Source organism: Paenibacillus sp. 2TAB19, from assembly GCF_052115185.1.
GTDB lineage: Bacteria > Bacillota > Bacilli > Paenibacillales > Paenibacillaceae > Pristimantibacillus.
Window position 1 is genome coordinate 1 of sequence record NZ_JBFRGE010000042.1, and the last position, 53517, is coordinate 53517.

The 53517-nt window shown below is 49.8% G+C and carries 53 protein-coding genes, 1 pseudogene and 1 other annotated feature; of the genes and pseudogenes, 10 read left to right on the top strand and 44 right to left on the bottom strand.

All coding sequences use genetic code 11. The features are described from left to right. From AB4Z33_RS18610 to yyaC, 20 genes are all read right to left on the bottom strand, one after another. Positions 1-807: PDZ domain-containing protein (locus AB4Z33_RS18610; protein WP_442051347.1), on the bottom strand; the 807-nt coding region annotated here is incomplete at its 3' end. A 39-nt stretch (positions 808-846) separates the two neighbouring features. Beyond that, complete coding sequence (gene comX, locus AB4Z33_RS18615; protein ID WP_442051348.1) at positions 847-1020, bottom strand: competence pheromone ComX; 174 nt, start codon at positions 1018-1020, stop codon at positions 847-849. A gap of 127 nt (positions 1021-1147) precedes the next feature. Continuing rightward, entirely contained in the window at positions 1148-2077 is a 930-nt protein-coding gene (locus AB4Z33_RS18620) for a polyprenyl synthetase family protein (protein WP_442051349.1), read from the bottom strand. Positions 2078-2127: 50 nt separating this feature from the next. Next, a complete protein-coding gene (locus AB4Z33_RS18625; protein WP_442051350.1) occupies positions 2128-2364 on the bottom strand; it encodes a hypothetical protein in 237 nt (78 codons plus the stop codon). 23 nt (positions 2365-2387) lie between these two features. After that, a complete protein-coding gene (locus AB4Z33_RS18630; RefSeq protein ID WP_442051351.1) occupies positions 2388-3173 on the bottom strand; it encodes an ABC transporter ATP-binding protein in 786 nt (261 codons plus the stop codon). Between the two features lie 484 nt (positions 3174-3657). Beyond that, entirely contained in the window at positions 3658-4470 is an 813-nt protein-coding gene (locus AB4Z33_RS18635) for a class I SAM-dependent methyltransferase (protein ID WP_442051352.1), read from the bottom strand. A 23-nt stretch (positions 4471-4493) separates the two neighbouring features. After that, positions 4494-6047: a 2-isopropylmalate synthase gene (locus AB4Z33_RS18640; RefSeq protein WP_442051394.1), complete on the bottom strand. Its 1554-nt coding sequence runs from the start codon at positions 6045-6047 to the stop codon at positions 4494-4496. Positions 6048-6114: 67 nt separating this feature from the next. After that, positions 6115-6372 (bottom strand) — a binding site (T-box leader). 465 nt (positions 6373-6837) lie between these two features. After that, a complete protein-coding gene (gene tsaD, locus AB4Z33_RS18645; RefSeq protein WP_442051353.1) occupies positions 6838-7899 on the bottom strand; it encodes a tRNA (adenosine(37)-N6)-threonylcarbamoyltransferase complex transferase subunit TsaD in 1062 nt (353 codons plus the stop codon). A gap of 2 nt (positions 7900-7901) precedes the next feature. Then, entirely contained in the window at positions 7902-8390 is a 489-nt protein-coding gene (rimI, locus tag AB4Z33_RS18650; protein ID WP_442051354.1) for a ribosomal protein S18-alanine N-acetyltransferase, read from the bottom strand. Continuing rightward, positions 8387-9223, bottom strand: a complete 837-nt coding sequence (tsaB, locus tag AB4Z33_RS18655) for a tRNA (adenosine(37)-N6)-threonylcarbamoyltransferase complex dimerization subunit type 1 TsaB (RefSeq protein WP_442051355.1) — start codon at positions 9221-9223, stop codon at positions 8387-8389. The genes rimI and tsaB overlap by 4 nt, the downstream gene beginning before the upstream one ends. Then, on the bottom strand, positions 9220-9708 hold the full coding sequence (tsaE, locus tag AB4Z33_RS18660) for a tRNA (adenosine(37)-N6)-threonylcarbamoyltransferase complex ATPase subunit type 1 TsaE (RefSeq protein ID WP_442051356.1): 489 nt from the start codon (positions 9706-9708) through the stop codon (positions 9220-9222). The genes tsaB and tsaE overlap by 4 nt, the downstream gene beginning before the upstream one ends. Positions 9709-9726: 18 nt before the next feature. Beyond that, positions 9727-10788: a thiamine-phosphate kinase gene (thiL, locus tag AB4Z33_RS18665; protein WP_442051357.1), complete on the bottom strand. Its 1062-nt coding sequence runs from the start codon at positions 10786-10788 to the stop codon at positions 9727-9729. A 33-nt stretch (positions 10789-10821) separates the two neighbouring features. Continuing rightward, the gene (locus AB4Z33_RS18670; RefSeq protein ID WP_442051358.1) at positions 10822-11691 is read right to left on the bottom strand and encodes a YitT family protein; all 870 of its coding nucleotides are present in this window, start codon (positions 11689-11691) and stop codon (positions 10822-10824) included. A 142-nt stretch (positions 11692-11833) separates the two neighbouring features. Beyond that, positions 11834-12184: a hypothetical protein gene (locus AB4Z33_RS18675; RefSeq protein ID WP_442051359.1), complete on the bottom strand. Its 351-nt coding sequence runs from the start codon at positions 12182-12184 to the stop codon at positions 11834-11836. A gap of 109 nt (positions 12185-12293) precedes the next feature. Continuing rightward, positions 12294-13376, bottom strand: coding sequence for an HD-GYP domain-containing protein (locus tag AB4Z33_RS18680; RefSeq protein WP_442051360.1), 1083 nt, complete (start codon positions 13374-13376; stop codon positions 12294-12296). A 129-nt stretch (positions 13377-13505) separates the two neighbouring features. Further along, positions 13506-15182, bottom strand: a complete 1677-nt coding sequence (locus AB4Z33_RS18685) for a diguanylate cyclase (protein WP_442051395.1) — start codon at positions 15180-15182, stop codon at positions 13506-13508. 111 nt (positions 15183-15293) lie between these two features. Then, on the bottom strand, positions 15294-16472 hold the full coding sequence (locus AB4Z33_RS18690; RefSeq protein WP_442051361.1) for a class I SAM-dependent methyltransferase: 1179 nt from the start codon (positions 16470-16472) through the stop codon (positions 15294-15296). 30 nt (positions 16473-16502) lie between these two features. Further along, positions 16503-17159 carry a DUF6483 family protein gene (locus AB4Z33_RS18695; RefSeq protein ID WP_442051362.1) on the bottom strand — a complete coding sequence of 219 codons (657 nt, stop codon included), beginning with the start codon at positions 17157-17159 and terminating at the stop codon, positions 16503-16505. Positions 17160-17172: 13 nt separating this feature from the next. Next, complete coding sequence (locus AB4Z33_RS18700; RefSeq protein ID WP_442051363.1) at positions 17173-18036, bottom strand: alpha/beta fold hydrolase; 864 nt, start codon at positions 18034-18036, stop codon at positions 17173-17175. Positions 18037-18065: 29 nt separating this feature from the next. After that, complete coding sequence (gene yyaC, locus AB4Z33_RS18705; RefSeq protein WP_442051364.1) at positions 18066-18620, bottom strand: spore protease YyaC; 555 nt, start codon at positions 18618-18620, stop codon at positions 18066-18068. 176 nt (positions 18621-18796) lie between these two features. On the opposite strand from yyaC, the gene AB4Z33_RS18710 reads away from it, so the two are divergent. Then, positions 18797-19024 (top strand): DUF1128 domain-containing protein, encoded by a 228-nt coding sequence (locus AB4Z33_RS18710; protein WP_442051396.1) that lies wholly within the window; start codon positions 18797-18799, stop codon positions 19022-19024. A gap of 138 nt (positions 19025-19162) precedes the next feature. On the opposite strand, the gene AB4Z33_RS18715 is transcribed toward AB4Z33_RS18710, so the two are convergent. From AB4Z33_RS18715 to AB4Z33_RS18730, 4 genes are all read right to left on the bottom strand, one after another. Beyond that, entirely contained in the window at positions 19163-19618 is a 456-nt protein-coding gene (locus tag AB4Z33_RS18715; RefSeq protein ID WP_442051365.1) for a hypothetical protein, read from the bottom strand. A 203-nt stretch (positions 19619-19821) separates the two neighbouring features. Further along, positions 19822-21420, bottom strand: coding sequence for a UDP-glucose--hexose-1-phosphate uridylyltransferase (locus AB4Z33_RS18720; RefSeq protein WP_442051366.1), 1599 nt, complete (start codon positions 21418-21420; stop codon positions 19822-19824). A 65-nt stretch (positions 21421-21485) separates the two neighbouring features. After that, positions 21486-22475 carry a UDP-glucose 4-epimerase GalE gene (gene galE, locus AB4Z33_RS18725; protein ID WP_442051367.1) on the bottom strand — a complete coding sequence of 330 codons (990 nt, stop codon included), beginning with the start codon at positions 22473-22475 and terminating at the stop codon, positions 21486-21488. A gap of 57 nt (positions 22476-22532) precedes the next feature. Next, positions 22533-23705, bottom strand: a complete 1173-nt coding sequence (locus AB4Z33_RS18730) for a galactokinase (RefSeq protein WP_442051368.1) — start codon at positions 23703-23705, stop codon at positions 22533-22535. A gap of 250 nt (positions 23706-23955) precedes the next feature. On the opposite strand from AB4Z33_RS18730, the gene AB4Z33_RS18735 reads away from it, so the two are divergent. Both AB4Z33_RS18735 and AB4Z33_RS18740 read left to right on the top strand, forming a co-directional pair. Continuing rightward, positions 23956-24831 carry an AraC family ligand binding domain-containing protein gene (locus AB4Z33_RS18735; RefSeq protein WP_442051369.1) on the top strand — a complete coding sequence of 292 codons (876 nt, stop codon included), beginning with the start codon at positions 23956-23958 and terminating at the stop codon, positions 24829-24831. A 92-nt stretch (positions 24832-24923) separates the two neighbouring features. Beyond that, on the top strand, positions 24924-26153 hold the full coding sequence (locus AB4Z33_RS18740; RefSeq protein WP_442051370.1) for an NAD(P)/FAD-dependent oxidoreductase: 1230 nt from the start codon (positions 24924-24926) through the stop codon (positions 26151-26153). Between the two features lie 78 nt (positions 26154-26231). On the opposite strand, the gene AB4Z33_RS18745 is transcribed toward AB4Z33_RS18740, so the two are convergent. Then, positions 26232-26804: a hypothetical protein gene (locus tag AB4Z33_RS18745; protein ID WP_442051371.1), complete on the bottom strand. Its 573-nt coding sequence runs from the start codon at positions 26802-26804 to the stop codon at positions 26232-26234. A gap of 243 nt (positions 26805-27047) precedes the next feature. Here AB4Z33_RS18745 and AB4Z33_RS18750 point away from each other — a divergent pair, with 243 nt between their 5' ends. Further along, the gene (locus AB4Z33_RS18750; protein ID WP_442051372.1) at positions 27048-28265 is read left to right on the top strand and encodes a CorA family divalent cation transporter; all 1218 of its coding nucleotides are present in this window, start codon (positions 27048-27050) and stop codon (positions 28263-28265) included. A gap of 66 nt (positions 28266-28331) precedes the next feature. Here the strand turns inward: AB4Z33_RS18750 and AB4Z33_RS18755 are convergent, their stop codons facing one another. Continuing rightward, positions 28332-29300 carry a Gfo/Idh/MocA family protein gene (locus AB4Z33_RS18755; protein ID WP_442051373.1) on the bottom strand — a complete coding sequence of 323 codons (969 nt, stop codon included), beginning with the start codon at positions 29298-29300 and terminating at the stop codon, positions 28332-28334. 221 nt (positions 29301-29521) lie between these two features. Here AB4Z33_RS18755 and AB4Z33_RS18760 point away from each other — a divergent pair, with 221 nt between their 5' ends. Then, entirely contained in the window at positions 29522-30328 is an 807-nt protein-coding gene (locus AB4Z33_RS18760) for a lipase family protein (RefSeq protein ID WP_442051374.1), read from the top strand. Between the two features lie 83 nt (positions 30329-30411). Here AB4Z33_RS18760 and trhA read toward each other — a convergent pair whose 3' ends face one another. From trhA to efeO, 9 genes are all read right to left on the bottom strand, one after another. After that, a complete protein-coding gene (gene trhA / locus AB4Z33_RS18765) occupies positions 30412-31056 on the bottom strand; it encodes a PAQR family membrane homeostasis protein TrhA (RefSeq protein WP_442051375.1) in 645 nt (214 codons plus the stop codon). A 47-nt stretch (positions 31057-31103) separates the two neighbouring features. Then, positions 31104-31805, bottom strand: a complete 702-nt coding sequence (locus tag AB4Z33_RS18770; protein WP_442051376.1) for a hypothetical protein — start codon at positions 31803-31805, stop codon at positions 31104-31106. A gap of 60 nt (positions 31806-31865) precedes the next feature. Further along, positions 31866-33254, bottom strand: coding sequence for a glycoside hydrolase family 26 protein (locus AB4Z33_RS18775; RefSeq protein WP_442051377.1), 1389 nt, complete (start codon positions 33252-33254; stop codon positions 31866-31868). 147 nt (positions 33255-33401) lie between these two features. Continuing rightward, positions 33402-33602 carry a hypothetical protein gene (locus AB4Z33_RS18780; protein ID WP_442051378.1) on the bottom strand — a complete coding sequence of 67 codons (201 nt, stop codon included), beginning with the start codon at positions 33600-33602 and terminating at the stop codon, positions 33402-33404. A gap of 32 nt (positions 33603-33634) precedes the next feature. After that, on the bottom strand, positions 33635-34561 hold the full coding sequence (locus tag AB4Z33_RS18785; protein ID WP_442051379.1) for a TRM11 family SAM-dependent methyltransferase: 927 nt from the start codon (positions 34559-34561) through the stop codon (positions 33635-33637). 24 nt (positions 34562-34585) lie between these two features. Next, positions 34586-34957: a LapA family protein gene (locus AB4Z33_RS18790; protein WP_442051380.1), complete on the bottom strand. Its 372-nt coding sequence runs from the start codon at positions 34955-34957 to the stop codon at positions 34586-34588. A gap of 112 nt (positions 34958-35069) precedes the next feature. Beyond that, positions 35070-36881 (bottom strand): FTR1 family iron permease, encoded by a 1812-nt coding sequence (locus tag AB4Z33_RS18795; protein ID WP_442051381.1) that lies wholly within the window; start codon positions 36879-36881, stop codon positions 35070-35072. Positions 36882-36950: 69 nt separating this feature from the next. Further along, on the bottom strand, positions 36951-38216 hold the full coding sequence (gene efeB, locus AB4Z33_RS18800; protein ID WP_442051397.1) for an iron uptake transporter deferrochelatase/peroxidase subunit: 1266 nt from the start codon (positions 38214-38216) through the stop codon (positions 36951-36953). 71 nt (positions 38217-38287) lie between these two features. Then, the gene (gene efeO / locus AB4Z33_RS18805; protein ID WP_442051382.1) at positions 38288-39145 is read right to left on the bottom strand and encodes an iron uptake system protein EfeO; all 858 of its coding nucleotides are present in this window, start codon (positions 39143-39145) and stop codon (positions 38288-38290) included. A 392-nt stretch (positions 39146-39537) separates the two neighbouring features. Between efeO and AB4Z33_RS18810 the strand changes: the two are divergent. Together AB4Z33_RS18810 and AB4Z33_RS18815 are read left to right on the top strand one after the other, a co-directional pair. After that, a pseudogene (locus tag AB4Z33_RS18810) lies at positions 39538-39675 on the top strand (YiaA/YiaB family inner membrane protein); the annotation flags it as partial. Positions 39676-39705: 30 nt separating this feature from the next. Then, positions 39706-39960 (top strand): YiaA/YiaB family inner membrane protein, encoded by a 255-nt coding sequence (locus AB4Z33_RS18815; protein ID WP_442051398.1) that lies wholly within the window; start codon positions 39706-39708, stop codon positions 39958-39960. Positions 39961-40029: 69 nt separating this feature from the next. On the opposite strand, the gene mmsB is transcribed toward AB4Z33_RS18815, so the two are convergent. From mmsB to chvE, 3 genes are all read right to left on the bottom strand, one after another. Further along, positions 40030-41193 carry a multiple monosaccharide ABC transporter permease gene (mmsB, locus tag AB4Z33_RS18820; RefSeq protein ID WP_337101007.1) on the bottom strand — a complete coding sequence of 388 codons (1164 nt, stop codon included), beginning with the start codon at positions 41191-41193 and terminating at the stop codon, positions 40030-40032. A 6-nt stretch (positions 41194-41199) separates the two neighbouring features. Continuing rightward, positions 41200-42732, bottom strand: coding sequence for a multiple monosaccharide ABC transporter ATP-binding protein (gene mmsA, locus AB4Z33_RS18825; protein ID WP_442051383.1), 1533 nt, complete (start codon positions 42730-42732; stop codon positions 41200-41202). Positions 42733-42822: 90 nt separating this feature from the next. Next, entirely contained in the window at positions 42823-43905 is a 1083-nt protein-coding gene (gene chvE, locus AB4Z33_RS18830; RefSeq protein WP_442051384.1) for a multiple monosaccharide ABC transporter substrate-binding protein, read from the bottom strand. Positions 43906-44115: 210 nt separating this feature from the next. Between chvE and AB4Z33_RS18835 the strand changes: the two genes are divergently transcribed. Next, entirely contained in the window at positions 44116-44424 is a 309-nt protein-coding gene (locus AB4Z33_RS18835; protein WP_442051385.1) for a hypothetical protein, read from the top strand. A gap of 76 nt (positions 44425-44500) precedes the next feature. Here AB4Z33_RS18835 and AB4Z33_RS18840 read toward each other — a convergent pair whose 3' ends face one another. From AB4Z33_RS18840 to AB4Z33_RS18860, 5 genes are all read right to left on the bottom strand, one after another. Then, positions 44501-45721: a response regulator transcription factor gene (locus AB4Z33_RS18840; protein WP_442051386.1), complete on the bottom strand. Its 1221-nt coding sequence runs from the start codon at positions 45719-45721 to the stop codon at positions 44501-44503. Positions 45722-45735: 14 nt separating this feature from the next. Then, positions 45736-47574 (bottom strand): cache domain-containing sensor histidine kinase, encoded by a 1839-nt coding sequence (locus tag AB4Z33_RS18845; protein WP_442051387.1) that lies wholly within the window; start codon positions 47572-47574, stop codon positions 45736-45738. 26 nt (positions 47575-47600) lie between these two features. Beyond that, positions 47601-48614, bottom strand: coding sequence for a substrate-binding domain-containing protein (locus AB4Z33_RS18850; RefSeq protein ID WP_442051388.1), 1014 nt, complete (start codon positions 48612-48614; stop codon positions 47601-47603). Positions 48615-48655: 41 nt separating this feature from the next. Then, complete coding sequence (locus tag AB4Z33_RS18855) at positions 48656-49777, bottom strand: Gfo/Idh/MocA family protein (RefSeq protein WP_442051389.1); 1122 nt, start codon at positions 49775-49777, stop codon at positions 48656-48658. A gap of 315 nt (positions 49778-50092) precedes the next feature. Next, complete coding sequence (locus tag AB4Z33_RS18860) at positions 50093-50659, bottom strand: hypothetical protein (RefSeq protein WP_442051390.1); 567 nt, start codon at positions 50657-50659, stop codon at positions 50093-50095. Between the two features lie 380 nt (positions 50660-51039). Here AB4Z33_RS18860 and AB4Z33_RS18865 point away from each other — a divergent pair, with 380 nt between their 5' ends. Both AB4Z33_RS18865 and AB4Z33_RS18870 read left to right on the top strand, forming a co-directional pair. After that, positions 51040-51972 (top strand): hypothetical protein, encoded by a 933-nt coding sequence (locus AB4Z33_RS18865; RefSeq protein ID WP_442051391.1) that lies wholly within the window; start codon positions 51040-51042, stop codon positions 51970-51972. Between the two features lie 125 nt (positions 51973-52097). Beyond that, positions 52098-52343 (top strand): NHLP leader peptide family RiPP precursor, encoded by a 246-nt coding sequence (locus AB4Z33_RS18870; RefSeq protein WP_442051392.1) that lies wholly within the window; start codon positions 52098-52100, stop codon positions 52341-52343. Positions 52344-52397: 54 nt separating this feature from the next. On the opposite strand, the gene AB4Z33_RS18875 is transcribed toward AB4Z33_RS18870, so the two are convergent. Beyond that, the coding region (locus AB4Z33_RS18875; protein ID WP_442051393.1) for an ATP-binding protein at positions 52398-53517 on the bottom strand (1120 nt) is incomplete at its 5' end.

Below are 53517 nucleotides of genomic sequence, written 5' to 3' on the forward strand. Positions count from 1 at the left end.
CTTTCGTACTAATTGCAGTACGATAATAAAGTTGCCCACTAAAATGATGCCAAAGTAAAACATTTTCACATAAAAAAACGCATCTTGAGAAATCAGATCCGTCCATACATATATGAGGCAGGATGCAGCTATGACAGCTGCAATTATCGACAAAATGATCAGATGTTTCTTGGCTATGAACACAACCTTGAACCGGCTGAGATACTTATTCATGAATAACATAAATAGAATAGAGACGTAAGGCAGCAATAGGTAAATAAAAGAGATACCCACCCGATCGCTTCGATAGGATGCAGCTGAGGAGTAATAGCTTAAGCCTATTACAACAAAAAACAAAATAAGCATAAGCGCCGCGCCATCATTTCTACGCTTCATATATAGAAATATCGACAATGCGGAGAAAAGCAAAAAAGAAATAAGCGGTATGTAGAGTTGGATGAGAAGCTCCCAGTTGGAGTGATCCCCTGTCCAGCCGCCAGTAAACGTCATGCGCTGAACATTGCCGTCCAAATGCTTAACGATTACAGTGTCGGCCATTTCGATTGAATTGAACTTAATTACGTTCTTGTATTGACCCGCCGGATCGCCATTAACCTCCATAATGAGATCTCCGGCACGTATTCCCTTGAACACGGCTTGTCCGGCAGGTTCAACTAGCTTAACAACGAATTGTCCGTCATCGTTTTTTACAACTTCTGCGCCTATGAAAGGTTCGCGAACGATAATAATGGTAAGGTAGGATAATATCGTTATTAAAACCAACAGGAATAGAAGAAATATGACTCGATTTGGTATGTAGGACTTCATGCTCTTTCCCCCATTGCCTGCACAAGAATATCTTATTTCTTATACCCAGAACGACAAGCGATAGTTTTCTTTTTTATCGTTTTTGTTTTTCAGTTCTCCGAAAAGAGCTTTTTGTTCAGCTACAGAAACACCCGCTAACTGCATTTGTCCACCCATAACCATAGACATTTTTTCCGTACTGCTTGCCAACTGACGAATCGTTTCTTTCAACATTTTAACTCCTCCGTTCCTCTATTAAAATCGATTTTTTATTACACACTTCTAATATAACAGGAAAAGATTCGACAGAAAACGCAAAAATGATTCGTATTTACCGAAAGAGCATTTGCGTGTTTTGTTTTTATGCAATTTCACCGTTCAATATGTGCAAAAACTCTGCTTTCCAAGGACTTATTTCCTGCATGGAGTTCAGCAGTTCCTCGAAGCGATTATAGTGCATACGACTCATGACCGCCCCATATAACAGCGTTCCCGATCGTTCGCATGCCTCTTCGAACAGCTCTGATCTTCGTTCTACTTCTTGCTTGCTGAGCAAGCCTTCGAAGTAATCAGCAATCCATTGATCGTCGCCGGTTACACTCTCTATTATGTACATCGTTAATAACGTACGCTTGCGCTGCAAGAAATCGCTTTTCTCGTCCCATCTCAGCAAATCTCGCAGATCGTTGCGAATTTGTGCGGCAATGCCGATCTCAATTGCATATTCGGCCACAATCGGCTGCCAGGGCTTGCCTGCAGCAATAACCCCTGTCATACAAGCGAACAGCAGCAGCGAGGCGGACTTCAATTTCACCGTCTCCAAATACGTTTCTTCATCCGTAGCATGATCCATCAGATCGAGCATCTGACCATTAGCTGCTTGCAGAAGCTGTCTGTTCATAAGATCTACGAGCTCTAGTCGCACGGACGGGTCAAGCTTGCAGCTCTGCATTGCCTGCTGCGACAACGTCAACAGGGAAGTAGCGACGTGAATCGCAATCGGCGGCGGCACTTGCATCCAGCTTCTTCCCGGAGCATCCTGATCCTGCAAATCATCGAATATATCAGACGCTAATATGAACAGCTCGACCGCTGCAGCCGCTTGATAGATAACAGGATCTGCGCCTCCGAACATTCGATAGTGGAGAAGCGTCAACTGACCGAACTTAATCGTCTCGCTAAGCTTATCCTCCGTAAATCGAAGTGCATATTGCATCAGCGGTTCCGCCGTAAAATATTGCCCGATTAAGGCCCGCATATGCTGTTCTATTAACGTATTGCCRTTCATCATTCGCTTGCCCCCGAGAGATACAATTTATTACCAAGTATACTATGAATCTCTTAAGTAAACATACGATAAACGACATTTAACCATTTTTCAAGCCCAATCGATTTCGATAGACGTTCCCTAATGCCTGCCTTCTTCTTCCCTTTGCAAACTTCGGCTGTTAATCTAATTTGTTCGTCATTCGCCTCCYCATCTGGTCGATTCATTAAACGCGATATCATCTCCATTCTCTTCTGATATAACTGTGTCTTGCGGGCTGACGGACTACTGGTGTGATCGCCATGATCCATGTGCGCAAAGCCCTCCTTGAGGTTTACATAAGCAAATTGAGCGCCCTAATGCTGTCATCCGTAATATGATGTTGTTGTTCTTTCTTATATTCAACCGCATACTGCATATATACGGCCTCCATTGTCATTCCACCACCCGGCAAGTTGGAGATAAGAGCCGGCGGGCTATCGCATGCGACCAATTCCCCTTTGCGCATGACGGCAATGCGATTGCAATTGCGCTGGAGCTCCTCCATATCATGCGAAGCTACTACGATGGTCTTTCCTTGATGCTTAAGCTCAAGCAGAAGCGACCAATAATCCCTTTTGGCTGCCGGGTCAAGCCCGGTCGTCGGCTCGTCGAGAAATATAATATGAGGATCGTTAACAAGTGCAATTGCGAGCGCGGTACGCTGTCTCCAGCCGCCTGATAAACGCTTGACCATCTTGTCGACATAAGGCTCTAAACCGAATTGATTTATAATAAAATCGAGATCATTTTTTCGTTTGTAAAAGGATTGGAACAGCTCCAGCGCCTCGCGAACATTCATTTTGTCGATCAACGTCGTGCTTTGCAGATGAATCCCAATGTCCTCTTTCAGCAAATCAGCCTCAAACAAAACATCGCGTCCGAGCACATGAATCGTCCCTAAATCAGGCATTCGCAAGCCCATCAACATTTCGAGCAACGTTGTTTTACCGGCTCCGTTCGTGCCAACGATCCCGAACAGCTCACCTTTCTTCACTTGAAACGATACATTGTCAACCGCTGTGTTCGACCCATAATACTTGCTTATTGAGCTTACCTGAATGACTGTCTGTGTATCCATTTATGATTGGCCTCCATTCACGCTTAAGCGCAGTTTGAGATGCTCGTTTTCATAGAAATCATACTCTTAAGATAACGTATACATCTCTATTTTTCACCGAAAACCTATCTCGTAATTTCCGCAAAATTTTTGCGCTCCGCAACAAATGCGCAAATTGGAGGCCAAAATTGGATACACAACGCCATTAGACTTATACACATAGTTATCCACATATCTGCATAAATTGTTAGTTAATTCAGTCGATACCGACTATTTCGACATATTATTAATTCACGAAAAATATCGCCCGACTGTAACTGTTAACAATTCCCTTCTTAATTGTCCACGTTATCCACATTATCCACAAGAAGGCTGTGAAAAAACTATCCCCGTTTACCCCACATTTACAATGGATCGAAATCGTTGTTGTACCAAGGCTTTTACAAGGTTATGCACAATTCGCTTTATCTATGTGGATAACCCTGTCCGCTGGGAAAAGATCCTTTTATATCCGGCGCCCAATGTACATCACATGAGGGGAGAGGCCTAGAACGCTCCGTTCTCCCGCCATTTCGGCCATTAGCTTTATAGACTCATCGTACGCGTAATCCCCTTGATTACGCCAATAATCGAGTTGCTCTTGTTGGAATAGACCGGCCGTGCTTGATGAACCGACTAGCTTGACGCATTGGAAGCCATGTTCCTCCATGAAGGGCTCAATCTCCTCGAGCTTATAGAAGTAAGCACCTGTGAACCGACCTTGATCAAGATGGTTGAACACACCTGTCTCTAGAAAAGTCCTAATTCCTTCAATCGTATCGTTCGGCTTCCAAGACTGCGGATTCAGTAACGATGTCATAACATGTCTCGTTCTCGTCATCATCGCAACGAACACGTAGCCGCCGCTTCGCGTAACGCGATGCAGCTCTGATGCGGCCTGGCAACGATCCTCTTCCCTCTGAAGGTGATATAAGGGACCGAGCATAAGCGAAGCATCAAATTGCTGATCATCTAGTCCGGTTAGATCGGTTGCATTAAAGGAATGGAAACCTCTGAACTTACCTAGCACTTCCAACTCCTTTGCCTTCTGTCGGGCTTGCTCCACGAGTCGAGGCGTAAGATCATTGAGCGTCACTTCGTAACCTTGCTGAGCCAGCTTAAGCGCATATTGTCCCGGTCCGGCGCCGTTATCAAAAACATGACCGGATGCGGGAAGGTAGCGGCTCATATAATGCCAATAAATGCGAAGTTCTAGCGGTTCTCTTTCCAACCGCCCCCATTCATCAAACCTATCGTAATAATCAATGACTTCCTTCATGCCTATACGCCCCCTTCGCCTCGTCAGTTCGCTTTTTGCTCTTTAGTTCTTGCGACCGTTCTGCTGCCTATCGTCATGACCGCCTGATTGCATGCCGAGATATAAGCCTGGGCCGCTGCCAATATGATATCTTTGTGAATCGATGTACCGCGGAATCGCTGCCCTTCATGAACGATGGATACGACAGCTTCACCATACGCATCCTCACCTGTTGATAACGAATGCAGCTCCAAGTCCTCGAACTCGGACGCTACAGGAATAGCCTGTTGAATCGCATGGATAACAGCCTCGACCGGCCCTGAACCAATCGCAATATAGGCGCTCTCCTGGCTTCCTTCATTCTCACGAATCGTTACCGTTGCTGTGCGCGACCGCTGCGTGCCCGATTGCACCTGCAAATCAATTAGCACGTAAGGGTCTGGCTGTGTCTGCGTCAGATCGCCGGCAATACGAATCAGCTCGGCATCCGTAACGATCTTCTGTTCATCGGCTTTCTCTTTGAAACGGTCATACACATCCTGCAGCTGGACATCCGTCATTACGATGTTGTATTCCGATAACCGATGCTTAATCGCATGACGCCCGGAATGCTTGCCCAGGATGATCATATTACGAGAGATCCCCATTGCTTCGGGCTCCATGATTTCATAGGTGCTGCGGTTTTTCAGCAAACCGTCCTGATGGATGCCCGATTCATGCTGAAAGGCATTGCGGCCGACAATCGGCTTGTTATAGGCAATCGGAAAGTTCATTGCGCGGCTGACCAACCGTGAGGATTCGTAAATTTCTTTTACCTGGATGTTAGTCTCAGCCTGCAATGCATCCTTACGCGTCTCAATGGCCATCACCAATTCCTCTAACGAGCAGTTGCCTGCGCGCTCTCCAATCCCGTTGACGGTTACCTCGATTTGCGTTGCTCCGCCTTTGATAGCGGCTATACTGTTGGCAACCGCCAGTCCCAGGTCATTATGGTTATGCGCGCTGTATCTAACAGTCTCACCGCCTCTGGCTTGCCTCCGTACCGCCTGGAACAGCTCTGTTACTTCATCCGGCATCGCATAACCAAGCGTATCAGGCAAGTTGATAATGGTGGCTCCTTCGGCAATTACCGCCTCTACCAGTTGGATAACGAAATCCCGGCCCGAACGAGTTGAGTCCATAGCCGAAAACTCGATCTCGTCTACGAACTGCTTGCCGTAAGCGACCATTTCACGGGCAATCTGCACAACCTCGTCGCGCGATTTGCGCAGCTGATGGTTCAGGTGGATATCCGAGGAGGAGATGAACAGATGCAGCCTTCTGCGCGCTGCATCTTGCGTCGCTTTCACCGCAGCGTCAATGTCTCCCTTAACGGCGCGGGCAAATCCTGCAATTTCGACGTTCTGCAGCTCCCTCGATATTTGCTGCACGGCAGCGAACTCGCCTGGGCTTGCGACAGGAAAACCCGGCTCAATGACGTCGATGCCCAGCTTCGCCAATTGTCTTGCGATAATGATTTTGCGTTCTGGTGCTATAGATGCACCTGGGGATTGCTCGCCGTCTCTTAAAGTCGTATCGAAAATTTGAATTTTTTTCATTTCGTTTGTCATGAGAATGACCTCCTAAAGTTGATTTTTGGGTACAAAAAAAGCCCGCCGTCTCTATACAAGAGACGACAGACTTCATAGCTGCCGTGGTACCACTCTAATTGGCTGGATGTTCGCATCCAAACCCGCTCGTTGCCCGATATCGGCGGCCAGCCGTAACGTCCTATTCGGATAAGCCGCATGCCGCTTCATCCTATTCAGACGTTCCGCTCCCAGGCGAGCTTCGAACCTTAAGCCTCGACTGCGTTGCACCTCCCCGCAGCTCTCTTGCGCTTTGCCGGCTTTACGTTCTACTATTCCTGTTCCTTGCGTTGAATTTTATTTTGTTGAAAACAAAAAAGCCTGTCGTCTCTATATTCAAGAGACGACAGGTTATTATAACCCGCGCGGTACCACCCTTGTTGACATCCAATCCTCGACAACACGATCTGCTAGTCGAGCGTGGATATCCACCTTAAGCATAGGTCAACTCCGGATGTTGACGCCATGCACCCCATTACGGAGGTTAACCGTAACTATGTACACGCGAGTACATCGATGCAGCAAAGCATCGTTCCTGCGCTTCCATTGTTCCGCTCCCAGGTGAGTTTCAAGTTTCCATCGTCTGCGTCGCACCGCCCCGCAGCTCTCTGTTGTCGCCGCCCTTAGAGGCTGACGAGCGATCCCGGAAGAACTTTACTAATCCTGATCTTTGCGTTTATTAATATGTTGTTGAAGGTTTGTTGCTTATTATATGCTTCGGTAAGTTATCTGTCAATTCCGGTATGGAGAAAAAAATGGGCTAGCTAGCTCCCACCGACCATGCTTCCAGTGACAAGCCCGGATCGGCTTTCAGATCAAGGTCGCTGTATTCGCCGCGCTTCAGCTTAAGGCTCGCAGCCGCACCGATCATTGCTGCATTATCCGTGCAAAGCGGCAACGGCGGAATAAGAAGCGGGACATTGTCTGCCTCGCACTTCGCTTGCAAGGAAGCACGCAAGCCGCGGTTGGCCGCTACACCGCCGCATAGCAGCAGTTGCTTAGCACCATATTGCTTAACCGCACGCAGCGCCTTCGTAACCAACACCTCGATGACGGACTCTTGGAAGCCGCGGGCAAGCGCGGCTTCGTTCAGTTCAAGCCCCTTCATCTTCATCTGGTTAATGACAGCAAGCACGGCGGACTTGAGACCGCTGAAGCTAAAGTCATAGCTGTCTGCTTCAAGCCATGCGCGCGGAAGCGGGACAGCCTCCTCCGCTTCGCTTGCCAAACGGTCAATATAAGGTCCTCCCGGATAAGGCAACCGCAAAGCTCGCGCCACCTTATCATACGCTTCGCCGACAGCATCATCTCTCGTTCGACCGATCATTCGGAAGCTGCCTTCGCTCTCCAGCAATACGAGCTCGGTATGTCCGCCCGATACGACAAGCGCCATGCATGGATATACCATCTCGGCGACAAGCTCATTGGCGTAGATGTGTCCGGCAATATGATGCGTGCCGATAAGCGGAATATCGAGCGCCATCGCAAGTGTCTTAGCTGCTACGATTCCAACGAGTAATGCACCGACAAGGCCAGGACCTTGGGTAACCGCAATCGCCGAAATATCGTTTAGCTTCAGGCCTGACTCTTTGACGGCCTGTTCCATAATGACAGTAATCGACTCTACATGCTTACGGGAAGCAATCTCCGGAACGACGCCGCCAAAGCGCTCATGAATGTCGATTTGGCTTGATACGACATTCGACAATATATGTTTGCCGTTACGAATAACAGCTACGGATGTCTCATCGCAGCTCGTCTCTATGGCTAATATAATCTGATCCTCTGAACCGAGGCTTGTTCTTTTCTCTAGATGACTCACTGTTACAGCTCCTCTGTCTTCAGCCGTTCACGATCGAGCTCCGCCCACATAATGAGCGCATCCTCGTCGTTGTCCGAATAGTAGCGCGGCCGAATGCCGGAAGGCTCGAAACCGTGCTTTCGGTATAGCCGCTGCGCAATTTCGTTCGACACCCGAACCTCCAGCGTCATTTTGGCAGAGCCAAAAAACACAGCAGTCCGCTGAAGCTCTCCAAGCAGAAGATCTCCCAGACCTTGTCCGCGGTAGTCATCGCGCACGGCGATATTCGTCACATGCGCCTCATCCATAATGATCCACATACCGCCGTAACCAATAATTTCGCCGCTTAATTCCATGACCATATATTTGGCGAACATATTGTTCATCAGCTCATTCGTGAACGCCTCAGTCGTCCACGGGCTGGAGAATGCCTCTTCCTCAATCGCCACAATTGCAGCAATGTCGGCAAGCGTCATGAAGCGGAATTCTAATTGATTGACGTCTACGCTCATCCTTTTACGCCTTCTTCCGCTTGCTTCGCCTTCAGCTTCACTTCGGCCTCTGTAAGCTGCGTATAATTAGGAGCGAAGGTATGAACATCATCAGTAATACCGGCTGCCAACAACTGCTGGCCTAGATAAGCAATCCAGCGCCCTTCAAGTACATAGGGCTGCCTAATGATCTCAATCCCATTCGCCGCTCCTAATTGAAGCATACGTTCTGCTTCCGCTTCGTGCTGCGAGAGATCGCCGGCCAGCCGTATCTGGCTTACTGGCGAAGAAGACTGCTGCGTCACCGAAGTTGCCCGCCCAATAACGTCATCCACCCAATTGTGCATAAGCTTAACAGCATCATTCTCCCATCGCTCCCAAGCGCCACCTGCAGTCATACGGAAGCCCGCGGTGTATACCTGTCCGCGCCTTGCGTCCATTATTGGGAGCACCCACTTCTCGCCGGAAGCAGGCAACGATGCCTGCGATGATTCGCTAGCATGCTGTAATGCACCGTAAGCGACAGCTTCCAGGCTTGATACACCGATAAGCGGCTTATTCCATACCCATGCGAGCGTCTTGGCGACGGACACGGCGATCCGCATACCCGTATACGAGCCCGGCCCTTTGCCTACCGCAATGCCGGCCAGCGATTGCTCGTTCACGCCGCAGCTTGCCAGCAGTTGCTTCAGATGCGTAACGACATGGACGGAGTGGTTGCGTTCTGCTAACGACTGTATCTCGCCGAGAACATTATGGCCAAGAACAACCGCTGCTGCCATCGATGCCGTCGACGTATCCAGCGCTATGACAGGCCCTTCGATCGATTTCATATCCTGCTGTTCCAATCTCATTCGCTTGCTCCTATCCCAAGTAAAGCTTCACACCAATCTGCGTACAGCTCACCGTACCCAGTTAATGCGATGCGTCTAGATTCCTCGCCTGTATGTTCAATGAACAGCTCCAGCCTGTCCGGCGGCAACAGTTCTTTAATTAAGCTCGCCCACTCCACGATCGTCACGCCGCTGCCGTAGAAATAATCGTCCAAGCCAAGCTCGTCCGCCTCATCCATTGACAGCCTGTATACATCCATATGATAAAAAGGGAGGCTTTCCCCCATATATTCCTTAATGATGGTGAAGGTCGGGCTGTTCACAACGCCGTTAACGCCGATCGCCTTGGCGAACGCTTGCGAGAATCTCGTCTTGCCCGCGCCCAGATCGCCGTCCAGCGCGATCATCGTACCTGGCTTCGCCCATGCGGCCAGCTGCTCCGCCAGCCTGATTGTATCTTGCTCGGTATGGGCAAGCCAACTTCCCTGTCCTATCCTTTGCTGCATCGATGTCACCTGCTTTTTTTATCGCTCAAAATGATTATAGCCGCGCTTCTCAAGCGCGACTCTCTTCTCCTGCATACTGCTATGAGTGCTGCCCGCTGATCGGGCGCGCACTAGATCAACCTTGGCATCACCAGCTTCGACCTCGCCGATGATAAAGAATGGAATGCCTTCCTGACGGAATGAATCCTGGGTAGCTTTGACTGACGTTTTGTCTATTGTTCCCAGCAATACGTAATCTTCTCCGCCATAAAGCATCCAATCGAGTGGATCTATGCCTGCTTCCGAGGCATAAGCCGCCATACTGCCGCTTCGCGGCAGTTCCGTCTCATGCAGCACAATCCGCACGCCCGACGCCTCGGCGATCTCCCACGCTTCGCTGGCGAGTCCATCGCTAACATCGTTAAGCGCATGACAGGAGCCATGCGCGGCAAGCAGCCGGCCAGCCCTTACGGACGGCGCCGGCCTTCGGTGCGCTTGCACGATAACGGGATGTGCTGCTTCTGCAGCGCCATCCTCCCTCTGTGCAAGCAGAGCATGCAGACCGGCCGCCGACATGCCGACGGCGCCGGTCACGAATACAGCGTCGCCCGGCTTAGCGCCCGAGCGGCGCAGCGCAAGCGATGCCTCGACCGCCCCCGTCACGGTCACGGAGATAACCATATGCGCCGGCGCAGACGTCGTATCGCCGCCGATCACGGCAACCCCGTAGCGCTCGGCGCACGCGTACAACCCGTCATACAGCCGCCGCATCCGATCCGGCCCCCATGTACGAGGCACGCTGACTGACACGAGCGCATGCAACGGCACGCCGCCCATGGCGGCAATATCGCTGACATTCGCGGCCAGCGCCTTGTAGCCGATGTCCTCTTCGCGCATCGTCACATCATTGAAGTGGACGGTTTCCACCATCGTGTCAACCGCCAACAGCATCTGCTTCGGCGCGGCAACGCCGTCCTCTGCCAGCAAGTCGTCGACTATTGCCGTATCGTCGCCGATACCAAGCACGACGCCTCGCCGCTGCTGCCACTCGGCGCTTTGCCGCGCCCCAGTCCAATGATGAATGCTTGCAAATTCATCCAATGCTTTGCGCTCCTTCGCTGCCCTTCTTGCCTGTTAATGAATATCGCGTTTCTTGAACCGTCCGCCCTTCACATCATGGATATTGCCTACTGCGAGGAAAGCGATAGGATCGAGCTCGTTCACGATCGACTTCATCTTCGCTTCCTCGAGTCGCGTTATGACGCAGAAGATAACCCGCTTGCTGCCTCCTGTGAAGCCGCCTTCCCCGTGCAAATATGTAACGCCGCGGCCAAGACGGTTCATGATCGCGTCACCGATCTCCTTCCACTCCTCGCTAATGATCCATACCGCTTTCGATTCATCGAAGCCCTCGATCGTAATATCGATCATCTTATAAGCAATGTAATAGGCAATAAGCGAATACATCGCCCGATCCCAACCGAACACGAAACCCGCGCTGCTTAGAATGAATAGGTTAAGGAACATAACCGTTTCGCCGACGGAAAGGGGAATCTGCTTATTGAACACAATCGCTACAATCTCCGTACCGTCGAGCGATCCGCCGAAGCGAATGACCATGCCGACGCCAACGCCGAGAATAACCCCGCCGAATATAGCGGCAAGAAACGGCTCGACAGTCAGCGGACGGACAGGATGCAGAAGGGTCGTTCCTATCGACATGACCGTAACTCCATACAAGGTTGACATGGCGAATGTCTTGCCAATCTGCTTGTAGCCAAGAAATAAGAAGGGAAGATTAAGAATAAATAAGAAAAGTCCGAGCGGCCATTCCGTCAAATGAGAGGCGATGATGGAAATGCCCACAATACCGCCATCAATAATGTGGTTAGGAACCAAAAAAATTTCAAGCCCCACTGCGACTAAAGAAGCTCCGAGTGTAATGAACAGCACTCGTCTAAGCAAGTCCAGCTTGGAGAGCTTATGATGCTGCAATGTTGCCATCTACGCACGCACATCCCCTATCGGTCTTTACTCATTATTTTACCTTAATCCTCCTACATATTCAAAGAAAAAACGGAAAGCCTCCCAAGCAGACGGCTGTTGCCGCACTGCCCGGAAGGCCCTCGCATGTTCCAAACAAATGTTAACCAATAACCGCAAATGCCTCTACGCCGGCAGGAATCGTCCTCGTGCGGAACACGACACCGCTGTTATCATATAGCTGTACCGTATATGGAACTCTTGTCAGCGTCTCAACGCGACTGAAGAACACGACCCCGAAACGATCAAAGAACGCAGTCTGCACGAGCGTCGATCCTTGATATAATGCTGCATTGAATCCCGTCGTATTGAACGGCACGCCATTTCCATCGACCCAAAGCACAGTCAACCGATTCAGATACGGTCCGAGCGGCTGTGTCGCGCCAGTCGTTCTTTTGATAACCTTTTTCTTGCCTTTAGCGCCGTAAAATGGCGGCCTCACTCTATTCGCCATTCTCTCACTCCTCTGCATCCATATGCAATAACATATGCAGAGAGGACGAAGCGCGTATGGTCAGGCTCCTAGAGGACAGAACCTATATTTATTCATTGCTTGCGAAAGGCTACAGCTCTTTCACAATCGTAATATGCAGTTCATCTTTCAACTCAATCTCGTAAGGAGACGCCGGCTCTGTGCCATCCGCTTCCGTAATGATCCGAACGCGAGGCCTATGCACGGCAAGTTCGTTATTTACCGAAACGACGCCTATCTGCCCTGTGCTAAGCTGCAACGTAGTCGCAACCGGATAAATCGATATATGCTTGCAGAAAAGCTTAATTAAATCAATATCAAAAAATGTGCCGCCAGCCGCGAACAAAAACTCGATCGCTTCGCTGGACGTATACCGTTTACGATGCGGCCTAGGCGAAGTCAATGCATCGAATGTATCAGCTAGTCCAACGATCTGGGCATACATATGAATCTCGTTTCCTTTAAGACCGCGCGGGTAACCCGTGCCGTTGAAGCGTTCATGGTGCTGCAAAGCGCAATGCGCCGATACGATCGAGATGTCGTGGTATTTGCGCAAAATTTCGAACCCTTCGGTTGTATGATTCCGTACAAGAGCATGCTCATCCGGCGTCAGTCTGCCTTCTCGAGAGAGGATGCTTGCCGGCACCTTCGTCATTCCGATATCGAATAGCAGCGCCCCGATACCGAGTTCTTCAAGCTGATTGCGATTAAATCCTCTGGCAATCCCCATGATCCCGGCAAGAACAGCAACATTGAACGAATGCTGAAATAAATAATTATCTTTGGAGTGAATGCTTGTCAGATTGACGAGCAGGTTCGGCCGCGTGCTAAGATCGGACATAATCTGACCGAACACAGAGCGGAATGTCCGTCCCATATCCGGCGCAATCGTTCTTCCCTTTAGGTTGTTAGGCTCCTTGAAGGCGTTCATCGTTTTGTAGATCGCATCGACCGCTTGCTTGCGCGTCTCGTCTCTGACCGTTTCCTCGGGAATAAGATCGACCGTCTTCCCGTCCTCAACGAACAAAAAATCGATGCCCAAACCGCGCAATCGATCGATATAGCGATCATTCAATTCGATACCCTCGCCCAAGAGCACGCTTCCATTTTCTTGAAAAATAGGTTTTGCCAGTTTATCTCCGGGCTTTACCAGTTCAATTTGCACTTTTCTCATTTCGACCAGTTCCCGCTTTCAACAGTTATAAAGCTCTTAGTAGATTTTTATTTTATCAGAAATCGGTCAGATTGACTACGACAAGAAGAAAGACCAATAGTCCGAAGGCTCTGCCTTCGGACCACATGATTAAGCCAGCTTGCGCTTGACGATTCTATTCCTGCCGTTGTACTTAGCTTCATATAAAGCGGAATCGGTTTGAGCTAATATTTCCCTTAAGTAAGCTTTCGGATCTTCAATGACGGATGGTTCGAAGTGCTCAATCGTCACAACGCCCATACTAATCGTAACGGAGATAGACTGCTCTCCTGTTCCAATATGTACTCTGTTACTCTCAACGGCTTCTTTCACTAGCTCCGCAATAAGATCTGCCTGCTCGCGATTCGTATGCGGCAAGTATACGGTGAATTCCTCCCCGCCGTATCGCGCAAGTATATCGGTCTTTCGCAGAGCGCCTTTCACGGCATTGACCGTGCTGCATAACACCTCGTCGCCGACGAGATGACCGTATTTATCATTAATTAATTTAAAGTAGTCCAAATCGAACAAGAAAATGGAGAATGAAATGCCGAACTTCAAGTTCATCAGCACCTCTTGCTCCAATTGCAGTAGCAAGTAACGGCGATTGTAGCAGCCGGTCAAGCCATCCGTGATCGCCATTTGCTCCAGCTTCTTATTCGCCTGAGACAGCTCGTCCTGCATAAGCATTAAGTCCCTGTTGCGATCATGCAGCTGTGCGTTATGCCGATTCGACTCTTCCACTAGAAGCCTTAGCTCCGTTACGTCCTGGAACGTAAGCACTCGGCCGATCGCCGCTCTCCTTTGGTCCAAAATCGGAGCCGACTGAATGATGATGTGACGGAAACGATCATGCTCCAGCTCCAACTCGAATTCCACGCGATCCATTGGGCGATTGCGAACTTCATTGAAGAACACTTCGAACTCTTTCGCCGCTTCTTCCTTGAACGTGGCAGCAATCATTGCGGTGTCCAGCTTATCACCTATGCGCAGTCTGATGATTGGCTTAATGACCTTATTCACTTCAATAATCGTCTCGAATTCGTCAAGGACGATAATGCCCGTTGACATCGTATTGATTACGTCGCGCTGGGCGATTTGGATAATATCCAACACTTTGTTTCGTCCAATCGCGTGAACCAAATAAATAGCAGTAAGCGCCATACCGACCGATATTAGAGGCACATAGTGATCCAGGTGGTCTATGAACATAACATTAACGAATAGGTCGGCCAGTGAAAACAGCAGCTGTGTCATCAGTCCGATCAACACGGTTCTAACTAACGTCCGGTACCTCTTGGAATCAGAAGTCCGAAGCTTATAGATCATAATAGCGAATGAAACAGCCACATAAACGAGAAGCTGTCCAATCATGACCCAATAAAGCGGACCATGCTGAAGCTGCTTCTCGGATTCAATTGTATCGTTAATGGAAAGAAACATGCCGCTTGGGTTGATTACGATTGCCGCAACCGAAACAAGGGCAGGTATAGCCATCATGAATATACGGCTCTTCCTAACGACGTACGATTGGCCTGTAGAAAACACCGTTAATACGAACCATCCGACGCCAAGCAAAGAGAGACCAACATAGGAGCCCGATAAATACAACAGCTGATATCCAGAGTTACTGGCAGTCTGCGCTACAAATTGACAAATCGGCCATATCATAAAGATGATATGGAGCAATAAATAAATGCGATGCAGCACAGTAATGGAATTGGAAGAAAAAACATAAAAAAATAAGCAGAACAAAATGAGAAACATTGCCGGGTCTATCCAGAACATCCATCCCAATTCGGTTCACCCATCCATCGTAATAGCCATCTTCTTCCATTGTATCAAATCTAATTGGGAACGACAATCTACTAATTTGAGTGTGCAACGCTTGCAGTTGGCTTATCGTCCAGGCAAGCGGCCAGACAGCGCTCTCTCCAAAGTTGGCGATACATGCAAGAAACTCTTGAACTGTTCATACTGCTCCCATTTCTTATCCGAGAAGGTGAGCTTTTCTCCTCGCACGGCACGGATCAACAAATTTTTGGGTGTATGCTCCGGGTCAACGAACTCCAGCATCGAAACCTTGTAGCCAAGCGCTTCGAGCAGCGTTCCTCTTGCAGCATCAGTGGCAAGCGCAGCAAATCGCTCCTTCAGCAAGCCTTGCGACAAAATCGGCGAAAGCACATCGTTGTCGATCTGCCGGAACAGCTCATGCTGGCAGCAGGGTACTGACATAATGACAGAAGCATCCCAGTTCACGGCCTTCGCAAGCGCCATATCCGTAGCAGTGTCGCACGCATGCAGCGTAACGACCATATCGGCTGACTGCAGTTCTTCGTACTCTGCAATATCGCCAACGAGGAAGCGCAGCTTGTCATAACCAAGCTTAGCGGCAAGCTCATTGCAGAATGCGATAACGTCCGCTTTGAGATCAAGTCCGACAACTCGAATGCTCCGCTTCTGCTGGGTTGCAAGCAGATGGTATAAGGCGAACGTCAAATACGACTTGCCGCAGCCAAAATCAACGATCGTCAGCTCGCGATCCTTAGGCAAATAATCGAGCACATCCGTCACCATCTCGAGGAATCGATTGATCTGACGGTACTTGTCCTGTTTCTTCGCATGCACCTTGCCGTCAGGAGTCATAATGCCCAGCTCAACGAGGAACGGTGCAGCGTTGCCTTCCTCGATAATGCGCTGCTTCTGTCGGTTATGATCTAGATTAGCTTGCTTCACCGCTCCAGTCGGAGCATTCGACAGTATCGTCGCCTTGCCTTTCTTGTTGAAAAGCATTTGAATATCGGCGGAAGGCGTCTTAATAAGCGCTTGTTTGTACTGCTCTTCTAGCAATCCTGTTATACGTTCCGCAGCTTGACCCTCCGCAACATTCTCATGAAGCACTTTGCTCGCGAAATGGGATTCAAATTGGTAATGCATGCCGCTMTTCAGCTGCACCTTGCGAATGACGGTCTTTGGTGCTGCATTTCCATCCTTGCGGCGCAAACCGCTCAGCGTAGCCTGCATCAGCTCGTCCTTGCCGATCCAATCATATATATGTTGCTGCCATTGCTCTGTCATGCTGTCGATCCACTCCTACTATTTCACTATTCAGCCCAGCTTATATTGGTCATTCAGCTCGCGAAGACCTTGCTCAATCTCCGCTCTTGGCAATCCCCCGGCAACAAGCCGTTCATCGTCCTGCAGCAGCAGGCGGCGATAAATGTCTGTCGCGTCCGCTGCCGAGAGAACCCTGTCATCTAACAGCTCATGCATCATATTCTCCACCTGATCATAACGCCCTTCCGCTTCATGCCAAGTAGACAGCAGCTTCTTCGTATGCACCGGAAGCTCGTAGGGCAGAAGCTCCTCCAGCAGCTCGGCGATCTGTTCGTTCGGATTCACAATGACTGTCTCCGTATCCGCTAACGATAGCCTTAGAAATAGATGAAGCGCCTTGATCGACAGCACGAAGCTCTCGTCCTCTCGTCCAAGTTCAGCATGAAGCTCTGCCTCCTGCCGCACAAGTATTGCAATCGCACCCAAATGGTCAGCCTCAAGCAAACCGTTCGTTGTCATCATGCGAACCAAATCCTCATCGGATAACGATCGAATGAGCTTGCTGCTGAGACGAAATCGCTTATCGAGCAGCTCATCAAGCACGAGCAGCGCTTCCTCCTGCTTCCTCTCTCGTCTTAACTGTAGGATCTGGCCGACAGCTTCTGTCATCTGCTCAATCATCCGCATGAAATAATCCCGTTGGAACAATGACTCTCACTCCCTACTTCTTCAACGTATCCGCGAACTTGCTGATGACAGCAGCCAGCTCTTCCGGCTGCTCCACCATTCCCATATGACCGGATGCCTCCAATAGATGCTGAACAGCGTACGCACCAGCGGCCGAGAACGTGCTCTCCGCGGGAATGACCCCATCCGCGGCTCCCGCAACAAGCAGCACCGGCAAGGATGATGTTTTCACAACCTTTGTACGGTCCGGACGCTGCTTCATGCCTCTAGCCGTGCCGATCGCGCCTTGAAGCGAGGTTGCATAACCGATCTGCTTGCCGCGCTCGAGATCCGCTTGTCTAGCCGCAGCATGCTCCGGAGCGAATAGCTTCGGAATGAGTCCATCCACGAATGGCTTAACTCCGTCTTGCTGAAGCGACGCCGCAGCTTTGTCGCGATTAAGCTTAGCCGCCTCACTGTCTTCTTTGGCTGTTGAATGGATAAGGCCAAATCCGCTTAAACGCTCCTCATATTTCTCTGCGAAAGCAAGTGTTATATAACCGCCAAGCGAATGACCGAGCAGACATGCTTTGTCGATACCCAGCTTCTCCAGCAGTCCCGCCACATCGCCTGCATACATCTCCATCGCATACACTTCATCGTCTGACGCTGCGCTTAAGCCATGTCCTCTTGCATCAGGCGCAATAACGCGCGCCGTACGCGACAAAGCGTCAACAACGCGTTCCCAATAGGCAGAGCTGCCGCAATATCCGTGAAGCAGGACGATTACATTACCGCTCTTGTCAACATCAACAGCAGACGACAATGAAGAGTCATAATAAGCAAGCTCAATACCATTAATCAGCTCAACCTTAGCATTTGCTATCGAAATCAACTGTTGTTCTTCTCCGTTGCTCATCGTAGACACGCTCCTCTATACGTTTGTTTCTAGAATGGAATAGACAGCTTGATCGTTTCATCATCTTCGCTTATCGCCTTAGCCCCCGGTTGACTCCAGGCCTGCTCTGCCGCTACGGCTACCTTGCCCGCCATCTGCATAACGAGGTGCAGCGACGTTGTCTGAAGCTTCCAATACGCTTTCGGGCCATTCATGTTCACGACGCCCGCAATACTATAATGTCCTACCGAGGGCAATTGTCTGCCTATCGCTTTGCCCGGCTGCAGCGCTCGTGCGGCTGCGATGAAGCTTCCAATCGATTTCGGATGTCCGAGACAGGCATCAACGGCAATTACCGTATCGCCTTCTTCTATAGATGCCTGTGCCTGTAAAACGGAATGCGCGTCGCAAGGCTCTGCCAGCGTGCCAATGACGCGCGGCCAACCGCGCTCTTGAAGCAGCGTCCCAACGAGCGGACCGAATGCATCACCCGTCGATCGATCGGTACCGATACAGATGAATACGATGCGATTCCGATCAGGCTGATGCTTCGTAATGCTTTGAAAAAATTCAAGAAGTTCGTTATGGTCAAATTCAATTGTCATATTAATGCCTCGCACTCTATCGTTCCTCTATTCAGGTATTGCATTGATTGTATCCAATTTCGGGCTTCGCTTCAATTGATGAGCATCCAGTCTCAAAAAATGATACAATGTCGGAAACACCTATATAAGACATGTGTCGCTATTCGAGCGGCACAGCAATTGAAGGAGGCATTATGATGAACAATCTAGAATCCCCAACCGAAGAAAACATCGAGTTCATGATCGAGACCATCAAAGCCAAGCTCAAGATGGCTTCCGCAGCCGCGATGCAGGCTTCTTCTTTTAAAGTTGAGCAGTATGAGGATATTAAAGATCTATATGATGTTGTCGCATCGAAAGAAAAGTTCAGCATCAGCGAAGTGGAAGCGCTCGTGTCTGAGCTAGGTAAACTGCGGGGCAAATAGCATTAATTCTCAATCTATTATTACGTCTCCATTTTTAAACTTACATTTTATACCATTAACAGACAATATATCACAGAAAACGACAAAAGAACCGAGCGCAGTTATGACATGACTGTCTCGGTTCTTTGTGGTCGCTTCCTATTCTTGCTCATCTGCCGTCGTTTCAGCAGCTACAATAGACAGCTTAATCGTAACGTCCTTAAGCTYTCCCTTGAGGAAATGAGCAATTCGCTCCAGCTTATCCGCAAGCTGCGGCCCGCTAAGCGTCGTATTCAAGTGATAGTCGAAACTGTCGGCAGGCAGTCTTGTCTCCTGCATATAAGACGGTTGGCCTCTCCAGCCGCGTTCCCCATTTGCACCGCTTTGGTTCAATAATTGCTCCTGGACAGGATAGAATTTATCGGATTTGTTCACTACGCGTTCGTAAATGCGCAGCTTCTTCAACAGCATATAATATTGAGCGGAATGCTTGAAATTCCAAGCCTCTCGAATGTCCTTCAGCGTGTAATCCATCTTCCAGCGTTTCAACTTCTCTACTTGCTCGTCTGTGCTCAGCTCCAAAAACTCATCTAACGGAATCATCTTCTCGGTCATATCGATCCTCCTGATAAATTGTAAGTAACGTTAACAAAGTGAATTATGCAATAAGCAATGTTTTTCATATAAAAAATACCATAAATTTTTGCAGTTTACAAATTAATAATTTATTATTAAACAGACAACTGTATATTAAAGGTCAGTTTTTGCAAAACGAAAAAGAAGAAGCAACCAGATTGGCATGCTTCTTCAAATATTGTTTAAGCCTTTTGCAAGCCCATAGAAGAAAGGAATCGTTCGAAAGCGGCAGCGCCATCGGCAGACCGTTTGAAGACGCCGGCATCCTTCAGCACCTCAAGAAACTTATCGCCGGTCTCTGCTTCCACGATTACTTGCGCCTGTTCAGCCGTGCAAGCCGTTCCGAACCGCGCTACAAGCTCTCTCAGCCATGCTGCATGCTTGTTCAGAGGGTGCGCTGCTTCGTCCAGCCCCGCGTCGCCAGCGTCGCTCTCGCCCGTCAAATAGGCTGCGATCTGCTCCAGCTCCTCCTTCAATCGTCCCGGAAGAACCGCAAGACCCATCACCTCGATAAGGCCGATATTTTCCTTCTTGATGTGATGCAGATGCTTATGCGGATGGAAGATGCCGTCCGGATGCTCTTCGCTCGTACGGTTGTTGCGAAGGACAAGATCAAGCTCATATTCGCCGTTGTCTCTCAGACGGGCGATTGGCGTGATGGTATTGTGCGGAATGCGAGTACCGCCATCCTGCTCCGTAAAGGCCCGAACATCGGCTGCCTCGTCGCTATAGCCCCGCCACTCATCGAGCATGCGGCAAGCTGCGCCGTGCACCTCAGTCTTGTCGGCTCCAGACAGACGAACGACCGACATTGGCCAGCTCACGATGCTATAGCTTACACCCGGATGTTTCGGATCGGTGAAGCTGCTGTCAACGGGAGCAACCTCCATAGGGAACACGTGGCGCCCAGCCTGGTAATGGTCATGGCTAAGAATCGAGCCGCCAACGATCGGCAGATCGGCGTTCGAGCCAACGAAATAATGCGGGAACTGTTGGGCGAAATCAAGCAGTCTCGCGAATGAGGTATGCGTAATGACCATCGGCTCATCTTTGCCCTTGAACACGATGCTATGCTCGTTGTAATACACATAAGGCGAATACTGGAAGAACCATTCCTCTCCTTGAAGCGAGAGCGGCACGACCCGCAAGTTTTGACGTGCCGGATGATCGGCACGGCCGGCATAACCTACATTGGCGATGCTGAGCAGGCTCTTCGGATATTTCGACTGCGGAAGCGTCTTAAGCAGCGCAATTTCTTTCGGATCCTTCTCCGGCTTCGACAGATTGATCGTAATTTCCAGCTTTCCGTACTCGGTTGGGTGAAGCCAGTAGTTGTTCTTGCGAATGCGGTCCATTCGAATGTAGTTCGAATCAATGCTCAGACGGTAGAAGGCGTCTGTTGCCGCCTTAATGCCTTCCGCTGCAGTCAGACGCTGGAATGCGGCAGCGGCCTCGGAAGCGCGCGGCATGATAAGACCCATAATTCTCGCGTCAAGCAAATCACGGAACGTCGTCGTGTTGTCTGGAATTAGCCCAATGGCATAGCCGTAATCAAGCAGCGGCTCGAGCAGCTCCACGGCGCTCTCCAATTGCTCGGAAGGGACCTCTCCCTCCATTGGCTCGGTGAATTGGAATAGATCCAGCAGGGCGTTGCGGCCAGCATGCACATCAAGCGATTCAATCATGCCCCGCTGCTTCGCGAATTGAAGCAGACGTTCTATAAGCAGCAGCGCCTCTTCGGCACTCACAGCTGGTGCCTGCGCTTGCAGTTCGGTTGTCATACAATATTGCTCCCTTCTCTATCTGAAACAGCTATCGCCGTCAGGAGACGGCGATAGCTGACGTATTACTTGTCGTTATAGCCCTTAGGATTAGCCGAATGCCAGTTCCAAGCGCTTTGAATAATATCTTCGAGCTTATTGCGCTTCGGATTCCAGCCAAGCTCCTTGCGAGCGCGATCCGACGAAGCGACGAGCACGGCAGGATCGCCTGCGCGGCGAGCTTCCATAACTGCTGGAATCTCTTTGCCCGTTACGGCACGCGCGATGTCAATTACTTGCTTAACCGAGAAGCCTTGGCCGTTGCCTAGGTTGTAGACGGCGCTGTCCGCTCCGCTGCGAAGGCGGTCTACGGCAAGCACATGCGCATCAGCCAAGTCGCTGACATGGATGTAGTCGCGGATACAAGTGCCGTCTTCCGTAGCGTAGTCTTCGCCGAATACCGAAATATGCGGACGCTGTCCAAGCGCTGCTTGAAGCACGATAGGAATCAGATGCGTCTCCGGGCTGTGATCCTCGCCGATCTTGCCGCTCTCATGAGCGCCTGCTGCGTTGAAGTATCGCAGCGATACGAACTTGATGTTGTGGGCCACATCGAACCACTTCATCATTTTTTCCATCGCAAGCTTCGTTTCGCCGTATGCGTTCGTCGGCAGCGTACGATCGAACTCGTCGATCGGCACGCTCTCAGGCTCGCCGTAAGTAGCCGCAGTTGACGAGAATACGATTTTGCGGACATTGTATTCATTCATCTTCTCAAGCAGGCACAACGTACCGAATACGTTATTGTGATAGTACTTGCCTGGGTCCTTCATGCTTTCGCCGACCAGCGAGTTCGCTGCGAAGTGGATGACCGCATCGATCTCGTTCTCTTGGAACACGCGGTCAAGGAATGCCGCGTCGCGAAGATCGCCTTCATATAGCTTGCCGCCAAGCAGAGCTTGCCTATGCCCTTGCTGCAGATTGTCCACGACGACGATTTCTTCGCCGCGCTCCTGCAATGCCGCTACTGCGTGGGAACCGATATATCCGGCTCCTCCCGTTACTAATACTGCCATTGTTCATTTCCCCTCTCTATAGCTCGTTAATTGTTATTGCCCGCACCCTATATAGCATTACACCAAGCGCTCTACGCCGTTGCCGATGGAGCATACATAGAAGTCGGCTTTCAGACCGGTAGCCTCCGTATATTTGCTTCCCACTTCTTCTTTGAACGCTTCGATGCTGTCTTCATGAACGAGCGATACCGTACATCCGCCGAAGCCCGCTCCCGTCATACGCGATCCGAGAACGCCAGGCACTTGGCGTGCCGCCGCTACCATCGAGTCAAGCTCATGTCCCGTCACTTCGTACAGATCGCGAAGCGAATCATGCGAACCGTTCATCAGTTGTCCGAATTGCTTCAGATCGTTGGCGCGAAGCGCCGTGATCGATTGCAGCACGCGGTCGATTTCTTCCACGACATGCTGCGCTCTATTGCGTACGATGTCGCTCTTAATTAAATGTTTGGCCGAATTGAACTGCTCAAGGCTGAGCTGTCCGAGCAATGTCAGCTCCGGATAAGCCGTCTTCAACTCTTCAACAGCTTGATCGCACTCGCTGCGGCGCTCATTGTATTTGGAATCAACAAGACCGCGGCGTTTGTTCGTATTGCCGATCACGAGCTGATAACCGCCCGGTTGGAACGGGATGAGCTCGTATTCCAACGTATCGCACATAAGCAAAATGGCATGGTCCGCTTTGCCGTTGGCGACGGCGAACTGGTCCATTATGCCGCTATTGACGCCGTTGAATTCGTTCTCCGACTTCTGTGACAGAAGAGCGATCTTCACCTTGTCGATCTCGAGCCCTTCCAACGTTTGCAGGGCGAATGCCGTTACGACCTCGATGGAAGCCGAGGAGGACAAGCCTGCGCCGTTCGGAATCTCGCCATGGTAGAGCAAGTCATAGCCGTTCTTGAACGTTACGCCGCTCTGCTGAAGCATATAGACAATGCCTTTCGGGTAGTTCATCCAGTCGTCCGCGTCATCGTATGCGATCGAATCGATGGAGAACTGCTTCGATGCCGGGAAGTTCGTCGTTGCCAGACCGAGCTTGTTATCATCGCGCTTGCGGATAATTAGCGTCGTTCCGAAAGTTAATGCTGCCGGAAATACATAGCCGCCATTGTAGTCCGTATGCTCACCAATAAGATTGACGCGGCCCGGTGCGTGGAATACTGCGATTTCATTACTGCCTTCGCCGTATTGCTGTATAAATTGTTGTGTCAGCGCTTGGAGATTTGCCATTTGCTATCACGATCCTTTTTCCTCGAATGTAGTTCAGCTAATGCTGGGTCGGCGTGGCCGCCGTTTGGACGGGTCAACCGTTTGTTTCTGAACTTAGTATAAAATAACTGCCCCGAAAACAAAATGGCTCGAAGTGCTCTTTATATGGATTTATGTGACTTTCGCACCTTTGTCCAGACATGCTATCATGATCTTAACGCGTTATATGTTACGGATTTCAACTAAATGGGTAAAGCAGGTGTAAAGTCAGATGCAGCAAGAAATGTATGTGGTTGCGTCCAACCCGGTACACGCGCAGGGCGAGCATGCGCGGCTGAATGTATTATTCGCAGGCGAGAGCCAGACGAAGCCGTCCCACCGGCTTGGTCCGAAGGTGTATGACTTCTATCTCATGCATATTGTGCTGGAGGGAGAAGGCGTCTTCCAATTGGAAGGGAAGAGACATTCTCTTGCCGCGGGAGACACGTTTCTCATTGAGCCGAAGCAGCTCATCAGCTATGAATCGGACAGTGCCAATCCATGGCGTTATCGCTGGGTCGCCTTCAGCGGTGAGCATGCTGCCGAGCTCGTTGCGGCGGCGGGATTCCAAGCAGATCAGCAAGTGATCGGCATGGCGAAGTGGAAGCGGGCAGCCCTCCTATTCCGACGCATCTACCAGACGTTCAAGGTCGGCGGAGCTGATGCACAGTTGTCAGCAACAGGGCATCTGCATCTGTTGCTGGCGGAATATATGAAGGCGTTGCATGCTGCCGGCGGCGACGACTCGGTTCGTACCGCTCACGGCCAAGGGGACTTGCTGCTGCAGCAAATGATCCATTACTTGTCGTCGCAATACACGCACCCTGTATCGATCGAGCAAATGGCGGAGTCGCTTGGGTATAACCGCGCATACTTGTCCCGCTTCTTCAAGCAGCGGACAGGTGTATCACCGGTCACCTTCCTGCTCAAGCTGCGCATCGACAAAGCGCGGCATATGCTTCGTGAGCGGCCTGAACTCACCGTTGAGCAAATATCAGCTTCCGTCGGCCTTCAGGATGCTTTGTATTTTTCCAAGCAATTTCGCAAGCTATACGGTCAATCGCCAACCGCCTACCGCGATTCCATGAGAAGTATGCGCCAATCCTAAGTCAAGACATATGCGCAAGCGTTATTTCATCCAACTTAATGTCGATCATAATACCCATTATTCGGGCATACTACGAGCGGGAGTGATGATCTATGAAGGAGCTGTATACAGGACATTTGTATTGGCCTGGAACAATGGGAGACTCATTGGAGCAGCCAGCGCTTAACAAGAATATAACAGTCGAAGTCGCCGTTATCGGAGGCGGCATGTCGGGTTCGATCTGCAGCCATGTGCTTGTCCAAAGCGGCTTATCCGTCGCCTTGCTCGAACGCGGTGAGATTGCCGGCGGGAGTACTTCCGCGAATACGGGYATGCTGCAATTTTGCAATGACGTCATGTTATGTGATCTTATCGATCAGATTGGGCACAAGGACGCGGTTGCTTTCTACAGAGCCTGCAAGGAAGCTGTTGATCAGATTGATTCAACTGCCAATCAGCTTGCCGTCGACGTAGGATTCAAGCGAAGAAGCAGCTTGTACTACGCTTCAAGCGAACAGGATCTGCCAAAGTTGAAAAAGGAATACGAAGCTCTTCATCACAATGGCTTCGATGTTGAGTTCTGGGATGGCGACAAGATTGCGAAGCATTTTCCTTTCCGCAAGTCAGGGGCCATTGTCACCCACGGAGATGCGGCAATCAATCCGTACCGATTCGTCAGCACCTTGGCGCGACATGCTGTAGACGCGGGCTTGCAGGCGTACGAGCATACCGATATTGTAGACCATCGCACGCTGGAGAACGGCGCTCACTTGCTTCGCTCAGCAGACGGTTACGAAGTCGAAGCCAAGCATGTTATCTATGCGATTGGTTACGAACCGGAAGAGCTCCGAGGCAAGCTGATCAAAGCAAGCTTGAACCGCTCCTTCGCAATCGTAACAGGTGTTCAGCAAAACCTTGCTGATTGGCATCAACATTTCTTTATATGGGAGACCGCTCGTCCCTATCTGTATATGCGTACAGATAATCATAACCGAGTCATTGTCGGGGGGCTTGACGAAGAGATTGAGCAGCCGCTGCACGATGCGCAAAAACAACAAAAGCATAGCGAGAAGCTTTATGAGCAGATGCGGTCTCTATTCCCAATGCTTGAAGCGCCTGTCGAATATGAATGGAATGCCACCTTCGGCGAGTCGCGCGACAATCTGCCGTTTATTGGCGAAGATCCGGCTTGGCCAAATGTGTACTACTGCCTCGGATATGGAGGCAACGGCTCGATCTACAGCATGATAGCCTCCCACCTGCTGCGCGATCAAATCAAAGGCATCCCCAATGACCTGTCGAAGGTCGTAGCTCTAGACCGCGAGTCGCTGAGTCGTGTGTAATTCGCTATATTCTCTATTCGAAAAAAAACCGCTTGATTAGCCCCGTTCCGAACTCGGCCAATCAAGCGGTTTTTTTCATTAAGCACCGGCCACAATCAATGATGCGCCGCAGCCGCGGAATACGGCTTCCGCAGCGCCGAGACGCGACAGGTCCGGACCGCCGTCCTTATCCAGCATCGACTTGCTCTCATCCGTTTCGACGATCAGTACGAGAGAGCCCTCGCTTATCGCCTGCGAGCATATTTTGGTCTCTTCGTCATCGAGACCAAGCGCGTGAAGAGAACTCGAATGCTCATCTGTATCGAATAACGTGAACGCGGCAAGCGCAGCCGGAAATCCTCCGAGCGCCGTTCCCGTTCCCCAGGTGCTTGCACCATATGCGGCAACCGTCCCAGCGCCGCCAAAGCCTGCCGCCTCCCCCATTGCCAAGCTTCCAATCCCGAGTCCATGCCCGAATCGATTGCCGTCTGTGTCCTCCAGCTCCCGCATCTCATCCGCATGCACATCGCTCTCCGCCTCAATGCGTCTTGAATGCTCCGCATCCTTCGCAAGTACCTTCAATTCTCCAGTAACGAACCCTGCCTGCTCCAGCTGTTCTATTGCTTCAATAACTTGCTGCTGGCTTTCGAATACGCCGATTTTTCTAGCCATATCGTTCCATAACCTCCTAATTCGCAAGAATAGAGCAAGGATTCTGCCTATGTACCTGAATCATTGCCGCTTTAGCTATCTTTGTTATGCCCCTCTTAGGCGGGATTGAGTCGTATTTTGGCATATGAATGGATATTTTGACTATTGCTCGCATATTGTCCGAGGCAGGTTGTGCATACTTGCGGTTCAGGTTATGATGAAGGAATGAGTATGGAAAAAAACGGACAAGCAGGAGGCCAAACGATGATACATCGGATGCTTCGCTACCCCTCAGGCTGGGAGTGGCATGTCCTTCAGCAAGCAGGGCATCGTCCACTACAGAAGGAGCCTCTGCCGAGCCGCAAGGATTCCGCCAAACAAACGGCCACAGCCTTATTGGATAAGAGCGCGATAGAGCTTGCCGAATCTGCAACAGAGCAATCGGAAGCCGAACAACATATAGAGCAAACGAAGAAGCTGTTCCCGGAATGCGCCAATTGGATGGACGTCTGCGAGGAGCGGCGGACGAACCAAATTATCGTAGAGGATACGCATGAGCAAGGTCCGGTCATTTATGGCACGCTTATGTTTCAAATATCCGAGCATTCCGACGATGTGCAGCCGTTCCACTTTTGGCTGACAAGCAGACGGCTCATTACCATTCATGACGATATACGTTTGCCGCTGCGGCTGCAGACAGATGCACTGACGAAGAAGCTCGGAGAATGCGATACGGCCCCGGAAGCACTGTTTGCAATGATGAGCGTCATCCTGGAACCGTTCCATGAAGGGCTTGACGGCTTCGAAGCAAGGCTTGGCGAGCTCGAATCGTCGATGCGCAACGAGAACCGTACGGGCCTGATCGATATTATTTTCGAACGGAGATACGATCTGCTCCATTGGAGCCATCTATTCATTCCTATCCGCGAGCTGCACGGGGCTGCCAAGGAAGCATTCATGAACGATCTGATGGAAACGGAGAGCTTTAAGCGGATTACGCATAAGCTTGATCGGATCGAACTGCTGCTCAAGCATTATGCGCTTGAGATCGATACGCTCATCTCGATGGACGATGCGATCTCCAACTTCCGCGGCAACGACATCATGAAGACGCTGACGATCTTCACCGTCCTGTTCCTGCCCGCTACGATTGCTGGCTCGCTCTGGGGAAGCAACTTCATCAAGCTGCCATGGAAGGATGATTCTTGGGGCTTCGCCTTGATGGTCACGATAATCGTCGTAATCACGGCGATTATCTACGTCTGGTTATGGAAGAAAGGTTGGACCGGCGATTTGCTTCACGGCCGCAAGCCTCAGACCATTACAGGACAAGAGCCGCCGAGTCGACTTAGCCGCTCTAATCGGCATCGGATGAAGTCTAGCAGCCCATCTCCCCGTTCGACCGTTCAGGAACTGGCTGCCTTGTCTTCCGATCAGGCTTCACAACCGCCGCTCAGCCGTTCCCGCAAGAAACGCCCTTAATGATAACAAGAAGAGTCCGACGCTGCAGTTCGCAGCTAACCGGACTCTTCTTCATTCAATCGTTTATTACAGCTTCACGGGCAAGCCCGTCAGCGCCGACTGATTCGCCGCTATCGTAACGCGGTGCGTCAGCCATGCATCCTCATAGGTCGAACGAATGCGCGATACATCGCCCGTCCTTACCGCGTGGAGAAAAGCTTCATTCTCAAGCTCGTAAGGATTCGTTCGATTCGCGTATTCCGTTTTGCGTCCAGACTCGACATCGAGCAGTCCCCCATGGCTAAGCTCTAGTACGCCTTTATTCGTATAAATATGAAGACCTGCCCGGTCTCCCGCCGGAATTGCGCAAGTGTTGCTGATCGTTGCCACAGCCCCATTCACAAGCTTCAAGGTCACTGTGCCTACATCCGGTACAGTAACGCCTTGCTCCACATCAGCCATTATGCGCGAGCCATATGCGGCATACACTTCGCTTACTTCGCCAAGCGTATAACGCAGCAAGTCAACGATATGCGTGGTTTGCTCCACGAATTGGCCGCCCGAGCCCTCCATCTTACGCCACCAGCTTACACCTGGCATTGAACCCATCCAATAGCCAAGCGCCATACCGACGGTCCGCTCGCGTAACAGTTCTTGCGCACGGCTCGTTCCATCCATATAGCGGAAGTGATAGCCGACAGATGTAATCAGCTTCTTGCTCTCGATTTCCTTAAGCAATTCGGCAGGTGTCTGTTCGTCTGCAGCAAGCGGCTTCTCTACCAGGAACGGAATGCCGCGTTCCACTAACGCCCTTTCAATCTCACCGTGCGCGAATGGCGGCACGCATATGTATACGGCATCCAGCTTCCGGTCATCCAACATCGTATGAATAGAGCTATAACCTCTAGCGTCCTCGTATTTGGCCGCCTCCTGATCCGCTTTCTCCTGTGAAGTGGCCGTGAATGCGGCAACCTTAACGCCCTCAAGCTTCGCCAGCTTCTCGGCATGCATACGGCCGAACCAGCCCGTGCCGACGATTCCAATGTTCAATGTCATCGATATGGCTCCTCTCGCCTATTGATATGGCCAAGCGTAAACGGCTTCTTTCCTATATTTTAAATTATACGTGTCGTACACAAGATGTACAACCAATCGAACATGAACGTTTCTCTTTTCCTACCCAATAAATCCGCAGGTACCTATTGCAGCCCCGCTTCATACTATACAACAACGATAGACCGGAATGAATGAACGGAGGGATGCCGATGGGAGTCACGATGAGTAAGTCAACGAGAGCTCAGGAGCTTGATTTGCGAACCGCCATGTTTCTAGCTGCGGTTTGCGGACAAACCTATGTACAGTTCAACAATTACGCGGATGGCTTATTTCTAGCTCCAAGAGGATACAGCTTAGTTGGAGAATTCAAGGCCAGTGCGTATGACAGCAACGAAGAACGATTCGGCTTTGTACTGACAAGCGAGCAAGCTTCGGTCCTTGCATTCCGCGGAAGCGGGTCTGCAGAAGACTGGGTTGCCGACTTCATCGCTCAGCAAAATGTATACCGCCCTGTCAAAAATGCCGGACAAACKCATAAGGGCTTCACCGACATCTATATGTCGACGCGCAATGAAGTGCTCGCGCTCATCCAGACGCTGCCTGCCGACAAGCCGCTGTTTATTACCGGGCATAGTCTCGGCGGTGCGCTCGCAACGCTCGCAGCCATCGATATAGCAAGCAATACGGCGATCCGCTCGCCCATCGTATATACGTTCGGGGCCCCAAGGGTAGGCGATCCAAAATTCGTCCGCGCTTATAATACGATTATCGATACGCATTGGCGCTTCCAGAACGAGTTCGATATTGTCCCGCATTTGCCTCCGCACGTCTATCAGTCGCCGAAGACAAAGCAAACGTATTATTACCTCCATGTCAAAGGCGAAGTGAAACGGTCGTTCAGAATGGGTTCTATATCCGGGAATCATATCTTATCCAGTTATTTCGCCGATCTAGTGAAAGAAGACCCCGCATTTGCCGTCTTGGTCTGCAGCGAGCCTCCAGGCTGGTGCCCGGCTGTAGAGCAATAAATTTTTTGGCTACAAAAAAACGCATCTCCGCAGAAGCCATCAGCCAGCAAACTGGTTGAATCGCGGAGAATGCGTTTATTTTTTTAAGCAGGCAACACATAAAGCAATATCGCAAAGAAGTGGACGATCGAGCCGCCCAGTACGAACAGATGCCATACCGCATGATGATAAGGGAAGCTGCGCCACATATAGAATACTGTTCCGAATGTGTACAATAAGCCGCCGGTTATGAGCATTTGCACACCGCCTGGCGCCAAATGCGTCGTTAGCGGCTTCCAGGCGAACACGATGATCCAGCCCATTGCGATATAGACAAGTGTAGAAGTGAACAGAAACCTCGATGCGAAGAAGGACTTGAATATAACGCCGGCTACCGCAGCGCCCCATACGATCCCGAACAACACCCAACCAAGCGTGCCTTGCACGATGTGAAACAGAATTGGCGTATACGTACCGGCAATGAATACATATATGAATGAATGATCAAGCGCCTCGAAAACCCGCTTCGCCTTCCCTTCCGGGAAGCTATGTACGAGCGTTGACGCCAAATAGAGCAGCAGCATCGCCGAGCCGTATATCGTGAAGCTAACGACGTGCATGGCTGTCCCCTTCAACGATGAGAACACAATAAGCAGCACGAGCGCCGCTATGCTTAACATTGCGCCGATGCCATGCGTAACCGCATTCGCGACTTCCTCGCGCTTCGTATACGTATGCGTATTGGCCATACTGACAACCACCTCCAACCTTTCTTGATGATTATCAGTTTAAAGCATCATAGCCACCCTTTCAACCATCCCCGGACGGAGTCGATCGTTTTGTCCAGGTTGCAGATCGCTTGCTCGTCCGTATAGGGCTTCGTATGGCGAAAATAATCGGCATGCCCGCCAACCGTTGGAATGCCCTCAACATAACCGGGAGCGAACTTCAAACGATTCCATCTTGGCATCGCGCGCCCCGCCGCCGTCCATCCTCCCCAGCTTCCGATCCTGCTAATCGGATCGTTGAGCTTGCCGGTACCGTCAACGGAATGGAAGTAACTCACGCGCGCTTGCAGCTTAGGATGAATCGGCGTCTTCGGCGATCCGACCTGTACGATGCGTATGTCGTTATCCTCACCGTATTCCTCCATCATCCTCGCAGCCTGATACGCTGCCGCGCCGCCGCCGCTATGTCCAATCAGCAGCATACGCTTGCCATTCTCATTCAACTGTTTAATATGTTGGAATGCCCGGCGTCCGCCTATCCGTCCGGCAGTCATACGATTCGACAGATCGGTCCGCACCTCAATTACTTGCCTGACCAGACTTTGGCTCGCATCACCATAAGGAAAGAGCACATGAATGTGAGGCTCAATGCCGTCGTCTCGAAACAGCTTATCCAGTTTTTTGCGGCATTCGTTGAAAGCACAGGTCGTTGTTGCCACGCCGGCAAGCAAATATATGCTAAGCGATGATGCAGAATTGTTCGCCGTCATAACAGATCCCTCCGAATTCAGAAGAAGTTGTAATTACATTATGCGGGAGCTTGCGGTAAATCATGCTTCGATGTAAATGTCAGTTCCTTCTATTCTAAGTTTAAGGCCGAAAACATCGGCCGCGTCTCGAAGCGGTATCGCCTTCATGTACCGATAAACGCGCTGTCTGCCCCTCGCTTCCATTCCGCTCCATACTCTGCGTTGCAGGATAGGCAACTGCACAACTTTCCCTGCGTATACCGTACTCCTCTTCATGACCGCGACTAAATCCCCGGCAGCGCTCTGCTGGATCCGAACGTTCAAATGAAGCAGCTCTCGGTAAAATTGCTCGTCCGCGTACAAGCGGCCTCGTTCAGCGAACACAGCCCCCCTATACGTGAATCGCTGGCGAACCGGCTTGCCCTCGAGCGACGTATCGGTAAAGCCCGCAGCCTCTATGCCCATTGATGTCGCCGTTCGATAAGCCTCTCGCAGAACCGGTTCGGTTGCAATAGAATAATCATTCACTCTTCGTGATTTATTGTATGCCGTTACATTGTTAACGTCGAAATAAAATACAGCTTTGACACGCGGATATTTGTGCTCCAGGCTGCCGTACAGCCGCTTGATCTTCGCTGCCGCGAAACCAATATCATGCGCATGATCAGTCGTATTATAGTGCGTAACGCCAAACTCCGATAATTGAATCGGCTTCCTAGCGCTGAATCGATTGTAGACGGTGTTGAGCAGATCTAATGGATCTTCGAACGCAGCAGGTTCATCTTCGTTGCCGTTATGATACTTCACATTGTATACATTGACTCCTACCCAATCAACGTAAGCATCCCCAGGATAGAAACGCTCTATTGGCTTCTCCGGCACCGTCAGCACCGTCCATACCATGGCAACATTCGGTGCCAGCTGCGCGAATCGATCGTGTACGAGCTGCCACTTCTGCTTATACATGGCGGGATCACCGCCATAGGCAGTCCAAGTACCGTTCATCTCCGATGCATAGCGCAGAAATATAGGTACTCCTGCCTCGCTTGCGTCCTTGGCGAATTGTCTCAAATAGGTATCGTCCTGCACCTGTGCAAGCCCCTTATTCGGTTCCCAGGCGATATGGGGGAAGGCCCCAACCGACTTCACCTGCTCCACCCATTCCTTCGGGAAGGGTTGTCCATAACCAACATATTTGAAGAAGCTCGCATGCGTACGCCCCGTTAACTTGTTAAAAGAATTCATGCTGCTCGCAATCGCTTCATCTTGTAGTACATACGCGCCTAGATAAGTGCCCGTTTCAGGCTCTGCCTTCGCCAATTTGTACCACGCCTCTGTCGTGTTGACATGAATCGTCCAATCCCGCTTCTCCACAATCGGTACATTCCCGGCAGCCATTACGGATTGAACGGGAGAAAGAAGAAGGAAGAGGGCTGCAACGAGGCTATATAATATCCTGTTATGATTCAATAACGGTCACCTCCGACTTCCTTTTTCAAAGCTTTTGCAGTCCGATGACTCGTTATTCGGAAATATGGGAAAACAAAAAGAGCGATAAGGCCGCCTCGCTTAATGGCCCTTCGCTCTATTGGTACTGCTATGCTGGCTATGCTGGCATTACACACCCATTTTTTTGCGCTGATTGTTAACCTTCTTCGTGTTCTGGCTCTTCAATTCTTGCGTGCCGGTCGTATGATTCTTCTGACCAGGCAGCCCACCTTGCGCTTGTTTCTTCTGAGCAAGCAGTTGCTTGGCACGTTCAGCTTGAGTCAGCTTCTTCGGCTCTTCAGCCGATCCATTTTGTTCGTTCGTAGACATAGGTTCACCTCGCTTTATGCTCCACATCATTCTTATTCTACTACAGTTATAAATCTGGTAAAAGATCCTTTGCGAAGTCGGGCGACAGCTTGTACCGACCAATTCGCATTTTCGGCCAGCCGTTCGATTGATTCCGTCGTCACAATGACAGCCCGCGCGGCAAAACGCCTCATGCTTCGCAGCATTTCTAGCTGCTCGTCCTCGGGGAGAACCGAGCATAAATTATAGGGCATATCGATAATGGCCGCATCGTAATGACCCGTCAGCCCGCGCATATCGCCAAGCTTCACCCGATCAGCATAGCCGAAATGCGCGAGGTTCATTCTTGCTCCGCGCACGGCCAGCGGATTGAGGTCAACGCCTTCGATATCGATCCCCATCGACATCGCTTCAATCAACACCGTTCCGATGCCGCAGCACGGATCGATAAGCTTCACAGCCTCCGCACGTCCCGGCGCTGCAATATTAACGATTGCTCTGGCCGCTCGGACAGGAAGCGCAGTGGAATAGTTCTGCGGCTTCTTCTGATGCTCCAGCCAAATCGCGTCATTGTCCTCGCAGAAGCCGAACAGCCAGCGGCCGTTCAGCCGAATAAGTCCGAATAATCGATCCGGCTTTCGCATCTCGGCTTTTCCGCGTATTGAAGCCCCTGCCAGCCGCTCTAGTTGTCTGCGTTCCTCATAAGTAATTGATGAATCGCCAGCAGCTTGCGTAAATACGACCTTGAAGGTCTCGCCTTCACCCAGCCCTACTTCAGGAAGCAGCTCGACTAGCTCCTCCATGCTTCCCGCAGACAGCTGGACATGAATCTTTCTTCGAATGAACGGACTGCGATTGGCGGCAATCTCAATATCACTCTGAGCAATGCCGCCGGCACACGGCTGAGCAAGCAGCAAGCTTAGCTCCAGCTGACATAACTCCGTCTCGTCCTCGTGGCAAGCATAGGTGTATATGAACATGGTGCGCCTCGCCTTTCTTTCCCTTTAATCGTTCATCGGCTCCGAATCTGTGCTAGCTGCGCTTGACGGGCGCTCCTCTGCATGTGCAGCCGCGGAAGTCTCCGTGCCCTTCGCCTTTCGGTGTCCGGAACCGCTTGTCTCATGCTCACCTGTCAGCTCATGCAGCTGTTTCTCCAACGATTTAATCGTCCGTTGAAGCCGATATTGACGGATTAGTCCGAACGAACCAACTGTCAGACCGCCTAAGAGTGTCGACACAAGGATCACGAGAATAAGCGGTGTCGTCGTCTTCGCGAACAGGAAATTCACTTGAACGGAATCCACATTGATGACGGCGAATATCGCAATAACCAGGGCAAATACGAACGCTGAGATCAGCATGCCTTGTCCCTTCATCTCATTCCCTCCCTTTTCTCCAAATCGTACCACAAAATCGAATTCATTTCTTACAATTGAAAAAAAAGAAGAGAATGCTCGTCTGCGAGCATCCGCTTCTCAAGACATAATATTAACTTTCACTCAGAACGCCGGAACCCACTACACTCTTCTTCCTGGCTGAAAGCAGCCATTTAGTAATAATATATGCGAGTACGAATGACTGAACAGCAGTCGTCTCCCAAGTCGGATACGCGCCTAGGAAGCCAATAGTCGGAAATCCGGATAGCGTATGCGACGGCAACCAGCCCGCAACCTGTAAAGAGTGAATGCTTTCGCCAAGAAAACGAACGACCAAATAGTAGATCAGCGCTGATGCAAGCAAGAAGAAAGGCTTTATCGGCAGCTTAGCGCTGAAACGTATAATGGCAAAGCCTAGTCCGATTAAGAGAATGAAGGTCACTCCGAATCCTAGCGCAAGCTGCAAAGGCTCGATCGATGGAGCCATTCCGATATAGAAAATCGTCGTCTCCGCACCTTCGCGGAATATCGCAAGCGCAGAAACCGCGAACAACGACCATAGACTGCCTTTCGCCAGCGCGCTGCCCATTTTGTTATCGATATATTGCGTCCAGCTCTTCATATTGGACTTGCTGTGCAGCCAATTGCCGACCGTCAACATTAAGACGACCGACAGTAGACCTGCAACGCCTTCAATCGCTTCGCGGGCACTGCCAGCCGCCAGCTTGGCAATGGCGTACGTAAGGACGAATGCCATTACCCCGCTAAGCGCGAGTCCTGTCCATACCCCTGACCAAATCCACTTGCTTTTGCTCCCGTTGCCCGTACGCTTCAAGTACGCGAGGAGCGCCGCTAGCACAAGAATTGCTTCCAAACCTTCACGAAGCAAAATCATTCCCGCATCCCATGCCGTATAGCGCGTATCCCCAGTCATCGGGCGCAGTTGCTCTTGAAGCTCTCCAATGAGCTTGTTCGCTTTATCGCCTTGAGGCGGATTAGACAATAAGTAACCTGCAATCTCAGCCATTCTCACCTCGACATTCGTATACACCGCGGCGGATCGGAGCTGAACCTCTCCCTCTACCGAAGGCCATTGCGCGATGAACAACTCCATCTGAGCAGCAGCTTCTGCATAGCGCTCGGATTGCGATTCCTTAAGCGCTAAGTCTAGCAGAGCTATCGCTCCGGCAACGGACAACTCCGTTCCGGCGCTTCCTGCATCGTCGGCAATGCTTCCCGCAGCATATTGCTCGATAAGCTGGATGAGAGCTTCTGCTTCTGACTTAGCCTGCTCGTCGCGCGGCGGTTCAGCTTGAATCGCAATGCGCAGCATACTCATCTTTGTCTCCAACAGGCCGTATACTTTGAAGTTATCTTTGCGTACGGCAGACTCTACCTGCGGCCATCCGCCGTTTATTTGCTTATACGCTTCGCCGGCTTTCATCCAGTCCGACTGCTGGACAGCATCAAGCAATTGCTGAACGAGTGGCTTAATTGTAAGCGCCGCTTCCGTTCCTGAAAGCTTGCCCGAAGAGTCCGGTTCACTCTTAACACTCTTTGCATAGCTGTTAATGGCCTTGGCAAGCGTGGAAAGAGATGACTTCGCTTCTGCTGCATCCTGCTCTTGCTCTCCCACCGTTAGAGCAGTAATCGCTGCTTCCAATGCTGCATCGACCGCCTCGGCCTCTTTGGTCTTTTCCGGCTGAAGTTTCACCCAGCCGTCTGCCGCCTTCACGACATGTCCTTTGGCCTCTTCCCACTCGCCTTGACCGGCTTCAACAAGTGCGCCGCCGACGAGCGGCAGCAGCCGATCCAGTTCTGCTGTATCCGTGCTGCCTGCAGACGCAACTGTAACCGTACTCCATTGAATGATCGTTACAATAAGAAAAGCAGCCAAGCAGAAACGAATCGTTATTCGTTTCATACTGCTGCCATTTCGTGCGAACATAAGCGGTTCGCCCCTTCCCATGATGCTTAATAATTCTTGTCCTGCTTAGAATAGCGTCTCACCGATATACCCGCCTTCGCGAACCCCGGGGAAACAAGCAAACTGAGCGCTTCCGACATGAACGATATATTCGTTCAGCAGGTCGTTCTGCCCCAGCTTTTTCTGCATTGGCGTAAACTGCTTGCTCGTATCGCGATTGAAGCAGATGAATAACAAACCTGCATCGAGCTGCCCCATCTTGTGATCCATGCCGCTGGAATACGAATAGGAACGTCTTAATATTTGTATTGAACCGTCACCGCGAGCAAGCCTCATATGCGCGTTGACCGGAATAACGGGCTTGCCTTTCTCATCGAGCTTATCGAAGTCTGGCGCGTCATGCTCCTGCGAGCCGCCAAGCGGCGCTCCGCTTGCACGATGACGACCGAAGGTTGCTTCTTGATCGCCAAGCGTGGAGCGATCCCATACTTCAACGCGAATTCGGATTCGCCGCACGACCATATAGGTGCCGCCTTCCATCCAGCCAGCACCGTCAGAAGCACTTGCCCATACAACCTTGTTCATTACAGAATCATCGCTCGTGTCGGGATTGTTCGTACCATCCTTGAACCCCATCAAATTACGCGGCGTAGCGCCTGACGGATCTGCACCGCCTGTTCTTTGGAAGCCTTCCTGTGTCCAGCGAAGGACTGCCTTGCCTCTAGCTAGTCTTGCCAGATTGCGAATCGCGTGGAAGGCGATCTGCAGATCATTCGCGTTCACTTGCACGCCAATGTCTCCGCCCGACCATTCCTCACGCAGTTCATCCCCTCCGAAAGGCGGAAGATCTGCAAGCGGCGCTGGCTTCTTCGCTGCCAGCCCGTATCTTGAATCGAAAAAGGAAGCACCAACGCCGAACGTTATCGTTGTACGCGATGGCGTTAAGCCTGCCGCCTCACCCGTATCGGAAGGAGGCATATTCACATTGTCATTCGCTTCGCCGATCATATGCCCCTCAGCCATTGCTGCTGATGCTTTCGTCCATGTTTGAAACAGCTTTTTCACGTCAGCAAGCGATTCCGTCGTCAAGTCGAACGCTGCGAATACGAGAAAGTCTTGTGCCGGCGTGGTAATGCCCGCCTGATGCTTGCCGTAGAAATCAACGAATTCGCCATTGCTCGACTTACCTGTTTCCTTAGCAACGCTAGCTGAGACGCTCTTCTCGGCAGCCGCCCACACGCCCCCCATGCCCGATGCGCCGAATAGAAGTCCAGCGCCTCCTACGCCCGCCATTCGCAGCAAGTCTCTTCGGCTTATTGGCTTTTTCAGCATGCCGTCCTGTTTGACGTTATCCACTTGCTGCTTATCTGGTTGGTCAGGACGCTTCTTTTCATCCATATGAACTATGCCTCCAAAATCGTGCCCATCTGCGACAACGGCTCAGCAAGAGCATCGATCAGTTGGCTCAGCTTCTTCGTATCTTCTTCTTTAAGTGCTTCATACGAAACATAGCCATCACCTGATTGGTATTCCGTCAGCGCTTGCTCCAGCTCCGTGAACGCTTTGCCGATAGATTCCTCTAGCGCCGCATCCTTCTTGTTAAGCTCAGGCTTCACAAGATCGTAGATCTTTCTCGCGCCTTCAACGTTAGCAGCGAAGTCGTACAAATCCGTATGCGAATATCTTTCTTCTTCGCCTGTTACTTTAGAAGAAGACACTTCGTTAAGCAGTTCAACCGCACCGGTTAACAGCAAGCTTGGCTCAACCTCGACGGTTTCCATAAGCGCGCGCAGCAGCTTCGTATCTTCAAGCAGACGATCAGCATATTCCGTCATGCCGTCTGTCGTGTTGTTCGCCCACAATGCTTGCTCGATACGGTGGAAACCACGCCAGTCCTTCTCCTCGACGTCGTTCTCGCGAGCGTCAATATTAGGATCGAGATCGCCTAGCGCTTCGGCTATGGGTTCTATCCGTTCGAAGTACATCCGTGTCGGAGCATACAACGACTTAGCCAGTTCAAGGTCTCCGCCTTTCACGGCGTTAACGAATTTCTCTGTCTCGATAATAAAAGTATCCGCCTGCTCTATCGTGAATGCGCGATAGCTGTTCAAGATTGGCTCCCAGCTTGCATCGGCTGCCTCCGTGCTGCCGCCATTGTTTGCTCCTGCATTCACCTTTTCATTGTTCTCTTCTCCGTTCGCCCCGCAGCCAGCCATGACTAGCGAGCAAGCACATAGAAAAGCAACTAACTTCATCTTCATTCTCTTGATCTCCTCTTATTCAAACGAATAAATTACTTTATCACTAAGCCAAAGTATAATCGCGGTTGATAATCATTGTCAATTGGTGTTTTGTGAACTTCCGTCATATTTACGCGCATCTTCCATTTAACGATCGATGTTGATAAACGATACCCACAAACCGAAACGGTACTATAGGAAGTTGGTACTATCGGGTAGAGGAATATGTTGGGATAATACAGATATCGAAGCAAGCAAGTTTGAACGAATAAGCAACTATCCGGGAGGCTAACCAAATGGAATCTTTTCAAATGAACGCTAATAGTAACGTAAACACAACTGCAAATGGCAATCATATCCGCAAGCCAGCTAACAACTTCTATCGCCGCCGCAATACGCCGACTTACACATTCATGGCATGGGGCGCATTCATTATCGCCTGCGGCTTCGAATTCATCGGCATCTACACGCTTAATCAGACCCTGTCCGTGCAAGGTTATTACGCAGTAACTGGAGTTCTGCTCATCATAACTTCGTTCCTGCTCCAAAAGGTTGCCCGCGACAATGACGAGGATAAATTTTTGAAGGAGCAAAATCCATACTACAGAAACAGAAATACGGCGGCGTTCTCGTTCCTGGCATGGGCCGGCTTCATCATCGCCATTCTTGCTCAATATATCGGCATTTTCAACTTGGAAGAGCCGCTCTATGTGAAAGGCTATTACGCAATTGCCGGTGCCTTCCTTATCGTTGCCTGCCTCGTGCTTCAGAAAACGATCAGAGACAACGAGGAAGACAAAGCTCATCTGAATACATTAGACGAATACCAGGCTTAGCATAAAAAGCGGCGCTGCCCACCAGGGTGAATTCACCTTAGGAGGACAGCGCCGCTTTTTTCATACCATTTATGAAGCTTTGTTTTTGTTGTAAATGTCGAAGGCTACTGCAGCCAGCAATACAAGACCTTTGATGCCTTGCTGCCAGTCAATACCGAGGCCTACGAGCGACATCCCGTTATTCATAACGCCCATAACGAGACCGCCGATAATTGCGCCAATAACTGTGCCGATACCGCCTGTCGCCGAAGCGCCGCCGATGAATACCGCCGCAATCGCATCGAGCTCGAAGTTTACGCCGGCCTTCGGCGTTGCCGCATTCAGACGCGCAGCGAACAATAAACCCGATAGCGCAGCAAGCACGCCCATGTTGACGAATACCCAGAACGTCATCCGTTTCGTCTTGACCCCTGACAGCTTAGCTGCCTTCTCATTGCCGCCAAGGGCATAGATGTGACGTCCCATAACCGTCTTGTTCATCACGAAGGTGTACACAACAACGAGTATAAACAAAATAATCAAGATGTTCGGAATGCCTTCATAAGCCGCCAAAACATAAGTAAATACATTGATAATCGCTACGATAGCAACTAGCTTAAGCACGAATAATGGAGCAGACACAACGTCGAACTGATAACGCTGCTGCGTTAATCGATTACGCCATTCTGTGAAGATAAGAATGATTGATAGCGCAAGACCGATAACGATCGTAAGCGCATGAATATCGCCGCCGCCAAGCCAGTCAGGAATGAAACCGGAGCTGATCCGTTGGAAACCGCTAGGGAACGGCGAGATCGATTGGCCGCCCAACACAACCATTGTAAGGCCTCGGAACAATAACATGCCGGCGAGCGTTACGATAAACGACGGTATTCGGACATAAGCGACCCAGAACCCTTGCCATGCACCGACAAGACCGCCGATCAAGAGCGATACGATAATCGCTACCGGATAAGGCATATGCATATCAACCATTAATATGGCTGATATGGCTCCTACGAAAGCGGCAACCGAACCAACCGATAGATCGATATGCCCGGTAATAATGACGAGCAGCATGCCGATTGCAAGGACGAGAATATAACTATTCTGCAAGATCAAATTCGTAATGTTAAGCGGCTTCAGTAAGATGCCGTCGGTCAAGATTTGGAACAGGACCATAATAAGAACTAAGGCAACAATCATGCCGTATTGGCGAATATTGCTTTTGAACAGCTTGCTTAATGATTCCATCTTCAGTTACCCCCTGCTCTTCGTCATATATTTCATCAGCTTCTCTTGCGAAGCTTCCTCGCGGGTTACTTCGCCTGTAAATCTTCCTTCATTCATGACATAAATGCGATCGCACATGCCAAGCAGCTCAGGAAGCTCCGATGAAATAATGAGCACGCCTTTGCCTTCCAAGGCAAGCTGATTAATGATCGTATAGATTTCGTACTTGGCGCCTACGTCAATGCCGCGTGTCGGCTCATCGAGAATGAGCACCTCCGGCTCCGAGAAGATCCACTTGCTCAGAACGACCTTCTGCTGATTGCCGCCGCTTAAGTTGCCCGTCTTCTGCAATATGCTTGGCGTCTTTATATTTAACTTCGCGCGGAATCGCTCCGCCTCGATGATTTCCTGATTGGCGTTAACGACCGTGTTCCGCGATATTTTACTCAAGCCGGTCAACGTWATGTTGCGCTTAATATCGTCCATTAGAATCAAACCGTAATGCTTGCGGTCTTCCGTAACATAGGCTAGGCCCTGGTCTATCGCTTGATTAATCGTATTCAACTGCACTTGCTTCCCGTTCAACATCGTCTCGCCGCTAATGCGTTTACCGTATGACTTGCCGAAGAGGCTCATTGCCAGCTCCGTTCGGCCTGCCCCCATAAGTCCGGCAATGCCCACAATCTCACCCTTGCGAATGTACATGTTCACATCGTCGATGACCTTGCGGTCTTGCTGCGTCTCGTGATAAACGTTCCAGTTCTTCACTTCCAGAATCGTATCGCCGATCTGCGGCTCGCGAGCCGGATAACGCTGCGTCAGATCGCGTCCAACCATCCCTTTAATAATCCGATCTTCATTGATGTTGTCCTTCACCATATCAAGCGTTTCAATCGTCTTGCCATCACGCAGAATCGTAATCGAATCGGCAACCTTCGTAATTTCGTTCAGCTTATGGGAGATCATAATCGACGAAATCCCTTGCTTCTTGAAGGCGAGCAGCAGATTAAGCAAATTCTCGCTGTCCTCCTCATTAAGCGCAGCAGTCGGCTCGTCCAGAATAAGCAGCTTCACTTTCTTAGAGAGCGCTTTGGCGATTTCCACAAGCTGCTGCTTCCCTACACCGATGGAGGAGATAAGCGTATTCGGCGACTCATTCAGACCGACGGTCTTCAGAAGCTCCTTCGTCTTGACGATCGTTTCATTCCAATCAATGACGCCGCGCTTCGTCTGCTCATTGCCGAGGAAGATATTCTCCGAGATCGACAGCTGCGGGATAAGAGCCAGCTCCTGATGGATAATGWCGATGCCGAGCTGCTCGCTCTGCGTAATATCTTTGAACTCGCAGACGTTGCCTTTGTACAAAATATCACCTGTATACGAGCCGTGCGGATATACGCCGCTCAGCACCTTCATCAGCGTCGACTTGCCCGCTCCGTTCTCGCCCATGAGCGCGTGAATCTCGCCTTCCTTGACTTGCAGATTCACATCTTCGAGCGCTTTGACGCCTGGGAACGTTTTCGTAATGCCTCTCATTTCGAGAATGTTGTTAGTCGCCATCTTAGGATCACGCCCTTACTTTTATTGAAAATGATTTAGTGACAACCCCGCAGGGCCGCCACTAAATCAGGAGAGTTACGCTGCCGACCCTTACTTCAGTTGATCTTCGGTGTAGTAGCCTGTGTCGACAACCGCTTCTTTGTAGTTGGATTTATCCACTGATACCGGCTCAAGCAGGTACGAAGGAACAACCTTTACGCCATTGTCATACGTTTCTGTGTCATTCACTTTCACTTCCGTACCTTTGAGCACGCTGTCTACCATCGATACAGCGATCTTYGCAAGTTCGCGAGTATCCTTGAACACCGTTTGCGTTTGTTCGCCGGCAATGATCGATTTGACCGAAGCAAGCTCGGCGTCTTGACCGGTTACAACAGGAAGCGGATTGCTTGCCGTGCCGTAGCCTACGCCTTTCAAGGAGGACAGAATCCCGATGCTGATGCCGTCATACGGCGACAATACAGCGTCTACACGCTCAGAAGCATAGTTCGCGCTAAGCAGATTATCCATACGGGATTGAGCTAGAGAGCCATCCCATCTTAGTGTCGCTACTTGATCCATTGTCGTTTGCTTACTGCGTACAACAAGCTTGCCGCTGTCGATGTAGGGTTGCAGAACGGAAATTGCGCCGTCGTAGAAGAAGTAAGCGTTATTGTCGTCCGGCGATCCGGCGAACAGCTCGATGTTGAAAGGGCCTTTGCCGTCTTTGAGGCCGAGCGCTTGCTCGATGTACGAGCCTTGTTGAACGCCAACCTTGAAGTTATCGAATGTCGCGTAGTAAGCTACATGCTCCGTCTTCTTGATCAAGCGGTCATACGCGATAACTTTAATTCCTTCCTTATCTGCTTTCGCAAGAACGTCAGACAGCGATTCGCCGTCGATTGCCGCGATAACGAGAATGCCTACGCCTTTCGTAATCATGTTCTCGATCTGGGATACTTGATTCTCGATAACGTCTTCTGCATATTGTAGGTCCGTCTTGTAACCGAGTGCCTGGAATTCCTTCACCATATTGGCTCCGTCGCCAACCCAACGCTCGGACGACTTGGTAGGCATCGAGATGCCTACATAGCCGCTCTCGCCGCTGCCGCCGCTTCCGTTATTCRTGCCTCCGCATGCCGCAAGTACGAATACGAGCGCTGCTACGACTAATAAAGTTAACCCTTTTTTCATTGTGACAATCCCCTCTCACCTCTACTAAGATTGCTGGTGCACAATCAATATACAACCGAGTGGAAAGGATCGTCTTTGCAATAAAACAACCTTTTTTATAAAAAATAAACCTGGCCCCTGATTTCCAGGTACTACAAAATGTTAGTACTTCCTTCCGTTTGCGATCTTTCTTATGATTGGAGGGAATCCATTTCGGGGCGGTGCTTGCGCATGATCAAAAAAATATCGGCATATCTTTCGTTTCTTCTTCTGATCGGGACGGGATTACTGACAATGTACAGCTTCGTATTCCCTTTTGAGGCCGGACATCCTACGCAGGGGCTTTGGTTTGCCTCCATTCTGCTCGGAGGGCCGGTAGGTTTTTTTGTCGGTATAGCGGGGTTAGGAGCTCGTTTTCCTATGGAAGGACGCTGGCGCCACGGCAAAACGATCGCTTGGACGGCCGTCATCGGCAACGGGGGCATGCTGCTGTTCCTGTTTCTGTACATGACATTCGGGTATGTGCTGTGGGGCGTTTAGTACTTTGAGCGCAAAAAAAAGAAGCTGTCCCTGCGTCAACTCTTGGAATCTTCGTCGGGGATAGCTCCTTATTTTATTAAATTTCGTCTTCTTGGAATGCCGCGCCCTTACGGTATTGGTTCGGCGAGACGCCAACCGCTTTCTTGAAGGCGGTGCTGAAATAATGCTGCGTGTCGTAACCTACTTTTTCGGCAATCTCATTGATTGGCATATCCGTTGCATTCAACAGCTGCATCGCTTTCGCGATTCGCGTCTGCGTCACGAGACTCACGAACGAGGCGCCAAGCTCCTGCTTAATGATGCGGCTTAAGTATACAGGGGACACTTGCATGAGCTGTGCGAATGCTTCTAAGCTCATATCCGCCTCCATGTACGATTCCCGAATATAATCCTTCGCCTTGCGAACGAGCGGAGACATCTGAGCTTCCTTGAAAATACTCGATTTGCACTGGCGATACACTGCCGGAATCGATAAGAGACCATTATCGATCGGCTGCGCGTGGACATGAACTGATATTTTCAAGTACGCTTGCACGGCATGTTGCATATCAGATATCAACGTTTCAGGGACTGCGCCCCAGACAATAGCGACAATCAAGCCGGAATGATCACGGAATATCGTCTTCTCATAGCTTACCAGCATCTCCCCGATGATGTTCTCGATGGCGAACATGAACAGCTGGCGGTCATTTTCCTTTCGAAGCTGAAYGCTTGTAACGACTTCCGGCCATCTGATGACGCAGAGCATATCAGGAGAGGCCGCAGGCAATTGAAGAAATTCGAGCTGCTCCCGCAGCTCAGCCTCGGTCATCGTCCCTTCGATCCATTCCAAGCAGAAGCGCTCGCGCATGAGCGGAAAGTTTTTGGCAATTTGCTTCGACGCCTGCTGCAGATGGATCTCCTGCTTCTGTGTCGCCTCCAGTTCATGACGGATTCGGCCTAGCACCTGACGGAGCTGCTCCGAATTAGCGGGCTTGAGGATGTAATCGTCCACGCTAAGCCTTATAGCTTCCTGCGCATAAGCGAACTCGTCATGCCCGGTAATAATTATGATGCGGCATTGCGGAAGCTTCTGCCTCAGCTCCTTCATCAGCTCTATACCATTCATAATCGGCATGTTAAGGTCAACGAGCGCGATCTGAATATTCAGATTCAGCGCCAGCTCAAGCGCCTCTTCTCCATCCTCTGCTTCAGCGCAGACGCGCATGCCAAGCGATTCCCAATCAACGGAATCGCGAACTCCTTCACGAATGATTGGTTCGTCATCCGCAATTAATACTCGCAACAAATGATCCATTTTCCGTCCCCTGCCTAACCCATAATATCCTTCAAGATCGGATGTACGATCGTTACCGTTGTGCCGACACCTTCTTCGCTGTCGATGACTAAGCCGTATCGCTCGCCGAACGTCAGCCTAATTCTAGCCTGTACATTCTGAATACCGTAGCCTTGTCCTTGCAATTCCTTCCCTTCACGCGTTTCCATCGTTTCTGCAGTCATTGCCGCCGTATCAAGGCCGTCAACCTCCGAGATGACCGATCCGGCCAGCGCTTGCCTGAGGCTAGCCAGCTTGGCCTGCGTCATGCCCTTTCCATCGTCGGTGATGCTTAGCAGCAGTGCACCCTCCTCGGATTTCGCCGTTATTGTAATATGTCCCGGCCCTCGGCGCTCCTTGATGCCGTGGTAGATCGCATTTTCCACTATGGGCTGAAGAAGCAGCTTAAGCACGTAAAGAGGCTGAACGTCATCCTCCACATCAAGCGTATAGTTCAGCTTATCCTTGTACCTCGTCTTCTGTATCGTTAAGTAGCTTTGGATATGCTCAATCTCGTCCGCTAACGGAATAATATCATTGCCTTTGCTAAGTCCGATGCGGAATAACCGCGACAGCGATTGAACCACCTCCGCTACATCCTCCGCCCCTTTCTTGCGAGCCATCCAATGAATCGTATCCAGCGTATTGTACAGAAAATGCGGCTTAATATGGGCTTGCAAACTTCTCAGCTCCGCCTCCCGTTTCTGTTTCCCTTGCAGCTCCGTTAACAGCAGCAGCCTATTCACCTGTGCCAGCATCGTATTAAAGCTTCGGCCGAGCTGACCAACCTCATCCTCCCGCTCGCCCCAATAACGAATCGTCATATCGCCGGATTCCGCTTTTTGCATGAACGACATTAATTGATTGATCGGTCTGGACATCGAATACGCGAGATAAATGGCAGCCGCTATGCTCAGCAGCGATAGGAAGAACACGAAGCTAATGACATAGAAGCGTATCTCCTGCACCTCAAGCGCCGATTCCTTCGTGGAGAAGACACCTACGGTCGTCCAGTCCGTGAAGGTGGACTTGCGGTAAATAAACTGAAGTTCCTCTCCTTGCACCGTCTTCGCGAAAGAGCCGACATTCCCCTCCAGCGCCCATTCCTTCGGAATATCGCGAATAATCGGTTTCGTCGGGGAATAGATGTGGCTGCCGTCCTTATCGATCACGAGCAAGTATCCCGTCTTTCCTAGACGTACGTCCTTGACGGCTTCTGCGATCACACGCAGCTTCAGATCAATCAGCACGACGCCCTCCACTTGCTGCGTATCGGGATTCAATATCGCCCGCGCCACCGAAATGACTTCATCCTCCGTGTAGCTCGCATGGCTCGTAATGTTGCGGCCGCTCGGCTTGCCGACGATCTTGAAAATCCCTTTATCCGTTGAAGCCGCCTTGTACCAGCTTTCCTCCGTCAACGGCTTCTCGCTTCGCGCATAAAGCTCATTGCTTATGTATTCACCCTTGGCGTTAACGACCATAATACCCGCAATTTCAGAATAAAGCGTCGTGTACCCTTGCAGAAATTTGCGCATCGCGTATTCATCGGCCGCTTGCTGCTCCAAAAAACGCTTAATCCCGGGATCAAACGCAATCAAATAGGTCATATTTTGCATATTGCTGACATAAAACTCGAGCGACCGATTCACTTTGCCGATAAGCTGAATCGTATTTTCGTTCACCTGCCTGCCGATGATCCGCTCTACCGTATAGTCAATCAGCAGTCCAAGGCCGATAGAGGGCAATATGCTGATAAGCAGGAACATAATGATCAGCTTGTAACGGATCGGCAGGTTATTCATTTGAAAAAATTTCAGCTGCTTTATCGCCATCCACTCATTTCCACAGACGCGGTCCGTTATTTCGCATAGAAGCTGTCCACATTTTCCTTCGTCACGACCGTAATGCCCGTATCCACATACTTAGGCAATGGCATGCCTCCAGGTACGTCCGTTGCGCTCTGCTCCGTCATGTTATGATGCAGGTGGAACAGGAATTGCATCGACCAATAGCCCATATTCCATGTACCCTGCGCCATTGTAGCGGCTATCGTTCCGTTACGCACCATATCGAGCGTTCCCTTATCGGTATCAAAGCTAATAATCTTCACCTTGCGGTCGGCTCCGAACAACTTGCCTACGCCTACGCCGCCGTTAGCCTCCGTGATGAATATCCCTTTCAGATCGGGATGCTCTTTGTACATCTCCTCAGCCATTGCACCGGATATAAGCTGATCGCCTTTGCCGTCCTTTATCGCAATGACTTCCATCTCCGGGTATTCCTTATTAATCGTTTCTTGGAAGCCGATCGTCCGCTCCTGATGGTTCAACTGCTTTGGAAGTGTAATGATCCCAACCTTGCCTCTGCCTCCGATAAGCTCAGCCATCTTGTTCGCAGCCGTTACACCCGCGTTATAGTTGTCTGTCGCGAGGAAGGAATACGCATTGCTGAGCTCTGCTCCCGAATCGAACAGTACAATCGGAATACCAGCCTCTACGGCTTTATTAATCGAACCGGTAAGCGCCTCGGCATTCATAGAAGTCAACGCGATACCAGCCGGCTTCTTCGCAATGATCTGCTCCAGCACCGTTATCTGCTCATTGACGTCATATTGCGTAGCGCCTCTATACTCCACCGATACATTCAACGCTTCCGCTGCATCCTCGAACCCTTTAATTGCCGTCTTCCAATATTCGATACCGGAGAGGAATGTCACCATGACATATTTCTCATCGATCGAGCCGCGAAGTCCTTCATCCATCTCGTCCCACGGATTGGCAGCAGTGTTGCGAAATCCGTTGTTCTGGCTATAGAACATGAACAACATGAATGTAATAATGAGAAGTCCGTATATGACGAGAATTTTTTTCAACGTCGCAGCTCCATTCTGGGATCGTAATGGTCGTAGATCTGTTACCTATTATCTTGCAAGTTACTGCCCTTGGCCATACTTGCCTTTGCCCATATTTGAGGCTGTGTGTTCACCGTCTCCCCCGTTGCGATTGCCTGCTGCATCATTAGGGCCAAGTAATGATCTTGCGAAGCTTCAGCCAAGCTATAGAAAGAAGGTCGTTCATCAAGGGCATATTCGCCCATATGCAGCAGAGATGTGGCAATAGCGATCTCATCATCGGTTAGTCTAGCCGGCGCGAAAGGATTGCGATAAAGCCACTCTTCCCCGTTCGTGATGCCTCGATGAAAGTAACCTTCTAGATTGYCATTATGCCCCGTATCTATCCGACRAAGCTCTGTGTAGACTGGCGTCGCATAATCAACCATATAGGCCGCTTCTGCGCCAACAATCTCTCCATGACTGCCGCGAACGAGAATGCGGTCACGACGAACCCATGAGAAATATTGCTCCCTCGTAAAATCATACACCCCAAGCTTGTCCCCAAAGCGAAGTGTGGCAATGGTCTGTTCCGACGAAATAATCTCGCCGTCCGTAGGGTCGCCTTCTCTGCCTCCGCTTCTTATCAATGGAGCCGTGAATCTCTCGCCTCGGATGATTGCTTGCTCGAAGGTAACGCCGAGCAATTGTCTGATCAAGCTGATCCCATGATAATCGTGGGCTGCCGATACTTGTACATGATTCACTTCGCCAAGCTTCCCTGAGCGGGCAAGCGTAATTCGCGCGGCGTGCATCGGCTGGTATAGATACTGCTCCGCTACCTGAATCTTAGCGGATTGCGGTACGGAATCGAATAGAGCCGTCAGCGATTGCAGATCGGAAGCGGGAGGCGTCTCCGCCAGCACCGGAATATGTTCAGCCGCAAGTTCCATGGTAATGGCTGGCGCAGCCGTACGGGGAACGGAAACAACTGCAAACTGGATATGCGGTTTCGCCAATGCTGCGAATTGCTGAACCGTGCTTACCGTACGAACGCCCCATTTTTGCTCCATAGCCAGCGCCTTGTCCTTGTCTCTAACGAGCATGGTATGTACACGGAACTGCTGCGGAAGCGCCTGTGCGATTCGCAAATAAAATTCGGCCCTCCAACCAGCTCCAACAATTCCGAACGTAATCAAAGACATATTTATACCTCCGCTTATCATTTAAATATAGTTCCAACCCATTCGAATTTAATTTTATTTACTATTACGGACTCCATGGACCTTACTAGCTTAATTTTGGCCAATATCATTCCGTTACGGACTCCAGAGACTCTATTAGCACGTTTTTGAAATTTTGAACACCTGTTCCAGGCAGTTAGAGTCTCCTCGGTCCGTTAAATCCGTCACCAGTGTCGTTTTAACTCATTAGCGTCACCCGAGTCCGTAACCGAGCAGCTTCAACAGCAATCAAGGTCGGTCAACAGAAAAAAAAGACCTCATGGACAGAGGTCTTCGTCATGCGGTTCTAAAGGTTGCGGCAGCCTGCCGTTGCTGGCAGCCAGTATAGTTATGCAGCTTGCCGTGATATACGAGTTCCAGTAATGGCGTATTGACCAAGTCGCCCGGCGTAACGAGCAGCGGCGATTTGTTGACCAGATTCACGCCGCCTTGCTCGAAGACGGAAGCTACGAATTGGGAACAGAAGTAAGCATATTCCCTCTTCATCTCAATATTGAACATGACGCCGAACATTCCAAGCAGATTGTACTTGTACTGATCCCGGTTCTGCTCCATAACGCTGATCTGCGTGCGAATACTTTGATAGGCGTGCTGGCTAATCGTACATTTATATAATGCGCAGGTCGTCTGTTCGAAGAAATCGGCCCGCACATCTTCTTTCACGAATCCGGCAAAAAAAGGATTGTTCGGATTTTTCCTACCGAAACTATATACCTCGTTCAAGTTGCTGTCAAATGCTAGAGAGGCATGATTCAAAGGATCCCTTGTAAATAGCTTAATGGTCTTCGTAAATAACGTGCCTGTATCCGTCAATAGTACGTAAATTTCATAATCTCTATTCATGCCGTACAACCTCCACATTAAAGAACTCTTATCCTGGTATTAACTTTAATGCAGGAGCAACAAATCCTAAACCTGCTCAGGTAATAGAAGCACCCTCGACCTTAGTCCAGTTTTGTCAGTGTCATTCGATAACATCGGCGGGCTTGCGTTAGCAAACGTTTCAATTGGAAAGCCTGTCTCTATTTTACTGGAAAAATCCTATTTCCTCAACTGGCAGTTCACCTATTTCCGTACTCTCTTTTTCGTGTAGAATACTGTCGCATATTGGCAAATATTGATATAGTAGAGTGGATTCAGAATACCCTTGTTTCATACATATGCGTATATTAAGTTTTTATTAGCTTCGGACTGATGAAAGTTGCGAATCGGAGGGCGTAGAGATGGATTGGTACGAAAATTATAAGGAAAGACTCACTCATGTCTATGCTGCGGCTGAACGGACAATTGCTGGTTTCCCAGCGCCTTTGAACCAGGTTGGGCTTGCCTATGCGAATAAATTTCACCCCGTTAAGCATGACAAGGGGCAAAACTTCATTTGTATGCTATTGCCTTATTGGATGAAGGATGTAGCTGGCATTACGGATGAGCAATGCGACAAGCTGGCTCTGACGAATGTTTATTTGATGCTCTACTACTTCATACAAGATGACGTCATGGATGACGGTCCCGCCTCCGATGTGAAGGAGAAGCTTGCACTTGGCAACCTCCTTTACTCAGAGATGCTTTCTATATCAAGGACACTCTTTCCATCACATTCTTCATATTGGGAGTATTACGCTAAATATAAGAGAGTATGGGCCAGCAGCGTAGTCAATGAATCGTCTAACAACTACTTTCTTGCGGATCCGATTCAGATTGCCCACAAAGCAGGTCCAGTTAAAATAGCAAGTTCAGGAGCTCTTCTTCTAGGTGGGAAAGAGAAGCTTATTCCAACAACTGATGAAGCTGTCGACATCGCTCTTATGACCTTGCAGATGGCCGACGACTGGGTAGATTGGAAAAAAGATATGCAAGAATGCAGCTACAACAGCCTTATTGCCATGATCGAGGCAAGTCTGCAGCCAGACGCCCCCATAACTGAAGATATTGTTAGTACTTACATATACGTGCGCTGCTGTATGAATGAATACGTCGAAGTTGCACGCAGTCAACACATGCGCTTAATTTCACTAAATTCACAACTTCCTGAATTGGAAAATTACAACCAATATATACTAGACCATTTGACCCAAACAGCTGAATCAATAGAATCGAATCGCGAACGGATGAAAAAAGGTGGTTTGAACTACTTTTTCGAAAAACAAGGGCGATAATATCAAAAATCAAGATGAATAAAAGCTATTTTTGTCGAAAAATACAATTGTTGATGTAGATTTTGTCGACCCTTCATGATAGACTTATTATGGTAATCTTATACATATTCGGAAGGGTGATCAGTATGTCCGCAGATAAGTCCTTGCAAGATCAAATTATTCAAAAAGCTTGGGAAGACGCAGAGTTTAAAAAGAAACTTCTAGCAGATCCGAAAGCAGCGGTCAAAGAAGCCTTCGGAACTGAAATTCCTGACTCGCTCGAAGTCGAGGTGTTGGAAGAAACTGATTCTAAAAAGTACTTCATCCTTCCACAAAGCCCAGCGAAAAGCGTTACTTCCTCAGAAAACGTCGAATTCCCAATGTGGGGGTAGTTTTATAAAATAAAGCAATGCCGGATGCATCAATATCATGCATCCGGCATTGCTTTATTCATTAATAACTTCCGGTAGATGTATTACCACTTCTGTACCTATTCCTTTTTCACTAAAATATTGTAACCGCCCTTTCATGAGATCGATAATTCTGAAAGTAACCATCAATCCCAATCCAGTCCCTTTTGTCTTCTTGGAATAATACGGTTCACCTAATCTTATTAAATCTTCTTCGTTTATACCTTCACCGTTATCTCTTATTTTAATTATTATCTCCTTCGTTCTTTCATTCTTCTCTGCCGAAATAACAATTTTCCCTTCCTCTCCTAAAGCTTCGATACTATTCTTTATAATATTAATAAGTGCTTGTTTAAATTTAGAAGAGTTACCTTTTACGTACAGCTCTTGATCTATTTCTGTCCTGATTGTCCCTCCTTGCATTGTGGCTAAAGGAACTAATATACCTTCAATTTGATACAATTCATTCGCCAAATTCAATACATTAGTTTGCTCTGCCTGAGGCTTAGCAAATGTGAGAAAATCTGTAATAATTTCTGCAGCTCTATCTAATTCTTCTATCGCTAAAGACATGTAGCTTTTATCTTTTTGATTAGTTGATTTTTCTCCTATCAACTGAAGAAAACCTCTTGTAACCTGAAGCGGATTACGAACCTCATGAGCAACAGAAGCCGCCAATTGGCTAATCATCTCCATTTTTTCAGATCGTTGGAGTTCATTGTTGAATACTTCCAGCTGTTTAGAATACTTTACGACTTGTTCATAATTAAGCATTATTTTACGTACTAAGATGATGACAAGTGAGACTATAAACCAAAGCACACCCCACTTCCATGTAAATAAGTAATAACCAATTCCAACAGAGAAAAATTTAACTACTTCTAGTGCCCCAATTATCGTAAACATGCAAGCACCAATTGATATGATAATAGCATCTTTGTTTCTTTTTACACAAAAGTAGATTAGGAGCACAAGAAGCAGCAGACTACTTAAAACTATAAACCCACCAAAAGTAATATAAGATAAACTAAGATACCATTCTCGAATCTCCTGTGACATAAATCCGATTAAAAAGAATATTAAATTAATAGCTGCCAGTACAAAGTGGATCTTTCTAACGATATGAATAATATTAAATGGACCTTTTCCAAACACT

Bases quoted from the DNA above. Each gene is read 5' to 3' on its own strand.
- comX (WP_442051348.1), bottom strand. From the start codon at position 1,020: ATGTTGAAAGAAACGATTCGTCAGTTGGCAAGCAGTACGGAAAAAATG.
- AB4Z33_RS18630 (WP_442051351.1), bottom strand. From the start codon at position 3,173: ATGGATACACAGACAGTCATTCAGGTAAGCTCAATAAGCAAGTATTAT.
- AB4Z33_RS18635 (WP_442051352.1), bottom strand. From the start codon at position 4,470: ATGAAGGAAGTCATTGATTATTACGATAGGTTTGATGAATGGGGGCGG.
- AB4Z33_RS18640 (WP_442051394.1), bottom strand. From the start codon at position 6,047: ATGAAAAAAATTCAAATTTTCGATACGACTTTAAGAGACGGCGAGCAA.
- rimI (WP_442051354.1), bottom strand. From the start codon at position 8,390: ATGAGCGTAGACGTCAATCAATTAGAATTCCGCTTCATGACGCTTGCC.
- tsaB (WP_442051355.1), bottom strand. From the start codon at position 9,223: ATGAGATTGGAACAGCAGGATATGAAATCGATCGAAGGGCCTGTCATA.
- tsaE (WP_442051356.1), bottom strand. From the start codon at position 9,708: ATGCAGCAAAGGATAGGACAGGGAAGTTGGCTTGCCCATACCGAGCAA.
- AB4Z33_RS18670 (WP_442051358.1), bottom strand. From the start codon at position 11,691: ATGGCAACATTGCAGCATCATAAGCTCTCCAAGCTGGACTTGCTTAGA.
- AB4Z33_RS18675 (WP_442051359.1), bottom strand. From the start codon at position 12,184: ATGGCGAATAGAGTGAGGCCGCCATTTTACGGCGCTAAAGGCAAGAAA.
- AB4Z33_RS18680 (WP_442051360.1), bottom strand. From the start codon at position 13,376: ATGAGAAAAGTGCAAATTGAACTGGTAAAGCCCGGAGATAAACTGGCA.
- AB4Z33_RS18685 (WP_442051395.1), bottom strand. From the start codon at position 15,182: ATGTTCTGGATAGACCCGGCAATGTTTCTCATTTTGTTCTGCTTATTT.
- AB4Z33_RS18700 (WP_442051363.1), bottom strand. From the start codon at position 18,036: ATGAGCAACGGAGAAGAACAACAGTTGATTTCGATAGCAAATGCTAAG.
- yyaC (WP_442051364.1), bottom strand. From the start codon at position 18,620: ATGACAATTGAATTTGACCATAACGAACTTCTTGAATTTTTTCAAAGC.
- AB4Z33_RS18710 (WP_442051396.1), top strand. From the start codon at position 18,797: ATGAACAATCTAGAATCCCCAACCGAAGAAAACATCGAGTTCATGATC.
- AB4Z33_RS18720 (WP_442051366.1), bottom strand. From the start codon at position 21,420: ATGACAACCGAACTGCAAGCGCAGGCACCAGCTGTGAGTGCCGAAGAG.
- galE (WP_442051367.1), bottom strand. From the start codon at position 22,475: ATGGCAGTATTAGTAACGGGAGGAGCCGGATATATCGGTTCCCACGCA.
- AB4Z33_RS18730 (WP_442051368.1), bottom strand. From the start codon at position 23,705: ATGGCAAATCTCCAAGCGCTGACACAACAATTTATACAGCAATACGGC.
- AB4Z33_RS18735 (WP_442051369.1), top strand. From the start codon at position 23,956: ATGCAGCAAGAAATGTATGTGGTTGCGTCCAACCCGGTACACGCGCAG.
- AB4Z33_RS18745 (WP_442051371.1), bottom strand. From the start codon at position 26,804: ATGGCTAGAAAAATCGGCGTATTCGAAAGCCAGCAGCAAGTTATTGAA.
- AB4Z33_RS18750 (WP_442051372.1), top strand. From the start codon at position 27,048: ATGATACATCGGATGCTTCGCTACCCCTCAGGCTGGGAGTGGCATGTC.
- AB4Z33_RS18755 (WP_442051373.1), bottom strand. From the start codon at position 29,300: ATGACATTGAACATTGGAATCGTCGGCACGGGCTGGTTCGGCCGTATG.
- trhA (WP_442051375.1), bottom strand. From the start codon at position 31,056: ATGGCCAATACGCATACGTATACGAAGCGCGAGGAAGTCGCGAATGCG.
- AB4Z33_RS18770 (WP_442051376.1), bottom strand. From the start codon at position 31,805: ATGACGGCGAACAATTCTGCATCATCGCTTAGCATATATTTGCTTGCC.
- AB4Z33_RS18780 (WP_442051378.1), bottom strand. From the start codon at position 33,602: ATGTCTACGAACGAACAAAATGGATCGGCTGAAGAGCCGAAGAAGCTG.
- AB4Z33_RS18785 (WP_442051379.1), bottom strand. From the start codon at position 34,561: ATGTTCATATACACCTATGCTTGCCACGAGGACGAGACGGAGTTATGT.
- AB4Z33_RS18790 (WP_442051380.1), bottom strand. From the start codon at position 34,957: ATGAAGGGACAAGGCATGCTGATCTCAGCGTTCGTATTTGCCCTGGTT.
- AB4Z33_RS18795 (WP_442051381.1), bottom strand. From the start codon at position 36,881: ATGAAACGAATAACGATTCGTTTCTGCTTGGCTGCTTTTCTTATTGTA.
- efeB (WP_442051397.1), bottom strand. From the start codon at position 38,216: ATGCTGAAAAAGCCAATAAGCCGAAGAGACTTGCTGCGAATGGCGGGC.
- efeO (WP_442051382.1), bottom strand. From the start codon at position 39,145: ATGAAGATGAAGTTAGTTGCTTTTCTATGTGCTTGCTCGCTAGTCATG.
- mmsB (WP_337101007.1), bottom strand. From the start codon at position 41,193: ATGGAATCATTAAGCAAGCTGTTCAAAAGCAATATTCGCCAATACGGC.
- AB4Z33_RS18835 (WP_442051385.1), top strand. From the start codon at position 44,116: ATGATCAAAAAAATATCGGCATATCTTTCGTTTCTTCTTCTGATCGGG.
- AB4Z33_RS18845 (WP_442051387.1), bottom strand. From the start codon at position 47,574: ATGGCGATAAAGCAGCTGAAATTTTTTCAAATGAATAACCTGCCGATC.
- AB4Z33_RS18860 (WP_442051390.1), bottom strand. From the start codon at position 50,659: ATGAATAGAGATTATGAAATTTACGTACTATTGACGGATACAGGCACG.
- AB4Z33_RS18865 (WP_442051391.1), top strand. From the start codon at position 51,040: ATGGATTGGTACGAAAATTATAAGGAAAGACTCACTCATGTCTATGCT.
- AB4Z33_RS18870 (WP_442051392.1), top strand. From the start codon at position 52,098: ATGTCCGCAGATAAGTCCTTGCAAGATCAAATTATTCAAAAAGCTTGG.